This window comes from Paenibacillus sp. NPDC056722, assembly GCF_042790635.1.
Classification (GTDB): domain Bacteria; phylum Bacillota; class Bacilli; order Paenibacillales; family Paenibacillaceae; genus Paenibacillus_AQ; species Paenibacillus_AQ agri.
This window is the reverse complement of sequence record NZ_JBHTYV010000001.1, coordinates 863314-920984: the sequence shown is the minus strand read 5'-3', so window position 1 is coordinate 920984 and position 57671 is coordinate 863314. Positions and strand designations below refer to the sequence as shown.

The window sequence follows — 57671 nt, the reverse complement described above, 5'->3', positions numbered from 1 at the left end:
TCATAATATTTCCCCCCTGATTATAAATAGTATGAAAAAGACCTTCTTATCTCAGTGTAATCCATTCGTCGCGGTGGATAACCTCCAACCGGTGAACCTCTCCGAGCTTCGGCACGATTTCGCGGCTGGGCAATCCTTGGATGCTGCGGAGCTGGCTGTCGTCATAGTTGACAATGCCGCGCCCCAGCAGCTGAGCGTCTGGCCCCAGCACCTCTACAACATCACCAGCATGAAAGCTGCCGTCAGTTTGCTTGACCCCGATCGGGAGCAGGCTGTGCCCGCCGTTAAGTAGAGCTTCAACCGCTCCTGCATCAATATGCAAGGTGCCGAGTGGGGTGGACATGAAGCCCAGCCATTGCTTCTTAACCGGCAGAGAAGAGAGGGTAGTGGCGAAGTAAGTGCCTTTGCCGGTTCCGTCAGCCGCAAGCCGGAGATCTCCGGGCTCGGCTGCCCTGCCGATGAAGACTGGGACACCGCCACGCGTCGCAATCTTGGCGGCATCGATCTTGGAACGCATGCCCCCGGTACCGACACTGGAGCCAGCTCCACCTGCGATCGCGTAAATCTCGGGCGTGATCTCATCTACATGATGATATTTCACAGCATCCGGTGTTTTACGCGGATCACCACTGTACAGGCCGTCCATATCCGTAAGTACCAGCAGGTGGGAAGCCTTGAGCAGATTGGCGACCAGTGCCGACAGCGTGTCATTGTCGCCGAATTTCAATTCATCGACAGAGACCGTGTCGTTCTCATTGAATACGGGTACAGCCCCTTGCCGGAGCAGCTCTTCCACGGTCATTACGGCATTGTTCATGGCCCGGCGGCTGCAAAAGTCAGTCCGGGTGAGCAGGATTTGCGCTGCGATGATCCCATGCTTGGTGAAAGCCTCTTGGTAGGCCTGCATCAGCAGCGCCTGGCCTACTGCGGCAGCGGCTTGCTTCTCATGCAGCAGCCGCGGTCGCACAGGGTAGCCGATGCTGCGGAACCCGGCGGCTACCGCTCCGGAGGTGACCAGCAGCACCTCCGCACCCCTCTCGCGCAGCCCGGCAATCTCGGCTGCGAAGAAGGCGATGGCGGCATGGTTCAGGCCGCCCTCCGGTCCGGTCAGCGAGCTGCTGCCGATTTTGACCACTATTCTTGTCGTCACTTTTTGCTTCACATCCTCAAGATTGATAAGAATCTTCTGAATTCTGGGTAAATGCAAAAAAAGCCCCCATCCTTAGACTTAGCAAAGGACGAAAGCTTGAATTCACTTCCGCGGTACCACCTTCATTGATGAGGGTTCATCCGACTTCATTCTCATAACGGGAGGGTCCGTCCTGCTGCACGCAGGCCGCTCAGGGGTAGGCTTCAGAACAAAACCGCGGTAAATTCTCTCAGCCTTCCGGAATTTACTCTCTGGGCGCGGGTGGACTCGTTCTTACTGGTCCCGTCAGCACGTTTCAGTATTTGTCCTATAGAATAACATGGCAAAGGGCGGTTTGCAAAGGGTGGACGACCTTTTTATTTTAGGAGACTAAAGTGTCCTGAAAAAGATGTTTATCCTCGGAGAGAACGGGTAAAATACTTATAATCTGTTACCAGGAGGTGGCTGTAACTTGAGTAAAGACAACAAGGTCCAACAGGAACAGATCCAACAATTAAATGAATCCGCGGAGTTTCAGAACAACGCACTTCGTGAGTTCATTGAAGAAAAGACAGGAAGTCCTAAACCAGAAGAGTCAGTTCACGAAGGTACAACCCGTCTATCGGATGATCAGAACCGCTTGATTACTCAGCGTAATATGCGTAAATAGGCTGCATATGTTCTTCTGACAGAAGATCAGGGAATGCAAACCACAGAAATACCTTTTATGGCGAAAAATATGGAGACCTAAGAAGCCGTCGGACATCCTTTTAGGATGCCTGGCGGCTTTTCGTATGTGGAAAGATGTCCATAGTAAATGAGGGGGCCATCTTCACAGAGGACGTCAGCCGCCTTTCGGCAAGGCTGTCGCTACTAGACATCCTCATCTGTCAGAGCGGCCACAGTTGTGCGAAACGTCTTCATAAAAGCTTCCGCTGCCTTGGAGAGATAACGGCCGCGGCGGTATGCGAAGACCAGCGTCCGGCTTGGTACAGGCTCAGCCAGCGGCAGGTAGACAGGCACAAATTCACTGCGTGGTGCTCGGGCGATGAAATGAGGCACAAGCGTAACCCCCATGCCTGTAGCCACCAGTGACTGCACGGTCTCCATATTGTTGCTCTCAAAAACAATCTTCGGCTCGAACCCCGCCTCCCGGCACAGCTCAATGGTCAGCTTGCGGAAGCCCTGGCCTTCCTTCAGTACAATAAAAGGCTCATTCTTCAACTCCTCCAGCGAAGTGCGGATTCCATCCTTGCTGCGGACTGCAAGAGGGTGATCGGCGGGAACCGCCAGATCAATCCGTTCCTCTCCCAGCACTTCATAGGCCAGTGCAGGAACCTCTAAAGGAAGAGACAGCAGACTAAGGTCGGTTTGTCCCCCAGCGGTTAGCTTCTCCAGGTTCATGGAGGAGTCTTCGAGCAGTGCAATCTCAATCTCCGGATAGCTTTGCTTGAAGATCGGCAGCACATGCGGAAGCAAATGTGCGCCTGTAATCGGCATGCTGCCAACCACGACACGGCCGGAACGCAGCTCCGAGATATCGGACATTTCCTGACGGAGCAGTTCGACAGCATCGATAATGATTTGGGCTTGCTCTACAAATTTTGCCCCGGCATGGGTCAGCTCAACGGAGCTGGTATTCCGCTGGAAGAGCAGGACACCCAGCTCCTTTTCCAGCTTGGAGAGCTGCTGGCTGAGCGAAGGCTGAGCGATATGCAGCTTCTCTGCTGCCCGCGAGAAATTTCTTTCGGCAGCGATTTGTAGTGCATATTGTAATTGTCTGAATTCCATATTCCAAAACTCCCCGGTGTTAAATCACTTCTCTTATAAGTATAACCTATGACCATAACCTTTAATATAGGAATCCTGCTGTCAGCCACGGTGGATCTTGCCGATCACCTCACTGCTTCGGCTATTTCGCTGTGTTCTTTTTGTTTTTACGTCCTGAAAATCATTTTAACGTTCCGTTTATATTAGAACGCTTTTAATTGAATGATATAGAAATTAATGAAAATTTTCGGCGAGAAATGTGATTACCCGGCGTTTTTTCTTTACGTATCCGTTCGATTCGGTTAATACCAAACTTATATTCGGACGGTATCTTATAGATGTGGGAACGATCTCACACCTATAAGCGGAGGTAAGCTATGAGCAATATCAAAGAGATCGCTCTTCTATCGGGTGTATCCAAGTCTACTGTATCCAGAGTGATCTCGGGACATGGTTATACAAGCCAGGAGGCCAAAGACAAGGTTCTGAAGGTGATTCAGGAGCTGCAGTACAAGCCGAATGCGATCGCTAGAGCGATGGTCTTGCAGCGTACGCATAATATCGGGATTCTGATCTACCGCAGGGATTACCCCATCGTGTCCCATCCCTTTTACGGTAAAATCATCGACGCCATTCTGGCTACAGCTGCAAGGATGAATTACTCCGTATTTGTAACGACGGACCATGAAATGTCGCTAAGATCCGCCGATTTCATGATGGAGAAGCGGGTAGACGGGCTGATCTTGATCAGCCGCCTGGAGCAGAATGTGATCGATCATATTAGTAAATTCGGCGTTCCTTATGTAATGGTTAACGGCTCCACGAATGTGGATGGTGTGGTTCATATCGTGAACCGGGATCAGGAAGGGGGACGTGAGGCTGCCCGGCATTTAACCGGCCTTGGACACCGCAAGATCTTCATGCTGGCCGGTCCGCAGGACCATCGAAGCCATCATTTGCGGCTGGAGGGATTTCGGGACTATATGCAGGAGCATCACCTGGATATCTCGGAAGACGCTATCGCCTATCCCGCAGCCTCAACGTTCGAAGCAGGCTACAGAGCGATGAGCGAACATTGGGAGCATTTTAGACAAGAGGCTTATACTGCAGTATTCGGTACCAATGACATGATCGGGCTGGGGGCAATGAAATTTTTGCACGAGCAAGGCCTTAGCGTCCCGGAGCAAGTGGCGGTAATGGGCTTCGATGATATAGATATTTCTTCTATCACGAACCCGCCCTTAACGACCATTCGAGTCGATACCCAGCAAATGGGCCATATTGCCTGTGTCATGCTGGACAAGCTGATTCGCGAGAATTCTGTCAAAGAGACAATACTGGAGCTTAAGCCTGAACTGGTGATCAGGCATTCTACATCACACCAGGACACTTAATGATTGGAAGGAGCAGGACATGTAATGAAGTGGTATTTAAAATCACTGGGTCCAAAGAAAATTATCGAATTTGTCGCTCTAATCATCTTCGTGATCTTTTTCATGGGACCTCTGTTGAACCTGGCTATTCTCGCATTTACAGGGAACTGGAATTACCCGGACATGCTTCCTAGGGAATGGTCGCTGAAATGGTGGAAGTTTGTCTTCCAGCAGGAGGGAGTCTCGCAGTCTATCGCCCTTTCCTTCCTGATCGCAACCATCGTTACTGCTGTATCGATCGTGCTTTGTGTTCCGGCAGCGTATGCCTTTGCCCGAATTCGTTTTCCGCTCAGCAAGTTCTTCTTGTTCTCGTTCCTGCTGACGCACGCCTTTCCTAAAATGGGGCTTTACGTCTCCATCGCAGTGCTGTTCTATAAGCTTGGTCTGATGAACACCCTGCTCGGCGTCATTCTGATTCATATCATCAACGTCCTGATGTACATGACCTGGATTCCGACCTCAGCGTTCCGTAATGTTCACACGGCGCAGGAAGAATCGGCCCGCGACGTAGGGGCAAGCCCGTTCCGGGTGTTCCGCAGCATTACGCTGCCGATGGCGATGCCAGGTATTATTGTCGCTTCAATCTTTACTTTTCTGAACTCTCTAGATGAAGCGCAGGGGACTTTCCTCGTCGGCGTACCCAATTTCAGAACGATGCCTGTTGTGATGTATGGCATTATTAGCGATTACCCGGCTTATGCCGGTGCGGTCTTCTCAATTATTCTGACAGCTCCGACGATTATTTTACTGCTGGCGGCCCAGCGTTTTGTCAGCGCGGATGTTCTGTCGAGCGGCTTCCAGATCAAATAAACTGACGTGCTGAACAGGAGGACATTATGGCGATTCAATTATCCATTCAGAAACTGACAAAACGTTATAAAACAGGCGATGGAGTAAGCGATATTTCACTGGATGTCGGCAAAGGAGAGATGGTCACCCTCTTGGGACCGTCCGGCTGCGGCAAGACAACATTGCTTCGCAGTATCGGCGGCTTCCTTGACCCAGATGCCGGAGACATTCTGATTGAAGGTAAAAGTGTATTAAAAGCACCGCCGGAAAAACGTCCGACCTCCATGGTCTTTCAGGGCTACAATCTGTGGCCGCATATGACGGTGTACGATAATCTGGCGTTCGGTCTGAAAATCCGCAAGGTGAAAAAGGCAGAGCGTGATCAGGCGATTGAACAGGTGCTGGAGCTGGTTCGTCTGCCGGGGGCAGGAAAGAAATATCCTGGGCAGTTGTCCGGTGGTCAGCAGCAGCGGATCGCCGTGGCCCGCTCACTTCTGCTGAAGCCTGCGGTGTTGCTGCTGGATGAGCCGTTCTCGGCACTGGATGCCAAGCTGCGGCATGAAATGCGGGAGGAACTGCGCGAGATTCAAGCTGACCTCGGTCTGACCATGGTCTTTGTCACGCATGACCAGGAGGAGGCCTTATCGATTTCTGACCGGATTGTGGTGATGAATCATGGACATATCGAGCAGATTGCCACTCCGCAGGAAATATACGATGAGCCCAAATCACTATATGTGGCCCAGTTTATCGGGAAAATGAACTTCTTGAAGGGGGTGGTTGCTGAAGGCGGAATTAAGGTAGGGGAACTGAGTTTCCCGAACCCTAACAAGCTTTCAGGTAAAGTTACGGTGGCTGTCCGGCCGGAAGATATTCAGTTCGGTGGCGGCGCAGAGAGTAGACTACAGGGGACGATTAAGCAGATTATGGTGCTTGGTCATTATGCCGAGGTGTCGGTTGATGTTCAGGATCATGGCACGGTACGTGCATTCCTGGCTCGCGACGAGGTCAGAACGCTTCATCATGGTCAACAGGTGTCGGTAGGCTTTGCCAAGATTCTAGCATATCCGGAACAGTAAAATGAGCAAACACTCAAGGAGGAAAATAGTTCATGTCTAACAAGAAAACAGCATTCACCCTTTTGACAAGTTTGGTTCTGGTCGGATCTTTACTCGCAGGATGTGGAGACAAGAATAGCAATGATTCGGCTGCTGCCGGTAATGGCGCTACGGCTGAGCCTGCTGCCAAGACGACGGAATTCTCTTTTTATTACACAGGCTCCCAGAACGTTGACGATCTCTGGAAAACACTGATTCCGATGTTCGAAGCGAAGAACCCGGATGTTAAGGTCAAGCCGGTTTATGTTGCTTCAGGCACAGGCGCTCAGCCTACCTATGACCGCATTCTGGCTGCCAAGCAGGCGAATAAAGGCTCAGGCGACATTGACCTTTATGAGGACGGCATTGATTCCGTCAACAAAGGCAAGAACGATGACATCTGGGATACGCTCAGCGAGAGCAGCATTCCTAACCTGAAAAATGTGGATGAGAATACCCTGAAAGACGTCTCTAACCTGGCTATTCCTTATCGTGCTTCCGCGGTACTGCTGGCGTATAACAGCGACAAAGTGAAAGACGCGCCGAAGACGCTGGACGAGCTGTATGACTGGATTCGTAAAAATCCGGAAAAATTCGCTTACAATGATCCATCCACCGGCGGCGCAGGCAGCTCCTTCGTAACTACAGCCCTCTATAAATTCTTGCCTGAAGAGGCCATCCATAACTCTGATCCAAGCATCATGAGCCAGTGGGGTCAAGGGATCGACCTCTTGAAGGATCTGGGCAAATACGTATACGGTAAAGGCATCTATCCGAAGAAAAACCAAGGTACACTTGATCTCTTGGCTAGCGGAGAAGTGGATATGATTCCGGCCTGGTCCGATATGGTGCTTGACCAAATCTCCAAGGGTCAGCTTCCGGCAACAACGAAAATGCAACAGATTACACCGGGCTTCAACGGCGGACCGACTTACCTGATGGTACCGAAGCTGTCGGAGAAGAAAGACGCAGTATACAAATTCCTCGACTTCGTCGTTTCGCCTGAAGCACAGACTGAAATTGTCAACAAAATGCACGGCTTCCCGGGCATCAAGCTGAGCAACATGCCGCAGGAGATTCAGGATTCCTTCAAAGGTGCTTCGGAAGGCTACCGTACCTTTAACCTTGGCGACCTGGGCAAAGAAATCAACAAAAAATGGCAAAGTGAAGTTGCTGCTCAATGAGTAAACAAGCAAGAAGGGGGCTGCTGGGGATTTCCCTGGTCCTCCCTTCCTTTCTCATTCTGGTGCTGATTGTTGTGCTGCCGATTCTGGGATCTTTGAAGGAAAGTCTCACGAATCACAGTGGCGGTTACGACTTGTCCAATTATAAGTATCTGTTCACTGATAAACTGATGCGCTCGAATATTATTTTTACGCTAGAGGTGACGATTGCTTCCACACTTCTGGTCCTGGTCATTAGCTATGTTCTGGCTGTGTACATGCGCTTTAATCAGGGCATGGCGGTCAACTGGATTCGGCGGATGTATATGATACCGATCTTTATTCCTTCGGTCATTGCTACCTATGGTCTGATCCAATTGCTTGGCAATCGTGGCTGGGCGGCGCGGATCCTTTATCACTTTGGGTCTGAAAGCTTTCCGCGGATTATTTTCGATATGAAAGGGATTATTATCGCCAATCTATGGTTCAACATTCCGTTCACCACAATGCTTCTAGGTTCAGCCTTATCCGCCGTACCGAATTCCGTAATTGAAAGTGCCAAGGATGTGGGTGCAGGGAAGCTCCGTATTTTTTTCAAACTGATCCTTCCATTGACGTTCAAAACACTGCTGGTTGCCTCCACCTTCGTATTCATGGGTGTGATCGGCTCGTTTACGGCACCGTTCCTGATCGGACCTAATGCACCGCAGATGCTCGGGGTCTCGATGGAGCAGATCTTCGGGGTATTCCAGGATCGTCAGCTTGCTGCAGCAACTGCATTCTTCACCTTCCTGATGTGTTCGTTTGTCGGTTATTTCTATATTCGCTCCATGATTAAAGAAGAAGGAATGCGTTCATCATGAAGACTGTTCTCGTAGACGCGCAAGGGAAAGTAACTCCCGCAGGCTCCAAATCGCATATTGCGTACCGTTTCTTTGTTCCAAATGGAGCAGACCGGCTCGGCGTTCATTTCAATTACGGGCCCAAGTATTTAGAAGATCAGGAGAAGGCTAAGCTGCTGATCGAGCAGGGAATCGAAGCCTATTTTGAGGCTGAATATTTGGAGCAGGCAAAAGCACGCTGGCAGTCCTATCTGCCGCTGCAAAATCTAATCACCGTCTCTGTCGATGCCCCTGACGGACATCGCGGGGCCGCTCACCGGCATGACCGTGAGCAACTGCATGTTCTATCGCGGCATGAAGCCACACCGGGACTAATACAGGGTGAGATTATACCGGGCATGTGGGAGGTCACTTTAAGCCTGCATGCGATTGTGACCGATGTCTGCGACTATACACTAAAAGTCTGGGTGGAAGAGGAGGATGCGCAATGAAATGGTTAGCCTGCGAGCTGCACACACATACATTCCACAGCGACGGCCGGCAATCGCTGGCTGAGCTTGCAGCAGGGGCTAAGAATCTTGGCTTCGACTGCATCGCATTGACGGATCATAACACGATGACAGGGCTTGCGGGTAAAGAAGACATTGAACGTGAGACAGGGCTTTCGATCATATCGGGGATGGAATGGACTACATTCTTCGGTCATATGGTGACGATTGGACTGGATGAATTCCTCGACTGGCGCCCGGTCGGCCCGGGTGATATCCATGCCGGACTCGCACGTGTTCATGAACGGGGCGGCCTTGCCGGAATGGCGCATCCGTTCCGCGCCGGCAGTCCGATGTGTACAGGCTGTTATTGGGAGTTTGAAATCAGTGACTGGAACGATATTGATTATATTGAGGTATGGTCAACAACGTTTGCACCTGTGAAAAATAATAACATCCGCGCCTTCCGGCTATGGACGGAGAAGCTGAATGAAGGCTACCGGATTGCCGCGACGTCCGGACGCGATTGGCATCACCAAGATCCAACGGACGATCCGTTGTCTGTAACCTACCTTCAGCTTGAAGAAGAGGATGCGCCTGTCACCGATAAGGCAGTAAGGGCTTTATCAGCCGGCCGTGCCTCTGTTACGCTGGGGCCGTTGCTTAAGCTTGAAGTGACTTCGCGCGGGACTACTTACGGTATCGGTAGTGCTGTGCCGGGAGGCAGAGTGTCTGGAAGCACATCTGTTGCCGCTGTGTCGGCAGATTTTCAGGTGCGCAAGGGTCACTGGAAGTTGGAAGACCAGCGTTATACACTGAAGCTGAACAGCAACAAGGGAATACTGGCTGAGGAAATCATTACGCCAGATGCTCCGCGGCTTGAAGCTGAGATCCCAGATGAAGTTTTGCTGTGGATTCGTGCGGAGCTTTGGGGGATGGTGAAGGGTGTGCGTACGATCATTGCCTTTACCAATGCAGTTTATTTCGATTAAAGCAAAGGAGCCTAGAAAATGACTGGACATTTTCCATGGATTACAGCTCACACGGGATGTATGGATACTCTAGACAACACTTTAGTCTCTGTGGAAGAGGGAATCAGGATGGGAGCAGATATCATAGAGGATGATATCCGGGTCACCCGGGACGGAATCGCGATTCTGGCTCATGATGATATCTGGCAGAGTGTTGATGGCCGTACCATTCAGATCTCAGCATTAAGCTTCAAAGAGCTTCAGAGTATAGAAGTGATAGTGGACTATGCCGGCAAGACGGGAAAGATGACCTTCTCGACGCTGGAAGATCTGCTGCTGCTGATTAAAGGTTCAGGCCGAACGGCGAATCTGGATCTAAAAGTTGATGAAGCCATTGATGCAGCGGCAGCTTTGGTGCATAAGCATGATATGCTGGGGCAAATATTCTTGTCTGGCTGTGGGGCGGAGCGGGCCTTACTGGCACAGCTGCGTTATCCAGAGCTGAAGAAGCTGCTGAACGCTGATAGCGAGCATTTTCTGAACCGATCCTATGATGAAGCCCTGGAACAGACATTAAGCGATGCATTGGCTGCAGCCTGTTTCGGGATCAATATCTACCATGAGTTCGTTAAACCGGAATTAATCGAGCAAGCCAAAGCGAACGGCCTTAAGGTCTACGTCTGGACCGTCAATGACGTCTCGCTAATGGAGCATTATGCGTCTCTTGGTGTGGATTCCCTAACCACACGGGCTGTGGTAGATCTGGTACAGCTAAAGAAAAGTATGCAGCAATAATGAGACAAGGTTCAGCCTTATATAAAGCAGGCTGGGCCTTTTGTGCGTTGTAAGTGACGATCCAAATAGAGGTTTCACTCGCTTATAGTTCATGCCTATGAACCCTATAGTTTTTATATCTTGGAATAATAAACGGCGCGATGTTATATTTAGTTCATTCAAGAGAGACTCCACACTCTCTTCCAATGAACGATTAAATGATGAGGTGAAATTCATGAGCAAGAAGACAATGTTTGAGAAAATTTGGGACAATCACGTTATTCATCAGGAAGAAGGCAAACCTAGCATTCTGTATATTGACCTTCATTTGGTTCACGAAGTGACTTCTCCACAAGCCTTCGAAGGCCTGCGCCTGGCTGGCCGTAAGGTTCGTCGTCCTGAGCTTACATTCGCGACAATGGACCACAACGTACCTACCAAGGATCGTTTTAACATCAAAGACCCGATCTCCAAACAGCAGATCGACACGCTTTCCCAGAACTGTCGTGATTTCGGCGTGAGACTGTTCGACCTTAATGATATCGACCAAGGTGTAGTACACGTTATGGGGCCAGAGATCGGCCTGACTCATCCTGGTAAAACGATTGTCTGCGGCGACAGCCATACTTCTACACACGGCGCATTCGGCGCACTGGCGTTCGGTATCGGCACCAGTGAAGTAGAGCACGTAATGGCAACCCAGTGCTTGCAGCAAGCTAAAGCCAAGACGATGGAAGTTCGCTTCACAGGCAAGCGCAATCCTGGCGTAACCGCGAAAGACATGATCCTCGGCGTTATCGCTAAATATGGTACTGACTTTGCTACTGGTTATGTTATCGAGTACACAGGCGAAGCGATCCGTGAGCTGTCGATGGAAGAGCGCATGACTGTCTGCAACATGTCGATTGAAGGTGGCGCGAGAGCCGGTCTGATCGCTCCTGACCAGACTACATTCGATTACCTGCGTGATCGCCAGTATGTACCGCAAGGTGCTGCTTATGACGCTGCAGTTGAGACCTGGAAAGGGCTCGTAAGCGACGAAGGTGCAGAGTATGACACTATTGTTGATTTTGATGTAGAGACCCTGATTCCGCAAGTAACCTGGGGCACAAGCCCAGGTATGGGTACTGACATTACAGCAACTGTGCCGAATCCGGCTGATTTCACAACTGAAAATGAACGCAAAGCTGCTGAAAAAGCACTTGAATATATGGATCTGACTCCTGGCACGCCAATCTCCGAAATTGGTATCGACTATGTCTTTATTGGTTCCTGCACCAACGGCCGGATTGAAGACCTGCGCGCTGCTGCACAGGTTGCCAAAGGCCACAAAGTATCTGATCAAGTAACGGCTATTGTCGTTCCTGGTTCCGGACGTGTTAAAATGCAGGCGGAAAAAGAAGGTCTGGATAAAGTATTTACAGAAGCTGGCTTTGAATGGCGTGAAGCAGGCTGCAGTATGTGCCTTGCGATGAACCCGGATGTTCTGCAACCAGGACAACGCTGCGCATCGACCTCTAACCGTAACTTTGAAGGCCGTCAGGGCCGTGGAGGACGTACGCATCTTGTATCTCCTGCAATGGCTGCCGCTGCGGCAATCAAGGGTCGTTTTACCGACATTCGTGACTGGAACTATAAGACGGAAGCCGTCAATTCATAAGAATCAGATCTAAGCGGGAGGGAACTAACATGGAAGCTTTTAAAAAATTAACAGGAATCGTTGCACCGGTTGACCGGGTCAATGTTGATACAGATGCTATCATTCCAAAGCAGTTTTTGAAACGGATTGAACGGACCGGATTCGGACAATTTCTGTTCTACGAATGGCGTTTTGACGAAGAAGGAAATGACAACCCGACATTCGAGATGAATAAGCCGCGCTATAAAGGTGCGTCTGTCCTGATCTCTCGCGCCAACTTTGGTTGCGGCTCCTCCCGGGAGCATGCGCCGTGGGCGATTATGGACTATGGCTTCAAGACGGTAATTGCTCCGTCTTATGCAGATATTTTCTATAATAACTGCTTCAAGAACGGTATTCTGCCAATCAAGTTGTCAGAAGAGCAAGTAGAAGATCTGTTCCAGCGGACGGCTCAGTATGATGGTTATGAATTGCACGTAGATTTGGAGAATAAGGTTCTGAGTGATGATCATGGCTTGAACATTGCTTTTGACCTGGATGAGCACCGTCGCCAGTTCCTGCTGCAAGGTCTGGACGATATCGGTCTTACTCTTCAGCATGCGGATGAAATCTCTGCCTACGAAGAGCGTCATGCTGCTAAGTTGTTCGGTTAATGCTTTTCCTGACGACTCTATGAGTTATGTTAGTTTATATTAAAACTTCACCATTTTAACAGAAACTTCTATTTCCGATGTCGGAAATAGAAGTTTTTTTGTTATAATCGATATATACATTGCCTGTAGAGGCAACTTTTGGAATCTTTCTGTCGTCTGATAGGTCATGGAAGTTCACGAATCCAAATATCAAAGGAGAGAAAAGGATGGGGAGAGTCACCCGCTTGATATTTTCGCTACTTTTGCTGCCGCTGATGTTTCTGTCATTTTCCGTCCATGATGCTGCCGCGGCAGGAAAGACACAAGGTAAAATCGTTCTGGACAATAAAGAACTTGCACTGCCCAAAGGGATTGTAATTGAGAATGTGAACGGAAGTGTGATGATCCCCATACGGATTGTAGTAGAGAATTTGGGGTTTGAAGTGCTGTGGGAGCAAACCTCTCGTAAAGTGACCATAAAGCAAGATTTTAAGAGTGTAGAACTTATCGTAGGCAGCAAATCGGCTAATGCCGACGGGATACGCCTGGATTTGAATGCTGCACCTAAACAAACCGGAGGCACGGTGCTGGTGCCCATCCGATTTGTCAGCGAGCAGTTTGGACTAAAGGTAGGCTGGGACAACCGTGATAAAATCGTCTATTTAACCGGAGGAGCGCCAGCTCCCCAAGTTGCAGCACCCACACCAATACCGTCACCAGTACCATCACCCACTGCTCAGGTTCCATCAGTCACGCCGGGAAATCTGGGCGGGAGTATTCCGGGCATAGTTGTTTCAACACCTTCTCCAGCTGCGTCTATTCCGGGCAACGACGGTACTCTTGCAGGTGTCTCACAGGTGAAGGGTGCTGTATTCAGTGAGAACAAACTGGTAGTTGCCGTTGATGGGAGCGTCAAGCCAAGCATAACGGTAATGAATAATCCGGCCCGCATTATTGTAGATTTACCCGGAACGGCTTTTGCACCAGAATTTGCAGGAAGCCTGCAGCAGGGACTGGCGGGTAACGGTAGCCCGCAAGGCAAGCTGGATGTGACTGGCTACCCGCTCGTATCCGAGATCAGGTACGCTTTGTTCAGCGTCAATCCTTCTATAGTAAGATTTGTCATTCAGACAGCGGTCAGTCAGCCTTACCAGCTAAGTACGGATGAAAGCAAAGGTTTGGTTACCATCGATCTCAACACGCAAGGTGTTCCTTGGAACGGTGGGGGGACAGCCGGGAATACAGGCAAGCCGGTAGTTGTCCTGGATGCGGGGCATGGTGGTTCTAAGCCGGGGGCGGTCAGTATCACGGGCCGATTGGAAAAGGACTTTAATTTGGCCGTGGTGCGTAAAGCGGGAGCACTATTGGAACAGGATGGACGGATGACAGTGGTGTATACCCGGACTGAAGATACCCACCTGGAGCTGCAGGATCGGGTGGTGATTGCCGAGGCGGCAGGCGCGACTCTTTTTCTCTCGGTACATGCCAATTCTCTTGAGACATCTTTTCCGAACTGGAATAAAATCAACGGAAGTGAAACCTATTACAGTCGAAGTGAGAGCCTGCCTTTTGCGCAAATTATGCATAAGCATCTTCTTGCCGGAACGGGATTTAAGGACAATGGAGTCCGCTATAAGAGCCTTCATGTAACCAGGGAGACACGCATGCCCGCTGTGCTGCTGGAAGCTGGCTATCTCACCAATGTAGACAATGAAACTGCGCTGTATACAGACTATCTTCAGAACAACCTTGCAGGAGAGATTGCAGCGGGGATCAAGGAATATCTTGGATTGTAAATTGGACTGAGGCCGCACAAATTATGCAAAATCTCAGTTCCCCTATGGAATATATTCGCAACTTTTGTAGAGTGGCGGCGTCTAATAGATGTCGAAGGTTGCTGGTCGTCAGGTCAACAAGAACGTCTTTCTCAGGCGGAATACTAGATTCTTAGAGGTGGAGAATGAAGAAATTTGGTTTTATGCTGTTGCTGTTACTTTTTGTACTGATCTTGCCGGAAAATGGACATGCCGCTGCCTCGGGCAGCAAGATTATTCTGGATGGCAAGGAGATTACGGCCGAACAAGGAGCTCCTGTTGAAAATGTGAACAGCACGGTTATGGTCCCGCTAAGAATGATTGCAGAGAATCTTGGCTACAAGGTGGACTGGGAGCAGAAGAGTCAGACGGTAACCATCTCTGATTCATTCAAGACGATCAAGCTGGTGGTCAATCAAAAAACGGCTTCTGTCGATGACAAGACCGTTACCTTGGTCACTGCTCCGTTACTGCGCAGTAATACGACGCTAGTACCGATCCGTTTCATCAGCGAACAGTTTGGTCTGCTGGTTGATTGGGACAATTCACAGAAGATTGTAACATTGACTACACCAAATGCTCCGGGAGATAACGGTTCCCAGCCGGAGAACCCAAGTAATCCAGGAGATGGGCAGCCTCCTGTGGATCCTACTGCAAATCTGGCCCAGGTAAATGGTTTGAGCTTCAATGAGAATCGCTTGACCATTGCTGTCGATGGCAAAGTCGAGCCGAAGGTATCTGTGGTAACCGGCCCGGATCGTATTGTTGTAGATCTGCCGAATGCTACCTTCTCGAATGTTTTTGGTACCGGACAAGCTCTCGATTCCAACCTGAACGGCAGTCTTGCAATTACAGATTATCCCGATGTGTCGGGGGTTCGCTATTCGCTGTATAATACGAATCCTTATGTAGTCCGCTTTGTCATTGATTTGACTCATTCGAAGAATTACAGCGTGAATGTTACCGGAGATTCTTCAAAGTTAGTGGTCATTGATCTTAATGCACCATCGACAACTGATCCTGTTACCCCACCAGTGAATAACGGCAGAAAGCTGGTTGTGCTGGATGCAGGGCATGGTGCCAAAGATTCCGGTGCTGTGGGTGTAACTGGAAAGTATGAGAAGAACTTTAATCTGGCTGTCGTATTGAAGGCTGCTGACCTGCTGAAGAAGGAGAATAAGGTTGACGTAGTGCTCACACGAAGCGACGATACGTTTATCGAGCTGAAAGATCGTGCAGCCCTGGCGAACAATCTGAAAGCGGATCTTTTTATCTCCGTTCATGCCAACAGTGGTGCGTCCTCCTCAGCCAGCGGGAGTGAAACCTATTATCAGCGTGATGCCAGCAAAGCGTTGGCAAACGTGATGCATAAATACCTTGTACAAGCCACCGGCATAAGCGACCGAGGTGTACGCTATGGCAATTTCCATGTCATACGGGAAACAAAGATGCCTGCGGTGCTTCTGGAGGTTGGCTACCTGAGTAACAAAAACGACGAAGCCCTTTTATTCAATGACGCTTTCCAAAGTAGAGTTGCCGCTGGGATCGTCAGCGGAATTAATGAATATCTCGGAATAAAATAACAGCTTAACGGCAGACCAGCGCCGCACAGTTATTTCCCGCCTGTTTTTCGGCCCGAAAACTATGCGGACAGGTCTGCTCGTATTCATCTAAGGGGGTATTAGGAATGATGAACAAGAAATTAGGTTACGCAGGAATTGCTGCTCTGCTTTTACTCGTAATTGCTGGTTGCGGCGATAAACCGACGGCTGCTCCGGCTAATGGCAACAATCTGGAGCCTACCGTTGTGAACGGTGCTGGAGAGAACGGAAGCAACAATAATACAGCGGAAGGCGGCGATCAGGTAGTTCCGAGCCCATCGCCTGAAGCAACAGAGGAGCCCGGAAATAATACGGTCAACAGTACGCCTGCACCGACTGCTACAGAAAAGCCGGCTGCTGCAGAGAAGCAAAGCCAAAGTATCGATGTCTATTATACCGATCCACAGCTATTGGATCTTGTAGCTGCGAAGGCTACTATCCATTTTGCCGATCCAGTGGAGAAGTACAGTGATGCCTTCAAAGCGCTGCAAAGCAGCGATAATCAAGAGCAAATTCCGCTGTGGGGCAAAATTGAGCTGAAATCGCTCAAATTTGAGGATGGACAGATCCTTATGGATATCCATAAACCACAAGATGCACAATTGGGCGCTGGTGGGGAATCCATGGCGATGTCCGCCCTTGCCAAAACGTACTTCCAATTCGACGAAGTGAAGAGCATCGAAATGCTGGTGGACGGCCAGAAAGTTGAAAGTTTGATGGGCCATGTTGATCTGGAGCATCCCATGACCAGAGAGAACAGCTTGTAATACGCAGGAATTCTGCAGCTGCTTGGCGAAGTACTAGGTACACAACAATCATGGGTTATTGAGAGGAGAACAACCTATTGTCCAGACAAAAGAGATTGAAACGTAGGGTGAAGCCTTATTCTGCCAAAGCGGTTTCGGCCGTTCTGGCGGGGGTTATGGTTTTGGGTGGAACAGGCGCGGCTTTTGCAGATAGTTCTGCGAGCACTACAGCGAACCCTCCAGCGAATCAGAGCAATGTCTCTGCCCCTAGCACATTTAGCGATGTAAAAACAGGCTTTTGGGCCGAAAAGCATATTTATAAATTAGCGGGGCAGGGGATTATTGTCGGCAACAACGGCTTGTTCCGTCCCGGCGACCCCGTAACCCAGCAAGAAGCTGTATTGATGGCGCTGCGTTTCATGAAACAGGCGGGTAATGCGGACCCTAATACACAAACCGTTCTTCCAACGGGTTTTGAGGTATCGAATTACTACAAGTCCTACGTGATTTATGCACTTCAGCAAGGCTTACTTGATAAGACTGCTGAAATGACAGCAGATAATCAGAAAACTTCCTGGGGTGAGCGCAAAGCTTCCCGGGAGTGGATTGCAGAGCTGCTGATCCGTTCACTCGGCAAGAGTGCTGATGCAGTAGCTTCAGGGAATGCTTCGACAGGATTTGCCGATGATGCTAAGGTGTCCGCGAACAAACGTGGCTACATAAATTTGGCGGTCAGCCTCGGTCTGGCGAACGGGCTGGATGGCAACCGTTTTGATCCGCAGGGTGCTGTAACCCGTGCACAATTGGCGACTTTCTTCAGTAGGGCAGAAGCACAGTCAGGGCTTGTATATGACAATACTGTGGAAGGCTATATCAGCGATCTGAAAAGTGACAGACTATCTGTCTACGATAACGGAAATACGTCTGTGCATGGACTGAATGCCAGCACTGCATATTTTACCAGCACTTCTGAGAATCGAATTAATCTGAGCGATCTTCAGCCGTACACGAAGGTAACTGTTATCGGGGCTACTTATAATGCTTCCTATGTGGAGATAACTGATCCGACACAGCTAATTGAAAGCCTGAGTGGTAATTTTGCCATGGTGGCTCCAGGGAACAAGCTGTGGTTGAAATCGGCAACAGGTTTTACTGAGTACTACTACGATGATACAACAACTTTCGTGGATGCCAGCGGCAATAAAATTGAGCCGTCTGCACTTGTGGCGGATAGTGTCGTAACGTTGACACGGGAAACATATAGCGGTTCTCACAAAGTAGTAAAGGTGCAAGTTACCTCAGGTGTGATCAATAAGACAACAACAGGCACAATTCAAAGTGTTAACCTTACGGACAAGTCCATAACTTTCAAAAATGCTGCAGGTGTACCTGAGACTTTTAAATGGGAAGATGGCACCTCGTTGTTCAGCTCTCAGAACAGCGTTCTGCAGCCTGTTGATTTGAAGGTGGGTGCTGCAGTCAAATACACGATTCAAGAGAATGTAATCCGTTCTGTAGAGGTGACCGAGGGTGTTGAGCGCACGGTTCAAGGCGTGCTCAATGAGATTACCGGTACAACCGTTGTGTATAAGAAAAAGGATGGCGGGCGCGAGGTGAAGCTGCTGGCGGCCAAGCCGGCGATTGTTATTCCAGGCGTCACGAATCCTTCCACTGATGATCTGGTGGCAGATGCCACTGGAGGAGACAATATACAGCTTACACTGGGTAGCGATGACCAGGTTACGAAGATCGAGGTCTTGAGCCGGCAAATCGACCAGTTCAGCGCGGCGACTATAGTAGATTATAATTCCAAAACACAGCTGCTGACGATTAAGGATGTGAGCGGCAAGCCGCATGTTATTCAGCTAGATGATAAAACCAAGCTGGCGTTTGACGGAATCGCTCCGAACCTGACGACAGTTGGACCCAGATTGACTGAGGGCCGCAAGGTAAACATGAAGGCGCTGGGCATGAGGGCTCTATCTCTGGAGCTGCTAACCAAATATGAAGGAACATTGACAGCCGTCAATACCTCCTCCAGAACGATGGTCATTAAGGTCAATGCCGGGGAAAGTCTTACTCTCCCTTATCCGACTTCGGTGGAGCAGTTTGGCAACAGCAACGCTACGATTTCCGATGTGCCCATTGGAAGCGGGGTAACGGCAGCACTGGGTACCAATCAGGACATCATCTCTGTACTAAAAGTGAAATCCGTTCTGCAACTCGAAACTTCGATGGTGAATTCGGGAACGAACCGTATTGCGATTAAGGTCAATGGAAGCAGTAGCGAGATCAACACTGCTCAGTTGCCTTTGAGCAACGAGGCTGGACAAACTGTAAAGCTGACCGAGATGAAGGCAGGAGATTTTGTGAACGTGACCTTTGAAGGTTCGACTCCACTTGCCATTCAGACCGTCAAGCTAACTACAGGCCCGGTTAACGGGGTAGATGCCACTGCGGGAACGCTGACCGTGAAGGATTATTCAGGGGCTGTTCAGACCTTTAACACAAGCAGCGGAATTAAAATTACTAGAGATGGCACAACAACGACGACGCTTGGAAGCTTGACTACTGCTGACCGGATTGAAGTCCGGAAAGATGCTAATGGTTCCATCATCGTACGGGTGCTAACTCAGGCAAGCCGCATCTTCTCACGTTATGAGAGTGCGTCGAACGAAATTGTGGTGAAGCGGGATAACATGAACGATAATTCCAATCGTTTCCGGTTAGCACCTAATGCATATATTCATCAAGGTGACACGACATTATCCGTGCAATCTCTCAAAGAAAATGATAAGATTATAATGTATTTCAATAACGATGTTGCAATAGAAGTTGTGAAACAATAATTGCGAGTGGTGGATTTCTGTGAGAAACACCGTCTTGACGCAAGGGTTTGCCTGCGTCAGGACGTTTTTTTTGAAATATAGCAAGGTATGGTGATCCTTATCTATAGTTATGCATGATCCGTCCTTTCATGAGTTGAAATGTATGGAGAACTGCGCTATAATACATACTTTGTTTATATTTCCTTACATCAAAATGGGAAGCGCTGGCATGTTCAGCGTAAATTGTGAAGCGGAGGGACGCTATGAAGGTTGCAGAAGTCCGCCACATTCTGGATACGATGGGTGACTTGTTTCCTGATGCGCATTGTGAGCTGATTCATAGCAACGCTTTTGAACTAACGATAGCCGTGCTGCTCTCAGCCCAATGTACGGATGCTACGGTGAACAAAGTGACCGTGGATCTGTTCCAAAAGTATAAGACCCCACTAGACTACGTCTCCGTACCTATAGAGGAGCTGGAAGGGGATATCCGGCGCATCGGCCTTTACCGCAACAAGGCGAAGCATATACAGAGCTTATGCTCCATCCTGATTGAGCAATACGGGGGCGAAATTCCCCAGGCTCATGATGAATTAGTTAAGCTGCCAGGTGTTGGCCGCAAGACTGCTAACGTGGTGGTGTCTAATGCTTTTGGTGTGCCTGCGATTGCTGTAGATACGCATGTGGAGCGGGTCGCGAAGCGGCTTGCCCTGGCAGGCTGGAAAGATTCTGTACTGGAAGTGGAGAAGAAGCTGATGAAGGCGGTGCCGAAGGATGAATGGACACTGACGCATCACCGGCTCATATTTTTCGGCAGATATCACTGCAAGGCCCAGAACCCGGGATGTCAGGTTTGTCCGCTTCTTGATGTATGCCGTGAGGGAAAGAAACGTATGAAATCGTCTGTGATCAGGAAAGATAAAGATCATACGCGAAAGAGCAAAGAGTTAGAGATGAAGAAGAGGATGGGATAGAGATGAAGTGCATTTCTGTGTACACTGACAATTTTGAAGTGTTTTCGGATATTTTTGACCGCGTAGTGGATAGCCCACTGGAAGAGAACGAAGAGCAGGAAGTTGAAGGCATTACGATCAGCCATTCCGGCGAAGTGCCTGAACACTACCTGGAGCGTATGTCGCAAAAGCCTGAGGTAGTTGTTATGAGAGACAAATCCCGTGGCTTGACTATTCTTCAGCACGGCAAAGTATTCGAAATTCTGCTGCCTGAATTGGAAAGTGCATAACACATTCGGGATGATCTGTGATGCATCCTTAATAAAGGAGTCTGCCCCCTTGGGCAGGCTCTTTTTCGTATTATCTATATAAGCCAAACAAAAGAAAGTAACAAAAAGCAAGGAGGAGCGAAGGGGGAAGTTTGGAACTGTAAGAGCGACAGCGCGAGCTAAAAAGCATTCCACAGGAAAGCTGGCATCGGAAGTATAAACTTTCCGGATTTCAACCGTAAACAGCGAAACTATGGAAAGAGATCTGGAGACAACAGTGGCCGGAAGTCCAAACATTCGACCGTAGTGGCGTTCTAAAGGGAGGGTGAACAGGGATACTGAAATAGGGATGTCGAGGAAGATTCATCAGATCGCTAAACGTCAGGGCAGTTCTGTCTGTTCGTAAGGGATTATAGGTTATTTTGTAATTAGTGTGTATTTGATTTGTGGCAGACCGGTGATAAAATGGAATTATTCTATTCTTGCAGATTATAACGGGTTTTGCCAAGTATAACGGGAATAAATCATGTTATTTCGGCACTTTAGGTGCAGATTTGATATATAACGGGAATTTCTCCTGTTGTTCCGACATATTTGCTACTATGTGAACCTGTTTGATTGTTTTAACTGCATAAATTCCTGTTATTTGGATGTAAAAGGGAGTTTTCTGCGAATTAGCGGGAGTTTTTCCCGTTAATTCACTCAGTACGATTGGACTATAAGGCTAGAGTAGAGGTGGAGAGCGGATGGGTGCGGAACAAGCCAAGGCAGAGAGAAAAGCCAGTAATGAAACAACAGCAGGGACAACAGCAGAGACAACAAGCGATAGTGAAACCACAGTAGAGCTTTTGGATTTGAAAGAATTGTCCGAACGTTGGGGTGAAGATGAGACCGGGCAGATTTTTGGTGATTTGCTGGAAAAAGAAAAGGCGAATGAACTGACGATTGCTTTTTGCGGACATTTCTCCGCCGGGAAATCCAGTATGATCAACAAACTGTGCGGAAGTACGGTGCTTCCATCGGGTCCTGTTCCTACAAGTGCCAATATTGTATCTATCCGCAGCGGCACCCCGCGTGTACTGATCTATCCTCGAACCGGAGCAGATGGGACTGTGGTACCTTGGGAAACGACCCAGGAGCGATTGCAGGAATACTGTCGTGATGGCGGGGAATATTCAGCGATTGAGGTTTGGGAGGATGCACCATTACTCGGTTCCCATGGAGTCTTGATGGATACACCGGGCGTGGATTCCACGGATGACGGTCACCAGACAGCGACACGTTCGGCACTTCATTTGGCGGATGTTGTGTTCTACGTGATGGATTATAACCATGTACAGTCGGAGAATAATCTAGCCTTTGCCAAAAATCTTAGTGATTGGGGTAAACCGTTATATCTGATCATTAACCAGATTGACAAACACCGCGAACGTGAGATTTCGATCACAGAATATCAGAAGCAACTAGAAAGCGCTTTCCATCACTGGGGGATTAAGCACAGCGGGATGCTGTTTACTTCGTTGAAGGTTAAGGAGCATCCGCTGAATCAATGGGAAGAACTGCTGAAGCTGATTACAAAGCTACTGTCCTCCAGGCAGGAATTGCTGCAATTCAGCCTGTCGCGTTCCATTCATCATACAGGCGAGGCATTGCTGGCATCGTACCGGGAGGAGCAGCGTGAAGAGCGGGAGCAGTGGACACAGCAGCTGGATGGTACGAACCGTGAGACTGTAGAGCGGGAACTGACCTCTCTTGAGCAGGAGAAGAAGGACTTGGAAGACCTTCCTGAGCATTCTAGGCAGCAGCTCCGTTCTGCGCTGGAGAATTTGCTAGGCAATGCGAATCTCATGCCCGCCGATGTACGAGAGGGGGCGGGAGCATATGTTGAGAGCATGAGCCCGGGATTCCGGCGGGGGCTGTTCTTTACCGCTGCCAAGCGGGAGAAGGAGCAGAGCGGTCGGCTTGCTGCCTGGCATGCGCTGCTGACCCGGGAGGTGTCCGCCCAGATCGAGTGGCATACTGGGCCACTTCTTCGTGAATGGGCGGAAGCTCTGGAGCTGTGGAGTGAGGATGATGATACGAAGCTGAAGGAGATTTTCCCGGCGGTAAGCCCGGAATGGCTAGCGGCCTTGGTAAAGCCGGGAAGCGGTCATACGGGTGAGGCGCTGCTCAACCTCTGCCGCAGTCTGGCGGCAGAGATTAAGAGCCGCTACCGCCGCGCGGCGCTGGATTTCGGAGATGAGCTGCTGTCGAAGCTGCCGCCGCTCATGGAGGAGCGGCGCGCAGAGCTTGCGCGCCGCGAAGCAGACCTCGCGCAGCAGGTGGCGGCCGCCGCTGCGCTCGCCGCTCTGGACCGCGCAGCGGAGCAGCGCGCGGCAGAGCTCGCGGCGCTGCTGCCGCCGCGCCGCAGCCTCACCCCCGGCATCCTGCCGGAGGTGAGGACTCCCCAGCACGCGCCTGCCGCAGAGGCGGCGCGTGACACCCGGCCGCCGCTGCGCATAGCGGCCGCTCAAAGCGCCGCCCCAGACTGGGCGGCGGGAGCTGTGTCGCCGGCCGGTGGACGGCGACGGTTGTCCGCAGCCGCCGGCGCACTGGCGGCGGCAAGCGAACTGCTGCGCGGCGAGCCGGCCATGGCCTCAGCCGCGCGCAGCCTGGCGGCGCGGGCGAAGGACCTCGCCGGCGGCCGCTTTACACTGGCGCTGTTCGGAGCGTTCAGCGCCGGCAAATCCTCCTTCGCCAACGCCTTGCTGGGCGAAGAGGTGCTGCCCGTGTCTCCCCATCCCGCCACGGCGGCGGTCAACCGCATTTTGGCGCCGGAAGGGGACTTCCGGCATGCCAGCGCGGTAGTGACCATGAAGTCGCAGGCTGATGTCTGGGATGACATCACCCATTCCTTCAGCGTGCTGGGGCTAGGCGTACCACAGCCCGAATCCTGGAGTGCGGCGTTGTCCAGTCTGCCCCTGGGGGGCATTCATCCCTCCGCACTGCCCCATGCCGGCTTCCTGCGGGCTGCAGCCGCCGGCTGGAAGGAAGCCGAGCCGCTGCTTGGAACTGTACGGACCGTAGGGCTGGAAGAGTACCGGCAGCTGGTTGCAGAGGAGACGCGGGCCTGCTTTGTACAAGGCATCGATCTGTATTATGCCTGCCCGCTGACCGAGAGTGGCATTGTGCTAGTAGATACCCCCGGGGCGGACTCCCTGCATGCACGGCATACCGGCGTTACCTTCGGATATATGAAGGAAGCCGATGCCATCGTATTTGTCACATATTATAATCATGCCTTTTCCAAGGCCGACCGGGGACTGCTGGCACAGCTGGGACGAATCAAGGACAGCTTCGCCCTGGATAAAATGTTCTTCATCATCAATGCCTCTGATCTGGCCTCTGGAGAAGAAGAACTGGAAGAGGTTCGGGGTCATGTGGTCCGAAACTTGCGGGAAGGTGGACTGCATGCACCGCGTATTTATGCGCTGTCGAGCTTGCTGGCGCTGGAGGGGAAAACTTCAGGCGATCGTGACATTTACGAGAGCTCCCGTTTTCAGCATTTTGAGCAGGCCCTTTCTCAATTTGCTGGTGAAGAGCTGCCACAGTTATCGCTTGCTGCTGCACAGGAGAGCCTGGCATCAGTCGTCCACCGTGCGGAGGAATGGCGAGCCCTGGCTTCCCGCGAGGAGAGCCAGCGGGAGGCGGAAGCTATCCTGCTGAAGGAACGAATGGGGCAGGCGGAAGAACGGCTGGTTCTTCTACAGACTGAAACCCGTCCAATTAACAGTCTTCGCCGTGAAGGAGAAGAGCTGCTGTACCATGTGCGGCAACGGATCGGGTTCACCTTCGGCCGTTTCTTCCAGGAATCCTTCCATCCTTCATTGCTGCGTGAAGAAGCCGGGAATCTGAAGGAGATCTTCTCGGCTTGTGGAGCGGAGCTGTGGCGGACAGTGCAGCGTGAACTGGAGCAGGAGCTATGGGCGACGACCCTTCGGCTTGAAGCCGCCGGGAACAGGTTGGTACATGAAGCCGTAGCAGCTGCAACGGCTGAGTTACCTTTTATGGAGGGTGAAGCTCAACTGGTGGATGATGAAGAAATCCGCTGGAGCCCGCCTGCCGAGATGGACTTGCGACTTCAGCCAATACATTGGACTTCCTTATGGGGGATGTTTAAGTCCCCGCGTCAATTCTTCGAAGGCGGTGGGCGGGATAAGGTCAAATCCGCAGTGGAACCGCTGCTGAAGGAAGCCATTACCGTTGCGGTAGCTGCTCAGGAGCCCAAACTGCTGGAACATTACGCGGTGGGCGCCCAGGCAGCCCTGAATATCACCGCGGATCGGCTGCGCGAAAGATTATCCGAACAGGAGGAAGCCATGACGAATCTCCAGAAAGGGGGTGATTCGGCGGAGCGTTGGGGCGAATTGGCCCTCCAATTGCGACGTATTGGAGAAACTTTCGACAATTAAAAGTGAAGATTGTAGTAAATTGTCGAAGAACACTTGCAATCTGACGGATGATGGATGAAAATAAAGAAGTCTGAAAAATACATGGATACTGTCACTTTTACTGAAAATACAGAAAGTGCCAGTCAATTGCCGAAAGAGGTTGAAGTCGACAATGTGGGGAGCTCCTTTTTCAGCTCAAAGCCGCAAGCTGCTGCTGCTGGGCAGTGGTGAACTGGGTAAGGAAGTTATTATTGAAGCTCAACGCCTTGGCGTAGAGACCATAGCAGTAGATCGTTATGAGGATGCTCCGGCCATGGGAGTGGCTCATCGCTCCCATGTGATCGACATGCTGGATGCGGATGCTCTTAAGGCACTGATCCGTATGGAGAAGCCGGATGTCATTGTGCCGGAGATTGAAGCCATTGCGACCCATGCCCTTCAGGAGCTGGAGGATGAAGGCTTTGCAGTCGTGCCGACGGCACGGGCTGCCCGGTTGACGATGGACCGTGAAGGTATTCGCCGCCTTGCCGCTGAAGAACTTGGTCTGCCAACTGCAGATTACCGCTTTGCGGATAGTTTGGACGAGCTACGGCAGGCAATTGCTGAACTTGGTACACCTTGTGTGATCAAGCCGATTATGAGCTCTTCTGGCAAAGGGCAGAGTGTCTGCCGGAATCCGGAGGATGCGGAGCATTGCTGGAATATCGCTTTGGAAGGTGCAAGAGCCAAGGGAACCAGAGTCATCGTAGAAGCTTTTGTGACTTTTGAGAGTGAGATTACCTTGCTGACGGTTCGTTCGGTGTCGGGAACTGTATTTTGCCCGCCCATCGGACATATTCAGAAGGACGGCGACTACGTGGAATCATGGCAGCCTCATCAGATGGACGAAGGTCAGCTAGCGGAAGCGCAAGCCATTGCCAAAGCGGTAACCGATCAGCTAGGAGGCCGCGGTATTTTTGGAGTGGAGCTGTTCCTGACGTCTAAAGGCGTGTTGTTCAGTGAAGTATCACCAAGGCCGCATGATACCGGCATGGTAACCATGGCCACACAGGATTTATCTCAATTTGCAGTACATGTCAGAGCCATTCTGGGATTTCCGCTGGAATGTGTTCAATTACTCACACCCGGAGCATCGGCAACACTAAAAGCCGAGACCGCGGGACAAGCTTTTGCAGTAACCGGACTGGATGAGGCGCTCGCGCTTCCCCGCACGCAGGTCCGGGTGTTCGGTAAGCCGGAAGCCCGGCCCGGACGGAGAATGGCAGTAGCTTTAAGTGCGGCTGAAGATGTGGAAATTGCACGGACGGTCGCCAGGCAGGCAGCGTCTAAGCTTAAAGTGGAGGTATATGAGAATGGACAGTAGTACCCTAGCACCAGTACTGCAAATTCGCAAATGTGGCATGGAAGATCTGGAGAGAATAACAGCCCTACTGCGGGAACTCGGTTATCCGACAACGGTTAATGTAATGAAAGAGAGAATTGAAGGCATGGAGAACAACCCTCTCCAATGTACACTTGTTGCTGAACTAGATAACGAAGTAGTGGGAATGATCGGCCTCAGGCAGGTAAGCTCCTTTTCCAAACAGCAGGAATCCATCACAGAGATTACTGCGCTCATCGTTTCGGAGGAAATCCGCGGCAACGGACTCGGCAAAAGACTAGTAGCTGCTGGAGAAGAATGGGCACGTCATAAAGGCTGCTGCAAGCTGTTTTTGAGAAGCGGCAACCGTGTGGAGCGTGCACCAGCACATGCTTTTTACCAGCACATCGGGTTCGAAAAAACAGCAGGATACCGCTTTAACAAAGCGCTGCTATAATATTTCTGCGTTACCGATCATACCCATCCCGGCTTGCGGGATGGTTTTTTTTTATAATCTACGAAATTTCTCCGCTCATAAAAGGCCACAACATAACTTAACCATAGATTAGACGCAATGAATCAGATAGAATGTACTTACTGCACACCAGCGTTATAAAATAAACTTGAAACAAATCACACCAGTGTGAAAGTAACAGAGGGGAAGGTTTGGAACTGTAGGAGCGAAGCGTTCGCCTTTGTCCCCAGATTTCAACCGCTAGAAGCGGTTTAAAAAGAAGAAATCTGGAGACAACAGCGACCGTAAGTCCAAAATTTCACCGTAGTGACGACCAAGCTTTAAGTGGAAATCTTAAGTTCGTTTTATAGAAGAGGTTTATAAAGAAGAAATCTGGAGACATCAGCGACGGTAAGTCCAAACATTCCCCGGAGTGACGACCAACACCTGTGTGGGCAAACTTCAAGTTTTTTTATAACAAAACCAACCCAAAGAGGGATGATGCATGTACAAATTGATTCTTGCCGAAGATGAGGAAGATGTAAGAGAAGGAATAATCGGACAGATCGACTGGGCGAAGTACGGATTTGAGGTTGTGGATCAGGCGGAGAACGGCCGGGAAGCGGCCGACGCCATTGATCGATTGCTGCCAGACGTCGTGGTGACTGATATTCAAATGCCGTTTATGAACGGACTGCAGTTAGCCGAATGGATACGCAAACGCCATCCGAATACGAAGATCATTATTTTAACCGGGTTCGATGAGTTTGAATATGCACAGCGGGCGATTAAATTGCAAATCGATGAGTATATTTTGAAACCGTTTTCATCACAAGAGTTAATAGATGTGCTGCTGAAGGTGAAGGGGACAATAGAGTCGGAGATTGCGGAGAAAGAGAATATATTCGTGCTAAGTGAACATTACCGGAAGAGTCTGCCCGTCCTCCGCGAGCAGTTCTTGTCCTCGCTAGTTTCGCGCCGTCTGACCCGTGCCGAAATTGAGGAGAAGCGTGCGGAATACGACATTCCTCTGGAAGGCCGACTGTTCCAAGCGTCAGTTATTAGTGTGGATTACATCCGGCACACAGGCAGGGAGAACGCGGAGGAAGGTCGACCAGTATCGCTGCGCGACACAGGCGATCGCAATTTGCAGCTCTTCGCCGTCCTGAATATTGCCGAGGAAATATGTGAGAAGCATAATTTCGGCAAAGTCTTTATCCACCGGGATAATGTGGTTCTGCTATCTGTCAGCCCGGAGCAGGAAGAAGCCGAAATTACAGGCAAGACCTTCACGATTTTAGAGGAGATCGGACAGAATGTACAGCGCTTCCTGAAGTTGACGGTTACTTCGGGCGCGGGTACTGTATGCCGGTCACCGGAGTTATTGTTTAACTCCTTCGGAGATGCCCTGCAGGCACTGGACTATCGCGTGATTCTGGGGAACAACCGGGTGATCTGGATTGAGGATGTAGAGTCGAGATCAACACAAATGCTGGATTATGATGATCTGACTCAGCAGTCCCTGATGCGCACGATCAAGTTGGGAACGGTTCAGGAGCTGAAGACGGTAGTGGACGGTTTGTTCGCCGGGCTGGATATTGCTCAGGTCTCCATGCAGGATTACCAGATTTTTTTGCTGGAGATTATGACGTCCATTCTCCGGCTCGCCAAAGAAGCTGGCAATGAGACCGCGGAGCTTTTTGGCTCAGGGCTCTCATCATTGACGGATATGAACAAGTTCAACAATGTCGAAGAGGCCAAGCAGTGGATCATCAACTTATGTACCCGGATTATGGACTCCATCGCACTGGAGCGGCAGTCGAGCTATAAACAGCTCATTGATCAGGCCAAGGATTATATCCGTGATCATTACGAGGAATCCGAAATCTCCATCGGGAAGGTCTGCCAGCATCTGCATATTAGCACAGGGTATTTCAGCAGTATTTTTAAAAAAGAAATGAAGATGACCTTTGTGAGCTATCTTTTGCAAATCCGCCTGGAGGCCGCCAAGGAGCTGCTTCGCTCCACGGAGCTCAAGGCGTTCGAGATCGCTGAGAAAATCGGCTTTGCCGACCCGAACTATTTCAGCTTTTGTTTCCGTAAGAAATACGGCCTTTCTCCCAAAGAGTACAAGAACAGCGCCAGAGGAGGATAAGGCATGTGCAGGGAGAAACCACATTTCTTCCCGCTGCGTCCGCAGCGGCCCTTAGGAGGCACGATTAAATTATCCTCCAAGCTGCGCAGTATCCAGTTGATTATTACGGTTACATTTACTTTCGTCGCTGTGCTTGTCGCCGTCCTCGTCAGCTTTATGCTGTACAACAAGTTCGCCAAGACCGCAGAAGAGAATGCCAATCTGAACATGCAGCAGATCATCGAGCAGGTGAATTACAACCTGGAGTTGTACGCCAAGGGGATGCGCAATATTTATGAGAAGGCAGAGGCGCAGATCACGCTGACGCCGGATATTGGCGCCCCCATGCTCAAGGAACGAATGTCCACGCTACTGGAATCCCGGGAAGATCTGGTCTCTGTCGCTTTGTTTACACCACAGGGTGAACTGGTCCTGAATGTACCGGGACTTGAAATGCGCCACAATACGCAGCTTGAGAACCAGAGCTGGTATACATCGCCCCGCCGAACCTCAGAAATCTCTTTCTCGGCCCCTCACATCCAGAATCTCTTCAAGAGCAAATACACATGGGTCGTGTCCATGAGCAAGCTTATACAATACCGTGAAGCCGGAGTGCTCAAGACGGGGAACCTTCTGATTGATTTTAACTTCGGCACGATTGATGAACTCAGCAAGCAGGTCAAGCTTGGTAAAAGAGGCTATGCCTACATTCTGGATTCCCTCGGCAATATTGTGTATCATCCGCAGCAGCAGCTAATCTATGCGGGACTGAAATATGAGAATGTGGAGCCTGTTCTGGAGTATGCTTACCGAAGCTATCTGGATGAATCTACTGGTGAGAAACGATTTATTACTGTGCGTACACTGGCCGAGACGGGATGGAAAATTGTCGGGGTGGCTTATTATGACGAGATCGTGACCACGAAGCGGGACCTGAATCAGTTCCTGTCCTGGTTCCTGGCTGTTGTAATCCTATGTGTGATCATCGTCTCGGTCCTGCTGTCTGCCCGGATTTCCAGCCCGATCCGCAAGCTGGAGCGTACGGTCAAGCAGGTGGGGGAAGGTGATCTCAATACCCCTATCAATGTCAGCGGGGCCTATGAGGTGGAGCAGTTATCCAAGCGCTTTAATCTTATGCTTCAGCGTATCCGCCAGTTGATGGAACAGATCATTTACGAGCAGGAAACGAAGCGTAAGGGCGAGCTTGAAGTGCTGCAATCCCAGATCAACCCGCACTTTTTGTATAATACATTGAATTCGGTCATTCGGCTTGCGGAACGGGGAAAGACCGACGAGGTCGTCACGATGATTCATTCCCTCTCGAAGTTTTTTCGCATCAGCCTCAGCAAGGGCAAGAATATCATTACCGTTCAAGAGGAACTGGACCACATCCGTCATTATTTGGTGATCCAAAGCTTTCGCTTCAAGAACAAATTCAAGTATGAGATTCATGCGCAGGATGAAGTATTGCAATGTCAGACCATCAAGCTCATATTGCAGCCCATTGTAGAAAATGCCCTGTACCATGGAATTGAAATGATGCCAGATGAGGGATTGATCTCTATTCGGGCAGAGCTCCAGAACAAGCTGATTGTCATTACTATCATGGACAACGGCCTCGGCATGTCTAAAGAGACGCTAAGTACGATTTTGACGGGTGTATGTAAGTCCGGGACTGGATCGGGTGTTGGTGTGCGAAATGTGAATGAGCGGATCAAGCTCTATTACGGGCGTGAATTCGGCATTTCCTTTGAAAGCGCCATAGAGGAAGGCACTACAGTTACGCTTACTTTCCCTGCGCTGGTGTCTCAAGAACTCGATGAAGAGAAGGAGGGGGGAGCTCAGGAATGATGAACAAACGCTTTTGGCTGATCCTATTCTGCTGTGCTGCGGCAGGGTTCGCGCTCAATTCCTGCATAAGTTCGCCTCCTGATTACATCAGCACAGCCAAGACCCGGAGTGTCCATATGATTGTCAAAATGAGCAGGGGCGATTACTGGAATACCGTGAAGCTGGGAGCAGAGGCAGCGGCCCAGGAATTCAACGTCAAGCTGACGTTTAAAGCCCCGGATTCGGAGAGTGACGTCGACGAACAGATTGCGATGGTGGAAGACGCAATTGACGAAAAAGCAGATGTGATCGTACTGGCGGCCAGCAGTTACATGGGGCTTGCACAGGTAGTGGATAAGGCGGCGGTTTTTAACAAAATCCCCGTGATTTCGGTGGATGCTGAGGTGGGATCAGCCAGAGTCTCCACTTATATTGGCTCTAACGGATATGAGGCTGGACAAAAATCGGCTGAGCGCCTGATCAAGCTGCTGGACGCACATGGAGAGATTGGCATCATCAACTTTACGAGTTCAACCGAGAATGCCCAATCGGTGTCGTCGACCGCGATAGATTATGGGGCGAGGGATGCAGATGAACGGGAAAAGGGTTTTCTGAACTACGCTGCCCGCTATCCCGATATCCATGTTGTCGAGATTGCTTATACGCCCTCCAATATTGCCAATGCAGAGGAATTGACCAGACAAATGCTGAACCAGCACCCCAGATTGAGAGGGATAGCTACCTTGAATGAAACAGGTTCACAGGGAGCGGCCAAGGCGATACAGCAGCTGGGACTGAAGGAGATCAGAATGGTGGCCTTTGACAGCTCTCCATCGATGATGGAGCTGCTTCAGGACGGAACGGTTCAGGCTACGGTAGTGCAGAATCCATTCAGCAACGGGTATTTGGCCATTAAGCACGCTGTGGAAATTCTTGAAGGTATCAAAGTCCCGGAACGGGTGGATACAGGAACCAAAATCATAGATTTGGACAACATGCTATGGCCGGAGAACCAGAAGCTGTTGTTCCCTTTTGTAAGATAATCAGGCTGGTAGCCGGTGCGCATGAATGAGGAGGGCAGGGTTCCCCGAAATGTGGTCACCGGCTTTTTTATGTGCAGACAGATGGCGGGAAATCTTATATCACCAAAATAGGAAGGTGAAGTTCTCCTAGCGCCAAGGGATAAACTTAGTGGACGTAATATAAGAATAAGGAACCCTTTTGTACATGAGAATTTTTATAAAACAGAGTAGTATTTTATATTCGCAACCGTTTTCAAATGAAGCATAATGTAGATATTCCCAGAGTGAGCGGGGAAAATGAAAAAGAAATTAATCAGGAGGTCAATGAATAATGAAAAAAATCACTTCCGTATTACTGGCCAGCGCATTGCTGGGTGCTGCTCTTGCAGGCTGCGGCGGCAATAATAATTCTGCTAGTACAACTAACTCCGGGGCCGGTACCACTAACACAACAAATTCCGGTAACAGCGGAGGAAAAAGCACGGAAACGCCTAAGGTCGGCGTAGCCATTTACAAATTCGATGACACATTCATGACGGGCGTCCGTAACGCGATTCAAAAATCGGCTGAAGGCATCGCCACTGTGGATATTGTAGACAGCCAAAACTCCCAGCCTACCCAGAATGATAAGGTTGACCTCTTCATCACCAAAAAATATAACGGCATGCTGATCAACCCGGTTGACCGCACTGCTGCCGGCGTCATTATCGATAAAGCTAAAACAGCAAATATTCCAGTCGTGTTCCTGAACCGTGAACCGCTTCCGGAAGATATGAAGAAATGGGACAAAGTCTACTATGTAGGCGCTAAAGCCGAAGAATCCGGTACGATGTCCGGCCAACTGATCGTTGACTACTGGAAAGCACACCCTGAGGCTGATAAGAACGGCGATGGCGTGCTCCAATACGTAATGCTTAAAGGTGAGCCTGGACACCAAGATGCTGAGCTCCGTACTACTTACTCCATTCAAGCTGTAGAAGATGCTGGCATTAAGGTTGAAAAGCTGGCTGAAGATACTGCGATGTGGGATCGCGTAAAAGGCCAGGAGAAAATGGCTGCATTCCTCGGTTCCCATGGCGACAAGATTGAAGCTGTGTTCGCGAATAACGATGACATGGCTCTCGGGGCTATCGAAGCGTTGAAAGCTGCCGGTTACTTCTCTGGGGATAAATACATGCCGGTAGTCGGCGTGGATGCTACAGCTCCTGCGGTTCAAGCTCTGCAAGATGGCACGATGCTCGGTACCGTTCTGAACGATGCCAACAACCAAGGTAAAGCTGCGATCACTGTAGCTTCACTGCTTGCCAAAGGCGAAACACCAACGAAAGACAATGTTGGCTTTGACATCACTGACAACCAGTATGTCTGGATCTCCTACAAGAAGATCACCAAAGACAACGTTGCGGATGCGAAGTAATCATTCTATTAGTAACATTCTTAAAAAGATAGACACGGGGAGCGGCTATCCGCTCCCTGATATTCCTTACGGGTAGGGAACAGGATGGAACCGCTGTGCCTCTCATGGAAAAGAAAAAAAGCGTAGGGGGCGTAACAACATGGCTCAAGCCGAGTTTTTGCTGGAAATGAACAATATCTCGAAAGAGTTCCCCGGCGTCAAGGCGCTGGATGATGTCAGCTTGAAGGTTAGACCAGGATCGGTTCATGCTCTGATGGGTGAGAACGGTGCTGGTAAATCTACATTAATGAAGTGTCTCTTCGGAATCTACGCGCCGGATGCCGGTGAAATCTATCTGGATGGCGACAAGGTCTCCATCACAAGCTCCAACGATGCGCTTAAAAATGGAATCTCAATGATTCACCAGGAATTGCATCCTGTGCCGTTCCGCAGTGTGATGGAGAACATCTGGCTGGGACGTTTTCCGACCAAAGGCATCGGACCGATTCAATTCATTGACCACAAAAAGATGTTTACGGATACAGAGAATCTTTTTAAAGATCTGGACATTGACCTGAAGCCCGAGACTTTGGTGGGTAAATTGTCCGTATCCAAAATCCAATCCATTGAAATCGCGAAGGCCGTCTCTTTCCATTCCCGCGTCATTGTGATGGATGAACCTACTTCGTCCCTGACCAGTGTGGAAGTGGAGCACTTGTTCCGGATCATCCGGGATTTGAAAAAAAGAGGCGTAGCTATTATCTATATATCGCACAAAATGGAGGAAATTCTCGAGATCTCCGATGATGTCACCATCATGCGCGACGGTAAAAAGATTGGCACCTGGCCGGCCGCGGAGATGACCACCGATTTGATTATCTCCAAAATGGTAGGCCGTGATTTGACCAATCGCTTCCCTGAGCGCTTCAATGTGCCGGGTGAAGTCTATTTGAAAGTGGAGAGCTTGACCTCAACGGAACAACGCTCGTTCAAGGACATCTCTTTTGAATTGCGGCGCGGTGAAATTCTGGGAATCGGCGGCCTCGTCGGGGCGCAGCGTACGGAAGTTATTGAAGCACTGTTCGGTCTTCGTAACATCAGATCAGGTTCCATTTCGATTAAGGGAAAGCAGGTCAAGATCAACTCGCCTAAAGATGCAAAGAAACATGGCCTTGCACTGTTGACGGAGGAACGGCGTGTTACGGGGATTTTCCCGGTATTATCTGTGCATGAGAACGGAGCCATTGCCAACCTTGACCGCTACCAGAAGCCTTATATGCTGTTGAACGGGAAGAAGAAAAAAGCAGAAGTCGACAAAATGATCGAAAAACTCCGTACCAAAACACCGACGACCAAGACCCAAATTATGAACCTGTCCGGCGGCAATCAGCAAAAGGTATTGCTGGCCAGATGGCTGCTCACCGAACCGGAAGTTCTGCTTCTGGATGAGCCGACACGGGGGATCGACGTAGGTGCAAAGTTCGAAATTTATACGATCATCGCGGATTTGGCGAAGCAGGGCAAGAGCATCATTATGATTTCCTCAGAAATGCCAGAGCTGCTGGGCATGTCCGACCGGGTTATGGTCATGTCTGAAGGGAAACTGACAGGGATATTAGAAGGCGAGCAAGCTACGGAAACGGAAGTTATGCGCCTCGCCGCACAGCACTAGAGTAGGAACAAGTTTAGCTTGTGAAAAGAAGTAAACTTCCTATAACAAGGCATTTGTTGATGGTGAAATTCAACTTCTGGTAACTGATTTATGCTTATCATAAAAACAATTATTCGCATAACAAGGAAATTGTTACGGTTTTGGTTGCGCTGTGCGTAACAGATTATGCTTACGATGAGAGTTACGCTGCGCGTAACAGATTATGCTTACGATGGGAGTTACGCTACGCGTAACTTTAAGGAGGAACATACTAATGAACGTAAAAAAAGCTCAGTCCTTTGTCACCCAAAATGCCATCTACATCGTATTGGTGTTGCTTATTTTGGGAATAGCACTGTATGAACCAAGTTTCATTTCTGTGAATACTCTGCGTGACATTATGATTCAATCATCCACACGGATTATCATCGCGCTTGGCGTTGCTTTCATTCTGATTACAGCGGGTACGGACTTGTCCGCCGGACGGGTTGTTGGTTTCACGGCGGTGATTTCTGCTTCGATGCTGCAGATTCCCGATTATTCGCGTCGCTTCTTCCCCGATCTACCGCAACTGAATGTACTGCTTCCTATTGTGATCGCTATCATCGCAGGTCTTATCTGTGGACTGATAAATGGTCTGGTTGTCTCCAAGCTCAGTGTACCACCGTTTATCGCAACGCTAGGTACAATGGTTATCGTGTACGGTCTTAACTCCCTGTACTTTGATATGGAGCCCAACCAGTCCCAGCCAATCGGCGGTCTGCGTCCCGACTTCACCAAAATTGGTTCCGGCTTCTTTGGAAGCGGCCAATATTCGATACCGTTTATAGTCATCATAGCCCTCGTCGTCGCAGCCATAGTCTGGGTAGTCTTTAACAAAACCAAACTTGGCAAGAACATGTACGCTATCGGGGGGAACATTCAAGCGGCAAAAGTATCCGGTATCGACGTATCCAAGAACTTGATCTACATCTACGCAATTGCGGGTGCCCTCTACGGTCTGGCAGGTGTCCTTGAAGCTGCAAGAACAGGCGGCGCTACCAACAACTATGGCAACATGTATGAACTTGACGCCATCGCAGCCTGCGTAGTCGGCGGTGTATCTACCACAGGCGGTATCGGTACCGTGCCGGGCGTTCTGGTTGGGGTTATCATCTTCACCCTGATCAACTACGGTTTGACCTTTATCGGCATCAGCCCGTACTACCAGCTGATTATCAAAGGTCTGATTATTATCGCGGCAGTGGCGTTTGATATGCGGAAGTATTCATCTAAAAGATAGTCGGGCTTGAGGATAACGTTGTGACTGCGGGGAATGCTTGGACTTTCGGCCGTTGTTGTCTCCAGATTTCTTCGATTGAAACCGCTGAGCGCGGTTGAAATCCGGAGACAGCTTATGCTTCCGATGCTAGCTTTCCTGCGGAAAGCTTTTAGCGGACGCTGTCGCTCCTACAGTTCCAAGCTTCCCCTTCGTCACGCCTCGATCCTCTCGCTGAGGGGGCAGGTTAGTAAAAAGCGTTTGCTACTTCTCGCAAACGCTTTTTGGTATATCGATTGCTTCGCTCCGAAATGAACAATTATGATAGCCATCAAATTCACTTCACAAATCGTTACGAAATGATGTGACTTTAATCACACTGATAGGGGCTTTTCTTTTCATATACTTGACATATTCCAAGTAGATGAAAGCGAGGACTGCTTTATGCTTAGCGAAAAAACAATAAAAATCATACAATCTACGGTTCCGGTTCTAGAAATACACGGGACGGAAATTACCAAGCGGTTCTATCAATTGTTGTTCAGTAGCCATCCTGAACTATTGAATATTTTCAATCACGCGAATCAAAGCCAGGGTAGACAGCAAACAGCCCTTGCCAACGCAATAATCGCCGCGGCTAAACATATTGACAAACTGGAATCGATTCTCCCGGTAGTGAAACAGATTGCCCACAAGCATCGCAGTCTTGGCGTGCAAGCAGAGCATTACCCTATTGTTGGACAAAACTTGCTTACAGCAATTAAAGATGTTCTAGGTGATGGCGCGACAGAGGAGATTCTTCAGGCCTGGGGAGAGGCATATGGAGTCATTGCGGGCGTCTTTATTGAGGTAGAAGCCGAAATGTACGGGCAGGCACAACAACAGCATGGAGGATGGACAGACTTCAGAGCCTTCCGGGTGGAACAAAAAGTGAAAGAGAGTGGCGTTATCACCTCCTTTTATCTAGTACCGCAGGATGGAGGAGAACTAGCCTCCTTTGAGCCGGGACAGTACGTTAGTGTAAAAGTGGAAATCCCAGGTGAGATAAATACACATATTCGTCAGTACAGTCTTTCCGACGCCCCGGGTAAACCGTACTACAGAATTTCCGTTAAGCGTGAGGATGCGGGGGCTGGTCGGCCAGCGGGGAAAGTCTCGGTGTTCTTACATGATCAGGTCAAGACGGGAGATGTGTTATGGTTGTCGGCGCCTGCAGGCGAATTTACACTGGATCAGCAGGATTCCCGTCCGGTCGTGCTCATAAGCGGGGGCGTGGGATTAACACCACTCGTCAGCATGCTAAATACTTTGGCTACTGCGAAGACGGAGCGTCAAGTCACTGTTATCCACGCCGCTTTGAATAGTGATGTGCATGCGCTCAGACGACAGGTAGAGGAGCTCTCCGAGCGCTCTCAGAACATCCATACCTATTTTTGCTATGAAAAGCCGACTGCCCAGGATAGAGAGCAGAAGGCCTTTGATAAAGAGGGATATATCGACTTGCCTTGGTTGAAGCAGGTAGTTCCTACCCAAGACGCAAGCTTTTATTTTTGCGGGCCCGTTCCGTTTATGCGAACTGTAAATGGCCTGTTGAAGGCCTGGGGTGTCCCTGCTGCAGATGTTCATTATGAGTTTTTTGGACCTGCCGGCAGCTTGGAAGGGGATGCAGACAGCTCCAAAGAGGACGTTTCCCTACAGCGTTAATTGGTGGAATGAGACTCTGATTTCATCTGGCTGCGCAGCAGGCGGTTAATCGTCTCACGGCGAAGCCCGATGAATTGGCCGATCTCATCTTGTGTTAGTACATCGGTTAGCGTGGCTGGTGATATATAGACTTGGAACCATGATTGCAATTTCTGAAGTTTTTCCGCGGGAGAGACGGTGGTAAGCTGATCTATTCGCTGTTGCATGATCCGCAGCCTATCCTGCAATTGAATAGCAATTTCCCGATAGCGGTCAGGGTTTTGTTCCAAGTGCTGATACCACTCTATTTCGGGCAAAACTTCAATTTCACAAGTGACAAGCGCAATGGCTGTACCGTAATATGGGTTCGAACTGATCAGGGAGTGATGCGGGATGATTTCTCCCGGCACGATGAGATTGACCAAAATCTGTGATCCATCTTGATGGAGCCGCACGATTTTTAACATGCCACTTTTCAAGTGATACAGTGGTCCGGAGTCGCCTTGCCTGAATAATGTTTCACCTTTATGTAATATCATAATTAACCTCCGTAAAGATAAAGAAGCGAAAATCGGTATAACTGATTTTCGCTTGTATTCTTTTTTAACAGTATAACAGGTTTGAAAGCATCGGGTTCGTTCTGAGTGAAAGAGGAGTTAGAACGCTAAGGTGGAAATAATATACACCTGAACTTTTCAATCAGGCATAATTTTTGCTTAATCTGGAGGAACGTATGCTATGAAACTAGCTGTCCAAATTCGCCACATGTCGGAGGACGATATCAATCTGGTCTATCAAGGCTTGTCTGGCCATGACATTCAAAAGCCACTGGAATATATTCAACAATGCTGGGAAGAGAATGAGAAGGGAGAGAGGGTTACCCTTTTGGCCTTTTATGAGAATGAACTTGCCGGATGGGGACATCTCGTATTTAATCCGCATTATACATATTTTGTTGAAGAGGGTATCCCTGAAATTCAAAACCTTGATGTTATTCCACCGCTCCGCAAGCGAGGCATAGGAGGCTTGTTGATAGATGCGCTCGAAGAGCAAGCTTTTGCCAAGTCGGATAAGGTGGGGATTGGTTTTGGTCTGTACGTGGATTATGGAACCGCACAAAGGTTATATGTGAAGCGTGGATATATCCCTGATGGTAGAGGAATTATGTACGACAACGTACCAGTAGAGCCTGGCTGTCAAGTGCGTGTGGATGATGATTTGGTCTTGTTCTTAATAAAATCAAAATGAAATATATAAGACGAACAAAAGAAAACAAAAAGCGTAGATGAGCGAAGGGGAAGTTTGGAGGAAGTTTGGAACTGTAGGCGCAAAGCACTCGCCTGAAAGCATTCCATAGGAAAACTAGTACCGGAACATAGATTGTCGACAGATTTCAACCTCTAGAAGCGGAAATTCCCCTTGACCAGTCGTCTTAACAGTGAAAAAGAGGGGCCACCTCCCAAACTAACGGCATTTTTGTACCTTATTTTTCTTCAATATAGGCAAATGAGGGAAATAAGGGCGTTTTTGTATCTTATTTTTTGAAAAAGCACGCTGGACAGGGTATTCTGAAAGATTTAAGGTACGATATTGCACTTAATCCCCATTAACCCCTACTTGCAGAGGATTTAAGGTACAAAAATGCCGTTAATTACACTTCGATCCTTTTTATATAAGCTCTTTTTTTCTTGGTTATGCTTGTTTCTGTAATGCGTTCTACATAGATGGCGGTTCAATCCAGAAATGTGAAAACAACAGCGATCGAAGCAACCTCCCGTTCACGGAGCGTCCGCCCAGCCTACTTCCATACGATTAAATGACACACAAACGCCCGCACTCCCATATCCTATAGGCAAATGCCTGTGTTAAAGGGGAGCGACTGAATGCTGAGGATCAAGCTGAATGAGCTGAGGGGCGGCGGGAACGAAGGCAGCTTCATAAAGGCCGATGTGTGGAAATGGGACGGGATTGAGTGGAGCGAGTATATCGTTCAGCAGGAAGAAGAGTTTATTCGGGCGGATGATGATCTGTTCGTTAGTCTTCCGGCTGAACCGGGATTGTACCGTGTGGACTATTCCAGCAAGTCCTTAGAGGCTCCGTTTGAGCAGACTCAGGCGGAGATCAAGGATCATCGGACGACATCCTTGCATCCGGCTCCTTTCAAGCTGAAAGAGGGGACACTTTGGGGGTATATCAACGACGAAGGAACCACGGTGATTGAACCCCGGTACGAGTACGCGGAGGATTTTCAGCCGAATGGGCTAGCTGTGGTGCAGTTGAAAGGCAACAGCGGACTTATAGACAATACTGGACAGGAGCGGGTGAAGCCGGTCTATTCTTTTATCGGGCCTTTTTTAGAGGGCCGGGCCGTCGTCTCCGATGCGAAAGGGTATACCTTTATTGATGAGCAAGGTCATGAAGTGACTTCGGCGCGGGTGGATTATCTGAATTCGCTGCATGAAGGCCGTGCTCTTTTTTCTAAACAGGGGTCAGGCCAGGCATCACGTTACGGCTATTGGGATCGTCAGGGCAAAGAGGTGCTCCCTGCGGTCTATGAGGATGCGAGCGATTTTATGAACGGGACCGCGCTGGTAAAGATCGCAGATGGTGAATACGCGCTCATTGATCCCGATGGACATCGTCTTTACACGTATAAACATCCTTTTGTAGGCAGCCTAGGGGAGGGACTGCTGTCCTATCAGGAGACGGAGAACGGCAGATACGGGTATCTGAACAAGGACGGAAGCGTGGCTATTCAGCCGCAATTTACGGCTGCACTGCCCTTTTACGAGGGCCGGGCGGTAGTGAATACGGCAGAGAACTTCGGTAATGCGTACGGTCTCATTGACAAGCAGGGACGAATGATAATCCCGGCCAAGTATTATGAGCTCCAGCAGCTTGGAGAGGGCCGGGTTGCATTAGGAACGCCGATATATCCCTCACAGCCATATCGTGGTTCCCGCTACGTGATTGCGGACGCAGAGAATGGCCGGATACTTAGTACTCATACCCTGCTCGGCGTGAATAATTACCATGAGGGTCTGGCCTCCGTCTATGACGCCAAAGAAACCTATTTTATTGATAAAAGTGGCAGGAGGGCAGCTCAGCCTCCGGTCATTCCAGGCACGGGAACCCTCAGCTTCAGCGGGCGCCTGATTCGGGCGAATATTGATCAGCGTACATCCTATTATGACCGCAGCGGCAAACAAGTTTGGCGGCAGAACGGCGTTATTCCCCTGCGTGCCCCATACTCTGTACTTGAGAAGAAATATAAGCCGAATTTTGATTATCTGGTGTATTATCCGGTTGTGGAGGGGATCTCCAATAAGGATGTGGCCAGGGAGGTTAACGATAAGCTGCGGAAGCTTTCGAAGGCAGAAGATATCGGCAGTGGCGGTCCCTCGCAGGATTTTAGTTATACCGGTGACTTTGCGGTAACCTTTTTCCGCAAAAATCTGCTGGTGCTTGAGCTGAACGGCTACCGTTTCCCTTTCGGAGCAGCCCACGGCATGCCGACCAAGATCCATACCCATATCAATCTGCGCAACGGCAGATTTTATACATTGCGTGACTTGTTTAAGCCGGGGAGCAAATATGTAGAGAAACTGAGTGATATTGTCGGAAAACAGATACAAAATGACCCGCAGTACTCGTATGTGTTCCCTGGAACGTACAAAGGGATTACTGCCGACCAGCCGTTCTTTGTAGATGAGGATGCGCTGTCCCTTTATTTTGCACCTTATGAGATTGCTCCTTATTCTGCAGGATTTCCAACCTTCCGTATTCCCTATGCAGAGATCATGGGGCTGATTTCGACAGAAGGCGAATTCTGGCAGTCCTTTCATTGAGATCTTGCAACCATCGAATGCTCGCTAATCAGGCGTGCATTCTTTTTTTATGCCCAGACATACTTCCTATCGCTCGAATATTGTCAGAAATTAGAAACGCACAGCAAAGTGATGTGTGCTACAATGACTGAGGAACTTATTACAGTTTTGTAATTATTGCAGCCACGTTGTCCTGGCATACCGCAAATCACAACACAAGAATAGGGAGATGGCAGAATGAAGAGCAGAACTTTAAGAGCAATGATAGGCGGAAGTGTAGCAGCTGTTATGGCGCTTAGCATTACTCTTCCATTAACGGCCAATGCGGCCAGCAGTGTACAGGTGACTACCACCACCTCAACCATCAGCTATGATGAACTATTGAAATACCTTAGCAATTTAAATATAAAAGGCTTTCCTTTTAATTTTGACAATGTTACCGGGGTGTCCAAGCCTCAAACGACACCAGCGCCTGTAGCGACACCAGCACCAGCTAAACCTGTGGTAACTCCAAAACCGGTTAAACCAGTAGCAACACCAGCGCCTACAGCACCACCGAAAGCTACCCCGGTTCCAGCTAAGCCAGTGCCAACTCAGGCACCAGCTGCGGGACAAGCAGGTACGTATACCCAGCAAATTGTGACACTCGTGAACAAGGAGCGTGCGGCGGCAGGTCTGTCTCCAGTAAGTGCACTGGATAGCTTGAATAAAGTAGCAGCGGCAAAAGCAACGGATATGCGGTCAAATAACTATTTCGATCATACTTCTCCAACTTATGGATCACCATTTGATATGATGAAATCCTTCGGAATTACGTACAGAGCGGCAGGCGAGAACATCGCCATGGGTCAACGCTCTCCGGAAGAAGTAATGACAGCCTGGATGAACAGCCCGGGTCACCGTGCTAACATCCTGAACAAGGATTTTAACTACATCGGTGTTGGTTTTGACAACAACTACTGGGTGCAGGAGTTTATCGGAAAATAGAATGTTAGGTCTAGCACTATATGCATCGTTCTCCCGGCAGAGCCGGGGGGACGATTTTTTTTATGGTTTTGGTCTAAATTGGCGGTTTTTTGTATGCTGTATATTTGCAAATTATGCATAGAAGAATTATGTTTATCTACATAGTTAAGAACTTTGTAAAATGTGGAACAATACAGAATAGTACGGCATACGGAGGGATAGCTTTGAATGATTCCAAATGGACCTGGCGCAGTGTAAGCCTGATCTCCATAGCAACAACTCTTGTTTTGATCACTGGATTTGGATATGCAGTAAGTGACGTCCTCTTTCCAAAGGGTGATATACCGTTGACATCCTTGCCACAGGCGACCCCTGCACCCGAGAATGGGGCAGTGAAGTCCTTTAAAGTGGTAGCTCTGGGGGATTCTCTGGCCAAGGGAACCGGGGACAACACAGGGAACGGTTATGTGAAGAATACCGTAGCAGGGTTGGCTGCAAGTGGAGTGTCGGCTGAGTTACTTGGCAATATGGGGATTAACGGGCTGACAACAGCCGGGCTGCAAAATAAACTTAAGGACGCTGGCATACAGTATTCACTGCGCCAGGCTAATGTGATCCTGCTCTCCATCGGAGGCAATGATCTGTTTCGGGGAGCCGATCTGCTGCAAAATGGCGGCGCCGGGAATACTCCGGCCGGATCTTCCGTAGGGACTACGGGGGAAACGGGAACAGGGACGAAGCCGGGCACTGCTGAAGGAAATCACTCAGGCACAGGAACAACACCCGGTGCTTCCGGGGAAAAAGAAACGAACGACTTGACTCCTGAGTCGCTGCTCGCTGCGCTGCCGGAAGCTGCCGAGAGACTCGGTAAGATTTTGAACACTATATCAGAGATTAACCCGGCAGCACGAATCTATTATGTGGGTCTGTACAATCCGTTCGGCGATGTTCAAGAAATGCTGGTTCCGGGTAATCAGGCGGTAACGGCCTGGAACAATGCTGCTATGGATATCATTAACCGGAATAGCAAGATCACGCTTGTTCCTACCTTTGACCTGTTTAACAACCATTTGGACAAATATCTGTCCTCGGACCATTTTCACCCCAACAGTGACGGATACAAGCGGATCGGGGAGCGGATTGTACAAGCTATTCAATAAAGTAGTTAAACCTTGGGTATAGCACATGAAGCAAGACCGAAATGATGTAATAAGGAGCAGTGTGGCATATGGCAAAAGAGATGAAGGATGGCTCCGGAACAGTGGTTCTCTCGGTTGACGGGGTCCGCAAGAAAATCGGCCGCAAATGGATTATCGATAATGTGACTTTTGATGTGCGTGAAGGTGAAATTTTCGGGTTTCTCGGACCTAACGGAGCCGGGAAAACGACAACCATCCGCATGCTTGTAGATTTGATCCGTCCTAGCGAGGGGAAGATCACGGTTTGCGGCTACAACGTGAATAAAGACCCGGAGAAGGCGCTGCAATATGTGGGCTCCATCGTCGAGAATCCGGAAGTATATACTTATCTGACAGGTTGGGAGAACTTGCAGCATTTTGCCCGGATGCAGCCTGGAGTGGATGAGGCCCGTATTGCCGAGGTAGTAGACACCGTTCGGCTGGATCAGCGTATTCATGATAAGGTCAGTACATATTCGCTTGGGATGAGACAACGTCTCGGAATTGCACAGGCGCTGCTGGGCCGTCCAAGGCTGTTGATTCTGGACGAACCGACCAACGGACTGGACCCCAAGGGAATCAAGGAACTACGGGAATTCATCCGCAACCTTGCCGACGGGGGCCTCGCAGTATTCGTATCCAGCCACCTTCTCAGCGAGATTCAATTGCTGTGCGACCGGGTTGCCATTATCAGCAAGGGCCGTGTGCTTGCAGTGGGCGGAGTGGATGAACTGGTTGCCCGCAACTCCCCATACGTCTTGTGGGAGCTGGAGCCTTTTGACAAAGGAAGAAAGCTGCTGGCCGAACGGCCAGATGTCATATTGGCTGATCCTGCAGAAATTACGCTGGATGACAGTGTTATCGCAGGAATGGGGCCAAACTCATTGATTACGATTATGGATGACAGTCTGATCCCGGAGATTGTGGCTGTGCTTGTCATGGCTGAAGTGGAAGTCCGGGGCGTGCATAAAATCAACCCGACACTGGAACAGCTATTCCTGAAACTGACGGAGGGTGAGACCATTGATTAACCTGTTGCCGCTCATCCGTAATGAGTGTCTGAAGATTATTAAAAAGAAGCGTTTTTATGTCATTTTGTTGATTCTGATCGTGCTCGTGCCGATGTTTACTTATGCTCAAATGCGGATTGCTGAACGCAGCCGTGATAAGTTCAATTCGGACTGGCGGCTGGAAATCCAACAGCAGATTACAGACAATGAAAACTCCCTTGGAAGTGACCGGATTCCGGAGGAGTGGAAATCGTACCGGCGAATCTTTGTGCAGCAATTGCAGTATTATCTGGACCATAATGTGAATCCGAACGAGCCGAGTGGTGTGACGTTTACCCGTCAATTTCTTGACAATTCGGTGTCGTTGTTCATTCCTCTGCTGATTATGGCGATAGCGTCAGATCTTGTATCGGGTGAAAGGACTACAGGAACGATTAAAATGCTGCTGACCCGTCCAGTCAGACGCTGGAAGGTCCTTTTCAGTAAAATGACGGCGCTTTTAATGTTCGTCTCGCTGATCGTATTGTCGACCTTTATCATCAGTTACCTGATTTCAGGTCTGGTGTTCGGGTTCAAGGGTTTTAACGTGCCTGTCTTTACGGGCTTCCAGATTAGCGGCGATACGGTAGACATGTCAGGCGTCCATGCAGTACCGCAGTGGAAATATTTGCTGATGCAGGGTGGATTGATTTGGTACGTCAGTGTAGTTGTTGCGCTGCTGGCCTTCATGGTCTCCGTGCTTGTGAGAAGTACGGCGGCAAGTATTGTCGTGATGATGGCAGCGCTGATCGCAGGGACCATCCTGACGAACATGGCTTCTGCCTGGACGACAGCCAAATACTTGTTTATGGTCAATCTAGGACTAACAGGATATTTGTCCGGAACACCGGCGCCGATTGAGGGGATGAGCCTGTCCTTTTCCTTGATTGTGCTTGCTATTTGGGCCGCTGTTTCTGTGATCATTTCATTCGCCGTCTTTACGAAACGGGATATTTTGAATTAGAATGTACAAAGTGAACGAAAACGTTTGTTTGCATTTACAGGTTAAAGTGAAGTGAAGAGAAGGAGGAGCATGAATGCTCGAACAGATCGATATGTTTGCAAAAGTCTCCAGTGAAGGCGGAACAGGCCCGACTGGATATGATGCTGACGACATTCAGGTGCTCGAAGGTCTGGTTGCGGTCCGCAAACGGCCCGGCATGTATATCGGCAGTACGAGTTCGTCGGGACTGCACCATCTGGTATGGGAAATAGTGGATAATGCCGTAGATGAGCATTTAGCCAAATTTTGTTCCAAGATTGAGATTACCCTGCGCAAGGACGGCTCGGTAACCGTAACGGATAATGGACGGGGCATACCGACAGGAATGCATAAAACAGGTGTGCCCACACCTCAGGTCGTATTTACAATGCTGCATGCGGGCGGCAAGTTCGGTGGCTCCGGTTATAAGAAATCGGGCGGACTGCACGGCGTTGGCGCCTCAGTAACGAATGCATTGTCAGAATGGCTGGAAGTGGAGATCTACCGGGATGGTAAAATCCATCGTCAGCGCTTTGAATATTGGGTGGACGACAGCGGTAAGGAGCATGTCGGTGAGCCGGTGACCGGCCTCGACATTCTGGGCAATACGAACAGAACCGGTTCGAAGATTACATTCAAGCCGGATATTCGTGTCTTCCAGCACGGCATTGCCCTGAATTATGATACGCTCTCCGAGCGGGTACAGGAAATTGCTTTCCTGAACTCCGGGCTAAGAATTATATTGACGGACGAACGCAGCGGTCGCCAGGACGAATTTTTCTACGAAGGCGGCGCTAGTCAATTTGTGCAATACCTGAATGAAGGCAAGGATGTACTGCATGATGTCATCCATTTTAGTGCCGAGAAGGATGATATTGAGGTCGAAATTGCGATTCAATATAATGCAGGCTATACAGAAACTATTGCCTCCTTTGTTAACTCGATTCCGACACGGAGCGGGGGAACGCATGAGACTGGCTTTAAGACAGCTTACACCCGGGTCATGAACGACTATGCCCGCCGCACGCAATTGCTCAAGGAGAAGGACAAGAACCTTGAGGGTAATGATTTGCGTGAAGGTATGATGGTTGTTATTAGCATCAAAATGGCTGAGGTAGAGTTTGTGGGCCAGACGAAGGACCAGCTCGGCAGTTCCTCGGCCCGTAGTGCAGTGGATTATATCGTTGCCGAGAACATGGCGCGTTTTCTGGAAGAGAACCCGCAGGTCGGACAGAGCCTGCTGAAAAAGTCGATTCAGGCCTCCAAGGCACGTGAAGCGGCGCGCAAAGCCCGTGACGAGATCCGCAGCGGCAAGAAACGTAGCGAGAGCTCCAATCTGGGTGGCAAGCTGACTCCGGCGCAATCCAAGGACTTTTCGCGGACCGAATTGTTTATTGTAGAGGGTGATTCTGCGGGCGGTTCGGCCAAGCAGGGCCGGGATTCCAAGATTCAGGCCATCCTTCCGCTGAAAGGCAAGCCGATGAATCCCGAGAAATCCAAGCTGTTGGATATTCTAAAGAACGACGAGTACAAAGCGATCATCGCCGCAATTGGAGCGGGGATTGGTACAGAGTTTGCGGTAGAAGACAGCAATTATTCCAAAATCATCATCATGACCGACGCGGATACGGATGGCGCGCATATCCAGGTACTGCTGCTAACCTTTTTCTACCGTTATATGAAGCCTTTGATTGACGCAGGCAAAGTCTTTATCGCCCAGCCTCCGCTCTACAAGCTGACCCGCAAATCCGGCAAGCTGGAGACTGTACGTTATGCCTGGACTGACGAGCAGCTGCAGAACTACTTGAAGGAATTCGGCAAAAATTTCGAGTTACAGCGTTACAAAGGTCTGGGGGAAATGAACCCTGACCAGCTGTGGGAAACGACGATGAATCCCGAATCCCGCACTTTGCTGCAGGTACAAGTCGACGATACTGCCAAGGCTGAACGCCGGGTATCGACGCTGATGGGTGATAAGGTCGATCCGCGCAAGCGCTGGATTGTTGAGAACGTCGATTTCACCGAGATTGTGGAGTAGTAGATTGAGGAATAGAAGGTGAGTGCCAATGAGTAGTTTATCAGAACAATTTTTGCCGGCTATTCTGGAAGAGGTCGTCGGTGACCGCTTTGGCCGGTATTCCAAATATATCATTCAAGACCGTGCCATTCCCGATGTTCGGGACGGTCTGAAGCCGGTGCAGCGCCGTATCCTGTACGCGATGTACGATTCAGGCAATACACCAGACAAACCCTATCGTAAGTCTGCGAAGACTGTAGGGGACGTAATGGGTAACTATCACCCACACGGTGATTCATCCATCTACGAAGGCATGGTACGCATGGCGCAGCCTTGGAAAATGGGGCATGTACTGGTGGACGGGCACGGCAACTGGGGTTCGATGGACGATGATCCGGCAGCGGCAATGCGTTATACCGAAGCCCGGCTGTCACCGATTGCCATGGAGATGATGCGTGACATTGAGAAGCGTACGGTACTCTTCAAGGACAACTTTGACAATACGGCTAAAGAGCCAGTAGTTGTTCCATCCCGTTATCCTAACCTGTTAGTGAACGGTACTAGCGGAATTTCCGCTGGTTTTGCAACCGAAATTCCGCCGCATAACCTGCGGGAAGTCATTGATGCCTGCATTGCGGTGATGCAAAAGCCGGATATCGCGCTTGAGGATGTTATGACCTTCATCAAAGGGCCGGATTTCCCTACAGGCGGCACCATTATGGGCGGTGAAGGCATCATGGATGCCTACCGGACAGGCAAAGGCCGTATCTATCTTCGCTCCAAGACCGAGATTGAGAACCTGCGCGGCGGCAAGCAGCAGATTGTAATTACCGAGGTTCCATTCCAAGTGGTGAAGTCCCGGCTTGTTACAGCCATGGAGAATATCCGACTTGAGAAAAAGGTAGAGGGCATCGCTGAAGTCCGCGACGAAAGTGGTCGCGAAGGTCTGCGGATCGTGGTCGAGCTGAAGAAGGATGCGGATGCTCAGGGGATTCTGGCTTATTTGCTTAAGAAAACTGATTTGCAGGTTACCTACAATTTTAATATGGTGGCCATCGTAGATAAAGCGCCACAGCAGCTCGGACTTAAAGCCATTTTAGAAGCTTATATCGGTCATCAACGCGAGGTAGTTACGCACCGGACCCAGTTTGATCTGGAACGCGCCGAGGACCGTGCCCATGTATTAGAGGGACTGGTTAAGGCGCTTAATATTCTGGATGAGGTTATCGCCGCGATCAAAGCATCGAAGAACCGCCAAGACGCCCAGAACAACCTGGTCTGGATGTTCGGCTTCACTGAACGTCAGGCAGATGCCATTCTTACGCTCCAATTATATCGTCTGACCAATCTGGAGATCACATCGCTCCAGAAGGAGCTTGATGAGTTGCAGGCACGGATTGAGAAGCTGCGCGGCATTCTGGAGAGCGACAAGAAGCTGATCGCCGTGATCCGTAAGGAGCTGCTGGAGATCCGTGATAAATACGGCATCGACCGCCGTTCCATTATTCAGGAAGAAGTAGAGGAGATCAAGGTCAGCCTTGAGGTCCTGGTTAACGCGGAGGATGTACTGGTAGCCCTTTCGGCGGACGGTTACATCAAGCGGACCAGCCTGTTGTCCTTTACCCGCTCAGGCGGGGAACGTCAGACCTCCGGCGTCAAGGAAGGCGATCATATCGTCAAGCTGCTGGATTTGAACACAAGGGATAACCTGCTCATCTTCACCCGTAAAGGGCAATACTTCCTCTTGCCGGTGCACCAGATTCCAGACTTTAAGTGGAAAGAGCCGGGGACGGCTATTGTCAATGTTATCGGGCTCGCCAAGGGCGATGGTATCGTCAGTGTGTTGCCTGTGAATAACCTGGATGATCCGCTGACCAGTCTCGTCTTCGTTACCCGTAAGGGCCAGGTGAAGCGTACGGAGCTCAAGGAGTACTCTACAAGCCGTTCCGGCGCGGTTGCCGCATGCAAGGTAGGTGCAGGTGATGAAATCCTTACAGTGGCTCCTAGCCGGGGTGAAAAGGAACTGGTGCTGGTCACCCGAGAGGGCATGAGCATTAGGTTCCGTGAGAATGAAGTGAATCCAATGGGCCGAGTCGCTTCTGGTGTACGGGGAATTCAACTGCGCGAAGGCGATGAAGTAGTGTCCTGCTTCTGGGTTAGCGAGGATGAAGGCGAGATTCTGACGATCTCCGACCTGGGGTATGCCAAGCGTTCCCTGCTGCTGGATTATCCGTCGCAAAGCCGTGGCGGCAAAGGCATGCCGACGTTTGAATTCAAGGAAGGCAAGCGTGTCCGTCCGAATGGCAGTCGCTTGGTCGGTGCTTTTTACTGTAAAGAACCAGTGGGACTACTTGCTATTACGCGTGACGGATTGTCACATGTCTTCTCCTCGGAATCAGCACCGCTGGGTGAACGGAAATCGACCGGCAAGCAGATTGTGCCTGTAGAGAAAAAGGATGAGATCATCACCTTGTTCCCGGCCATACAATAATAGATTTATTTAACTTAGGGATTGCAGGTGTGGAAATAAGTCTCTCCCGGGTGAACATAAAGGAAGATACGCTGATTTGATGGTGTATAGATTGAAGGTGTTGCTTTGAAGATGCTTTGAAGATGCTATGAAGAATGCTCTGAAGATGCTTTGACTTAAATATGCTTTGTTTTTTGGTGTCCGACTGCTTTCCTTAAGAAAGCGGTTGGGCACCATTTTTCTTAGAAAGAGGGTGGAAGTTGCGGTTGCTGGGATTATTTATTTTCCAAGTTAGCAGGAAATGGAATCTCTTTCTCGAAAATGTAATATAAACCGGTAGGGAGAACACCAGAACGACAGTAACGCAAGGAAAGGAAGGAATACGTGTGCACGCCACTGAATTCAGTAAGATATGGCATAAGATTCTGAAAGACTATAAGCTTCATATGGACAGCAAGCTCGCTCCGACGCTTACCGATGCCCAATTGACCGTACTGGAACTGCTTCAGGAACGTGATGCGATGAAGCCTTCCGATCTAGCTCCGCATCTGGCAACCAGCCCGGCGGCGGTGACCATGCTGCTGGACCGGATGGAGAAGCATGACCTTATCGCAAGAGAACGTGATGGAGGGGATCGCCGCATTGTCTGGGTCAGCATTACAGAGACAGGTAAGCGCGAGTCTACACGGGGGCTGAAGATCCGCAGCGATTTTTTTGCCGAGGCCCTGGACCCGATCTCATCGCATAACCAGCAGCTACTCCTGTATCTGATGGGCAAAATGGTTGTCGCTCCAACCCCCGCCCCGACACCGGAGGGCTCCACTCCGTAACATCCCGAATTCATAGTTTGGCGAGTTCATTGTATCGCTCAAAGTGAATATGTTATTCGATAATGATCAAAGGAGCATCTTCGAAATAGTAAAGCACAGTAGCTGAGGGATGCATGAGCTGAGGGTTGCACGAACTGAGGGTTGCATGAATTGAGAGTTTCATGAAGTGAGGATGGCATGAACTGAGAGTCACATGAACTTAAGGAATTCATGGCTGAGAAATCCATGTAACTTTCGAAGGGTATTAAAATAACGAGCACTTCAACATTTCGCAAGAACGTACTTTACTTGGAATGATGAATTCCAATAATTATCAGTCTTTTCTGCTGGCGGTTGTTTGTGGATGGAGATCAATGAAGTGAATCAAAACCAATGAAGTAAATCAAAGATCATTAACGGGAAAAACTCCTGTTAATGGAGCGATAATATAGTTATTTTAGAAAATAACAGGAAAAACTCCCGTTAATATGGCTGATAGACTGACTTATTGTGTCAAGTGAGGCTAATAACAGGAGAAAATCCTGTTATTTTTGCTGTGGGCATCGATTTGGATGAATTAACAGGAGAAAATCCTGTTAATGTTTCTTCTTTGGTTTACGGTACTAAGTTTAGTGAGAGTTGCAGCCTTGACAGGCTGCGCAATTAATGTAAGCGCTCAATAAAATTACTATCAGATCACTTTAACCTTACTCTGTCCTCACTGTAGGATCGATACAATCTCACTGTAACCTCGATAGCTGGATTTCTAAGAAGCAGTAGCATCGTTAATAGTGGTGCTAGCAGTACCATCAGTAGCAGTGGTACATAGCAGAAGCAGCAATGGGTGCCAGCAGTAGCATTGGTATAAGCAGAAGCAGCAGTGGTACGTAGTGGTACATAGCAGTAGCAGCGTTAATAGTGGTACCAGCAGTGCCAGCAGTAGCAGTGATACATAGCAGAAGCAGCAATGGGTGCCAGTAGTAGCATTGGTATGAGCAGAAGCAGCAGTGGTACGTAGTAGTACATAGCAGTAGCATCGGCACCAGCATTACCAGTATTACCAGCGGCATAGAACTAGCAGGGTACTAAACACTCAGATCGTCGCCGAGCATCAGCTTACAAAAAAACAGGCCCTCCTTAACGGACGGCCTGTTTTTGCAATTCCTGTGCCCAGAGGTTCCAAGGGAAGCTCTGTGGCGGTAAGGAGATTAGTTCGATTTCATCCTTTGTCACAGGATGCGGGAAGGCAACCACTGACGACCAGAGAGCAATCTGCTGCCCTGGCTTGTTCACGGCAGCGCCGTACTTCTGGTCGCCGTACAGCGGACAGCCGATCGAGCTGAGCTGGACGCGGATCTGATGCGAGCGTCCAGTGAGCAGGTCGATCTTTAGCAGGCTATAGCCCTCTGCGGTGCCGAGCACAGTATAGTCGAGGATGGCTTCTTTGCCCCCCGGTGTGCCTTTACGGACCACCGAGACGGTGTTGGTGGCAGAATCCTTAAGCAGCGTGTCCACGAGCCGTCCGCTAAGAGCCGGAGGCTTCCCATGCACCACCGTAAGGTACACCTTGCGGAAGCTGTGGGTACGAACGCTGTCCGACAATCTGGACGCGGCCTTGGAGGTCTTGGCGAAGATCATCGCGCCGCCAACAGGACGGTCCAGACGGTGAACTAGCCCCATATAGACGTTGCCTGGCTTGTTGAACCGCTTCTTGACATCTTCTTTAAGCAAGGTAAGCACATCGTTATCCCCAGTAGCGTCTTCCTGAACGGGGACGTTTACTGGTTTGACGATCCCTAGCAGATGGTTATCTTCATACAGGATCTCAAAAGCAGAGGAGACGCTGTTAGCGTCGTCCTGCCCGCCTTGTAAATGCGGGGCCATGGCTTAGGACTCCCAGCGGCCCAAGATGCCGCAAGGCAGGTTCAAGCCGGAGGAGGTAATCGGCAAGCCGATTTCACCGGAGGTGATTTTCCCGCCATAGCGTTGTCCCATCGTCATGGACAGCATGTTGCTTAGCACGGTCGGCGAGATACCTGTAGTGTAGGAATTAATGAGCATGAACAGCGGATTGTCGCTCAGAATCTGCATGCAGCTCTCCAGGAACGGATACAGACTCGATTCCAGCTTCCACATTTCACCGCCGGGTCCTCTTCCATAGGATGGCGGGTCCATGATAATGGCATCGTATTTGCTTCCACGGCGTTGTTCACGCTGTACGAATTTGAAGACGTCATCGGTAATGAAGCGAACCGGACGCTCGCCCAGGCCCGACAGCTGTACATTTTCCTTGGCCCATTGGACCATGCCTTTGGCTGCATCGACATGCACAACGGAAGCGCCGGCGCTGGCAGAAGCTACAGTAGCTCCACCGGTGTAGGCAAACAGGTTCAGCACCTGGATAGGTCGATTAGCCGATGAGATCTTGTCCATCATCCAGTTCCAGTTGGCAGCCTGCTCGGGGAACAATCCCGTATGTTTGAAGTTGGTAGGGCGCAGGTTAAACTTCAGATTCCCGTAGCTGATCCGCCAGTTGTCAGGAATGGTCTTCTTCATTTCCCATTGTCCGCCGCCTGCAGAGCTACGGTGATAGTGACCGTGCACATCCCGCCATCGTTGCGTTTCGTTGTTAAGCGGCCAGATGATCTGCGGGTCCGGACGGCGCAGTATCACATCGCCCCAGCGTTCCAGCTTTTCTCCCCCACCAGTATCAATGACTTCGTAGTCTTTCCAATCACTTGCTATATACATTTCTTTATCCATCCTTCAAAAATTCATTTAGCCTTTATTGTACAACATTTCGCCGCATAGCTACAAACAAATTGGCCTGAATTCCTCATGTATTTGCGGTTGTACGCTGGCGCCGGACAAGCGGGTTGTGTATGATCAGGTTAGATTATCCTGTTGCATCCCCTGCACAGACTATTACTCGGCTATCAGGCCGGAAAGGAACGCCTATGTACAACCTCGCACAGCACTATCATCCGATCACGGCAACGCCGGCAATGAGCAATGAAATTCCGCCTTCCAAGCTGCTGGCACCATACATACGTTGCTTCTGGGGCTCGGACGATATGTCAGTGTCATGGACTCCAGCACCGTCTGCCGACTCTGAAATCATCATTCCTGATACATGTATGGACATCATATGGGATTTGGATGAAGATACGGGCCGAAGCAGCACGCTTTTTCATGGCATCAATGATGCGCCTTTCGCAGTACCGGCAGATCGGGTGACAGCGGGGGGTTCCAGGTTTGCGATCCGGTTTTACTTTTGGGGTGTGCATTATTTCGCCGACGATCATCTACGAGATGTTCTAAATGCCCATGTTGATGTCGAAGCTTACTTTGGCACCTTTAGACGCGAGCTGGGGGAGTTGTTGACCCATACAAGCACGATGCCAAGCAGGATTGCAGCTGCCGAAGCTTATTTGTTACGTAGGTTAGAGAATCGATGTAGAACGAATGACAACGTGATGAATGCCGTGAACACAATTCTTCAATCAAGAGGTGTCGTTACTGCTGAGGAGCTGCAGAGAGGTTCAGGACTCAGCCAGCGCCAACTGGAGAGGTTATTCCGTGAATATATAGGGATTACTCCCAAGAAAACCGCGGATCTGGTCCGCTTTCAGAATACATGGCAGGAACTGTATCATCTGACTCGTGAAAAGCTCAATATGCAGGATCTTGTGTATGCGTACCGCTTCAGCGATCAATCTCATTTCAATAACAGTTTTAAAAAATATGCCGGAAGAACGCCCCTTGAGGCACTGGCTGCTGCCGGGCGGTAATGTCGTTTTTTTGCAATACTTCGCTGGGAGAATTGGTTACATTATTGATGAGAGTACAAAAGAAGTCCATAGCATCAACACATATGAAAGGGGAATCTCTTATGATTTCAGCATTCGAAAGTATTAATATCTACACGAAAGACACTGCCGCATTGACGGCATTTTACCGCGATGTACTGGGTATTCCAGTACCCTTCGAGGGGTATGGCAATTTTGACGGAGCCAAAATCGCTTTTGACAGCAGCCAGCCAGGCATTATCGTCTGGGACGAGAACAAATGGGACAAGCTAACTACAGGGCAGGTCAATCTCGTATTTTCCTGTAGCAATCTTGACGAAACTTTTGCCGAGCTGAAGTCCAGAGGGCTGGACTGTAAGCCTCCAGTTGTCATGGAATACGGTGGCAAGGAAATGAATTTCCGCGATCCGGATGGCAATAGCATCACCTTGCTAGAGGGTGCGTACTAACTTTCTTTTTAGGTCGGAATAACACCACCACTGAGTCTTGATAACAGGGTTGTTTTTCAGAAAAATAAGAATGTCGGCTATTCTAACCAGAGATATCTGGGGTGGAATGGCCGGCTTTTTTGGGATTCAGACAACTAGATCTGAAGGGGAAGTATTATTTATAGTTGACACTGATAATCATTATCAAATAGAATGGTTATGAAAATGTTAACCTTATGATTGCAGGAATAGAAATCGAGAAATGTTCACAACCATAGGTGAGTCAGACTATAGGATGTTTACAGCGATAAAGTTGGATTGGGGAGGAACAGATTTATGGCTAAAGTATTAGTAGCGTATGCCAGTCTTACTGGAAATACAGAAGAGATTGCTGAATTGATCGTAGAAGGAATAAAACAGGCAGGCGGAGAGGCTGTATTGAAATCAGTCACCGACTGTAATGCTGATGAGATAAAAGAATATGAGGGTGTATTGCTGGGTGCCTACACATGGGGCGACGGTGAGTTGCCGGATGAATTCCTTGATTTCTATGAAGAAATGGATGAACTGAATCTGTCTGGCTTCAAGGCGGCGGCCTTCGGTAGCGGTGATACCGGGTATGAGATCTATTGCGGTGCCGTAGACACCATTGAGCAGAAGCTGAAGGAACTGGGCGCAGAGATCGTGCAGGAGAGTCTGAAGATCGAATACGGGCCGAGCGCTGCTGAGAAAGATGCCTGCCGGCAGTTCGGGCGCCAATTCATCGAAGCCTGCGCGGCGGTTTCATAGGGATGGGCCGTCTGGCAGGCAGTATGGCAGCAAGCACAGGAGGCGAACCAGTCGCAGAGTACAGCCGTCTGCATGACTACCGGATGGAGCATATTATGCAAGGCGGATCGGTAAAACAGGGCAAAGGCGCTTTAGCGACAGGGCTTCCCCGCTGGCGGCAGCAGGTGCAGTATGCGGTAGGGCATACACTGAACGATTTCTACAGTCTTCAGCCCGAGGTACGCAGAGAGACCCCTGTACAGTTTCTACTGGAACGCCGGTGGCCGCCCAAGGGTGAGGCGTTTCCATCACTGCTGCATTATTGGGACATCAAGACTACCATCGCCGATGAACTGATGCGGATTGTCTCTGTTAATCATTTGCAGGAAATTCCTGTGATGCTCTATGAGCAGTGGTTCGTCCCTGTCCCCGAATTGGAAGTGGACTTGTCGATGATCTTTCAGTTGGCCTGGAATTCCGGGACACCGGGGCGTAGCCTCAGCATACAGAAATTCATGGTCAACGGGAACGAGGACGTGATCACTGGATTTCTACATATGGCCAACGTGTTTTGCAACCAAGCATACGGACAACCGCCAGAAACGGTGGAAATCTATTCGCTGCTGGATGGACGCAAGCATTCCTTCGATGGCGGGGCAGTTTCATATGCGGAATCTCTGGATTATGTGCGCTTGTTGTCGGTGTTTCTGGACCAAGCAGAACTGGCAGACCGAGTCGTTTGCTCCAGTAACCGCAGGAGCGACAAGAATGAGGATGTCTGCGGACGTTACGGATTGATGTAACAGAGCATAAGCGATGTTTCTAATTGAAAAAAACAAAGAACACCCTTTCCTCCGGTCATACAGACCAGACTAGAAAGGGTGTTCTGTTTACATTTTATTCGTTAACAGGCCGTATCAGCACTGACTTAACCGATAAACTGATAATAGTCCTGCTTGTTCAAAATCAGAAAACCGCAGCTTTCATACAGCTTTAGCGCGTTGGGATTATCCAGCGCAACTTCCAGATTGATGCCATTGTAATTACGCTGCTCGCGCTCAATCGTCTGCAGTAAGGCACTGCGACCGATGCCGAGACCCCGCATGGTTTTATCCACAGTAAAGCCATAAATCCAGGTCTCATTATTTTCTGTGTTCAGGCGCATCTTACCTACAGGCCGTCCGTCAAATTCAAGGATGATGTGTTCTTCCG

The 57671-nt window shown here is 49.7% G+C and carries 47 protein-coding genes (2 of these 47 only partly in view); 40 read left to right on the top strand and 7 right to left on the bottom strand.

Features of this window, described 5'->3' with window-relative positions:
- Together ACFRAM_RS04305 and proB are read right to left on the bottom strand one after the other, a co-directional pair.
- On the bottom strand, positions 1–4 hold the start of the coding sequence (locus ACFRAM_RS04305) for a glutamate-5-semialdehyde dehydrogenase (RefSeq protein WP_379464672.1). 1244 nt of this gene lie to the left of the window's left edge; only the first 4 of its 1248 coding nucleotides appear in the window; its start codon is at positions 2–4; its stop codon lies off the left edge, out of view.
- A 42-nt stretch (positions 5–46) separates the two neighbouring features.
- A complete protein-coding gene (gene proB, locus ACFRAM_RS04300) occupies positions 47–1150 on the bottom strand; it encodes a glutamate 5-kinase (protein WP_066365419.1) in 1104 nt (367 codons plus the stop codon).
- A 451-nt stretch (positions 1151–1601) separates the two neighbouring features.
- Between proB and ACFRAM_RS04295 the strand changes: the two genes are divergently transcribed.
- A complete protein-coding gene (locus ACFRAM_RS04295; RefSeq protein WP_379464671.1) occupies positions 1602–1799 on the top strand; it encodes a hypothetical protein in 198 nt (65 codons plus the stop codon).
- A 203-nt stretch (positions 1800–2002) separates the two neighbouring features.
- On the opposite strand, the gene ACFRAM_RS04290 is transcribed toward ACFRAM_RS04295, so the two are convergent.
- Entirely contained in the window at positions 2003–2920 is a 918-nt protein-coding gene (locus ACFRAM_RS04290) for a LysR family transcriptional regulator (protein ID WP_379464670.1), read from the bottom strand.
- Positions 2921–3276: 356 nt separating this feature from the next.
- Between ACFRAM_RS04290 and ACFRAM_RS04285 the strand changes: the two genes are divergently transcribed.
- The 26 genes from ACFRAM_RS04285 to hmpA all read left to right on the top strand — a co-directional run bounded on the left by ACFRAM_RS04285 (position 3277) and on the right by hmpA (position 38177).
- A complete protein-coding gene (locus ACFRAM_RS04285) occupies positions 3277–4293 on the top strand; it encodes a LacI family DNA-binding transcriptional regulator (protein ID WP_379464669.1) in 1017 nt (338 codons plus the stop codon).
- A gap of 24 nt (positions 4294–4317) precedes the next feature.
- Positions 4318–5142, top strand: a complete 825-nt coding sequence (locus tag ACFRAM_RS04280; RefSeq protein WP_066363069.1) for an ABC transporter permease — start codon at positions 4318–4320, stop codon at positions 5140–5142.
- 26 nt (positions 5143–5168) lie between these two features.
- Positions 5169–6200, top strand: coding sequence for an ABC transporter ATP-binding protein (locus ACFRAM_RS04275; RefSeq protein WP_379464668.1), 1032 nt, complete (start codon positions 5169–5171; stop codon positions 6198–6200).
- Positions 6201–6232: 32 nt separating this feature from the next.
- Positions 6233–7402 carry an extracellular solute-binding protein gene (locus ACFRAM_RS04270; RefSeq protein WP_175373631.1) on the top strand — a complete coding sequence of 390 codons (1170 nt, stop codon included), beginning with the start codon at positions 6233–6235 and terminating at the stop codon, positions 7400–7402.
- Complete coding sequence (locus tag ACFRAM_RS04265; RefSeq protein ID WP_175373630.1) at positions 7399–8244, top strand: ABC transporter permease; 846 nt, start codon at positions 7399–7401, stop codon at positions 8242–8244. The genes ACFRAM_RS04270 and ACFRAM_RS04265 overlap by 4 nt, the downstream gene beginning before the upstream one ends.
- The gene (locus ACFRAM_RS04260) at positions 8241–8714 is read left to right on the top strand and encodes a hypothetical protein (protein WP_379464667.1); all 474 of its coding nucleotides are present in this window, start codon (positions 8241–8243) and stop codon (positions 8712–8714) included. The genes ACFRAM_RS04265 and ACFRAM_RS04260 overlap by 4 nt, the downstream gene beginning before the upstream one ends.
- Positions 8711–9703 carry a CehA/McbA family metallohydrolase gene (locus tag ACFRAM_RS04255; protein ID WP_379464666.1) on the top strand — a complete coding sequence of 331 codons (993 nt, stop codon included), beginning with the start codon at positions 8711–8713 and terminating at the stop codon, positions 9701–9703. The genes ACFRAM_RS04260 and ACFRAM_RS04255 overlap by 4 nt, the downstream gene beginning before the upstream one ends.
- Before the next feature lie 18 nt (positions 9704–9721).
- Positions 9722–10477 carry a glycerophosphodiester phosphodiesterase gene (locus ACFRAM_RS04250; RefSeq protein WP_379464665.1) on the top strand — a complete coding sequence of 252 codons (756 nt, stop codon included), beginning with the start codon at positions 9722–9724 and terminating at the stop codon, positions 10475–10477.
- Positions 10478–10691: 214 nt separating this feature from the next.
- On the top strand, positions 10692–12116 hold the full coding sequence (gene leuC / locus ACFRAM_RS04245) for a 3-isopropylmalate dehydratase large subunit (protein ID WP_379464664.1): 1425 nt from the start codon (positions 10692–10694) through the stop codon (positions 12114–12116).
- A 29-nt stretch (positions 12117–12145) separates the two neighbouring features.
- Entirely contained in the window at positions 12146–12748 is a 603-nt protein-coding gene (leuD, locus tag ACFRAM_RS04240; protein ID WP_379464663.1) for a 3-isopropylmalate dehydratase small subunit, read from the top strand.
- Positions 12749–12954: 206 nt separating this feature from the next.
- Positions 12955–14523 carry an N-acetylmuramoyl-L-alanine amidase gene (locus ACFRAM_RS04235; RefSeq protein WP_379464662.1) on the top strand — a complete coding sequence of 523 codons (1569 nt, stop codon included), beginning with the start codon at positions 12955–12957 and terminating at the stop codon, positions 14521–14523.
- 164 nt (positions 14524–14687) lie between these two features.
- Positions 14688–16124, top strand: coding sequence for an N-acetylmuramoyl-L-alanine amidase family protein (locus ACFRAM_RS04230; protein ID WP_379464661.1), 1437 nt, complete (start codon positions 14688–14690; stop codon positions 16122–16124).
- A 104-nt stretch (positions 16125–16228) separates the two neighbouring features.
- On the top strand, positions 16229–16909 hold the full coding sequence (locus tag ACFRAM_RS04225) for a GerMN domain-containing protein (RefSeq protein ID WP_379464660.1): 681 nt from the start codon (positions 16229–16231) through the stop codon (positions 16907–16909).
- 77 nt (positions 16910–16986) lie between these two features.
- Entirely contained in the window at positions 16987–19737 is a 2751-nt protein-coding gene (locus ACFRAM_RS04220; protein WP_379464659.1) for an S-layer homology domain-containing protein, read from the top strand.
- 242 nt (positions 19738–19979) lie between these two features.
- Positions 19980–20690, top strand: coding sequence for an endonuclease III (gene nth, locus ACFRAM_RS04215; protein WP_379464658.1), 711 nt, complete (start codon positions 19980–19982; stop codon positions 20688–20690).
- Between the two features lie 2 nt (positions 20691–20692).
- Complete coding sequence (locus ACFRAM_RS04210; protein WP_066363024.1) at positions 20693–20959, top strand: NAD/NADP transhydrogenase alpha subunit; 267 nt, start codon at positions 20693–20695, stop codon at positions 20957–20959.
- Between the two features lie 725 nt (positions 20960–21684).
- Positions 21685–25389, top strand: coding sequence for a dynamin family protein (locus ACFRAM_RS04205; protein WP_379464657.1), 3705 nt, complete (start codon positions 21685–21687; stop codon positions 25387–25389).
- 151 nt (positions 25390–25540) lie between these two features.
- Positions 25541–26731 (top strand): formate-dependent phosphoribosylglycinamide formyltransferase, encoded by a 1191-nt coding sequence (purT, locus tag ACFRAM_RS04200; RefSeq protein WP_379464755.1) that lies wholly within the window; start codon positions 25541–25543, stop codon positions 26729–26731.
- Entirely contained in the window at positions 26721–27185 is a 465-nt protein-coding gene (locus ACFRAM_RS04195; protein ID WP_246317358.1) for a GNAT family N-acetyltransferase, read from the top strand. Before purT ends, ACFRAM_RS04195 begins: the two co-directional genes overlap by 11 nt.
- A 502-nt stretch (positions 27186–27687) precedes the next feature.
- Positions 27688–29337 (top strand): response regulator, encoded by a 1650-nt coding sequence (locus ACFRAM_RS04190; protein ID WP_379464656.1) that lies wholly within the window; start codon positions 27688–27690, stop codon positions 29335–29337.
- 3 nt (positions 29338–29340) lie between these two features.
- Positions 29341–31167, top strand: coding sequence for a sensor histidine kinase (locus ACFRAM_RS04185; protein WP_175373616.1), 1827 nt, complete (start codon positions 29341–29343; stop codon positions 31165–31167).
- Positions 31164–32189, top strand: coding sequence for a substrate-binding domain-containing protein (locus ACFRAM_RS04180; protein WP_379464655.1), 1026 nt, complete (start codon positions 31164–31166; stop codon positions 32187–32189). Before ACFRAM_RS04185 ends, ACFRAM_RS04180 begins: the two co-directional genes overlap by 4 nt.
- 310 nt (positions 32190–32499) lie before the next feature.
- Entirely contained in the window at positions 32500–33585 is a 1086-nt protein-coding gene (locus ACFRAM_RS04175) for a galactose ABC transporter substrate-binding protein (RefSeq protein ID WP_379464654.1), read from the top strand.
- A gap of 139 nt (positions 33586–33724) precedes the next feature.
- On the top strand, positions 33725–35236 hold the full coding sequence (locus ACFRAM_RS04170; protein ID WP_379464653.1) for a sugar ABC transporter ATP-binding protein: 1512 nt from the start codon (positions 33725–33727) through the stop codon (positions 35234–35236).
- 253 nt (positions 35237–35489) lie between these two features.
- A complete protein-coding gene (mglC, locus tag ACFRAM_RS04165) occupies positions 35490–36497 on the top strand; it encodes a galactose/methyl galactoside ABC transporter permease MglC (protein ID WP_175373613.1) in 1008 nt (335 codons plus the stop codon).
- Positions 36498–36917: 420 nt separating this feature from the next.
- Complete coding sequence (gene hmpA, locus ACFRAM_RS04160; RefSeq protein ID WP_379464652.1) at positions 36918–38177, top strand: NO-inducible flavohemoprotein; 1260 nt, start codon at positions 36918–36920, stop codon at positions 38175–38177.
- On the opposite strand, the gene ACFRAM_RS04155 is transcribed toward hmpA, so the two are convergent.
- Positions 38174–38695: a Crp/Fnr family transcriptional regulator gene (locus ACFRAM_RS04155; RefSeq protein WP_379464651.1), complete on the bottom strand. Its 522-nt coding sequence runs from the start codon at positions 38693–38695 to the stop codon at positions 38174–38176. The genes hmpA and ACFRAM_RS04155 overlap by 4 nt on opposite strands.
- A 199-nt stretch (positions 38696–38894) precedes the next feature.
- Between ACFRAM_RS04155 and ACFRAM_RS04150 the strand changes: the two genes are divergently transcribed.
- The 9 genes from ACFRAM_RS04150 (at position 38895) to ACFRAM_RS04110 (ending at position 51475) form a co-directional block, all read left to right on the top strand.
- On the top strand, positions 38895–39404 hold the full coding sequence (locus tag ACFRAM_RS04150; protein ID WP_379464650.1) for a GNAT family N-acetyltransferase: 510 nt from the start codon (positions 38895–38897) through the stop codon (positions 39402–39404).
- A gap of 635 nt (positions 39405–40039) precedes the next feature.
- Entirely contained in the window at positions 40040–42004 is a 1965-nt protein-coding gene (locus ACFRAM_RS04145; protein ID WP_379464649.1) for a WG repeat-containing protein, read from the top strand.
- A 216-nt stretch (positions 42005–42220) separates the two neighbouring features.
- Complete coding sequence (locus ACFRAM_RS04140) at positions 42221–42970, top strand: CAP domain-containing protein (RefSeq protein ID WP_379464648.1); 750 nt, start codon at positions 42221–42223, stop codon at positions 42968–42970.
- Between the two features lie 203 nt (positions 42971–43173).
- A complete protein-coding gene (locus ACFRAM_RS04135) occupies positions 43174–44109 on the top strand; it encodes a GDSL-type esterase/lipase family protein (RefSeq protein ID WP_379464647.1) in 936 nt (311 codons plus the stop codon).
- Between the two features lie 80 nt (positions 44110–44189).
- Positions 44190–45158 (top strand): ABC transporter ATP-binding protein, encoded by a 969-nt coding sequence (locus tag ACFRAM_RS04130; RefSeq protein WP_379464754.1) that lies wholly within the window; start codon positions 44190–44192, stop codon positions 45156–45158.
- A complete protein-coding gene (locus ACFRAM_RS04125; protein WP_175373606.1) occupies positions 45151–46140 on the top strand; it encodes an ABC transporter permease in 990 nt (329 codons plus the stop codon). The genes ACFRAM_RS04130 and ACFRAM_RS04125 overlap by 8 nt, the downstream gene beginning before the upstream one ends.
- A gap of 73 nt (positions 46141–46213) precedes the next feature.
- Entirely contained in the window at positions 46214–48196 is a 1983-nt protein-coding gene (gene parE / locus ACFRAM_RS04120; RefSeq protein WP_175373605.1) for a DNA topoisomerase IV subunit B, read from the top strand.
- Positions 48197–48224: 28 nt separating this feature from the next.
- Positions 48225–50666: a DNA gyrase subunit A gene (gene gyrA, locus ACFRAM_RS04115; protein WP_379464646.1), complete on the top strand. Its 2442-nt coding sequence runs from the start codon at positions 48225–48227 to the stop codon at positions 50664–50666.
- Positions 50667–51031: 365 nt separating this feature from the next.
- On the top strand, positions 51032–51475 hold the full coding sequence (locus tag ACFRAM_RS04110; RefSeq protein ID WP_379464645.1) for a MarR family winged helix-turn-helix transcriptional regulator: 444 nt from the start codon (positions 51032–51034) through the stop codon (positions 51473–51475).
- A 1116-nt stretch (positions 51476–52591) separates the two neighbouring features.
- Here the strand turns inward: ACFRAM_RS04110 and ACFRAM_RS04105 are convergent.
- Together ACFRAM_RS04105 and ACFRAM_RS04100 are read right to left on the bottom strand one after the other, a co-directional pair.
- The gene (locus tag ACFRAM_RS04105; RefSeq protein ID WP_379464644.1) at positions 52592–53338 is read right to left on the bottom strand and encodes an RluA family pseudouridine synthase; all 747 of its coding nucleotides are present in this window, start codon (positions 53336–53338) and stop codon (positions 52592–52594) included.
- Positions 53339–53341: 3 nt separating this feature from the next.
- A complete protein-coding gene (locus tag ACFRAM_RS04100; protein WP_379464643.1) occupies positions 53342–54205 on the bottom strand; it encodes a class I SAM-dependent methyltransferase in 864 nt (287 codons plus the stop codon).
- 131 nt (positions 54206–54336) lie between these two features.
- Here ACFRAM_RS04100 and ACFRAM_RS04095 point away from each other — a divergent pair, with 131 nt between their 5' ends.
- The 4 genes from ACFRAM_RS04095 to ACFRAM_RS04080 all read left to right on the top strand — a co-directional run bounded on the left by ACFRAM_RS04095 (position 54337) and on the right by ACFRAM_RS04080 (position 57262).
- Positions 54337–55245 carry a helix-turn-helix domain-containing protein gene (locus tag ACFRAM_RS04095; protein WP_379464642.1) on the top strand — a complete coding sequence of 303 codons (909 nt, stop codon included), beginning with the start codon at positions 54337–54339 and terminating at the stop codon, positions 55243–55245.
- Positions 55246–55346: 101 nt separating this feature from the next.
- Positions 55347–55712, top strand: coding sequence for a VOC family protein (locus ACFRAM_RS04090; RefSeq protein ID WP_379464641.1), 366 nt, complete (start codon positions 55347–55349; stop codon positions 55710–55712).
- A gap of 315 nt (positions 55713–56027) precedes the next feature.
- Positions 56028–56480, top strand: a complete 453-nt coding sequence (locus tag ACFRAM_RS04085; protein WP_379464640.1) for a flavodoxin — start codon at positions 56028–56030, stop codon at positions 56478–56480.
- Between the two features lie 2 nt (positions 56481–56482).
- Positions 56483–57262, top strand: a complete 780-nt coding sequence (locus ACFRAM_RS04080) for a hypothetical protein (protein WP_379464639.1) — start codon at positions 56483–56485, stop codon at positions 57260–57262.
- Positions 57263–57387: 125 nt separating this feature from the next.
- Here ACFRAM_RS04080 and ACFRAM_RS04075 read toward each other — a convergent pair whose 3' ends face one another.
- Positions 57388–57671, bottom strand: partial view of a GNAT family N-acetyltransferase gene (locus ACFRAM_RS04075; protein ID WP_379464638.1) — the 3' portion only. The gene runs 559 nt beyond the window's last position; 284 of the gene's 843 nt are visible here — the last part of the coding sequence; its start codon lies off the right edge, out of view; it ends in the stop codon at positions 57388–57390.

What these genes read in the sequence shown, in the direction of transcription:
- ACFRAM_RS04265 (WP_175373630.1), top strand. Translation starts at nt 7,399, where the DNA reads ATGAGTAAACAAGCAAGAAGGGGGCTGCTGGGGATTTCCCTGGTCCTC.
- ACFRAM_RS04095 (WP_379464642.1), top strand. Translation starts at nt 54,337, where the DNA reads ATGATCAGGTTAGATTATCCTGTTGCATCCCCTGCACAGACTATTACT.
- ACFRAM_RS04195 (WP_246317358.1), top strand. Translation starts at nt 26,721, where the DNA reads ATGGACAGTAGTACCCTAGCACCAGTACTGCAAATTCGCAAATGTGGC.
- mglC (WP_175373613.1), top strand. Translation starts at nt 35,490, where the DNA reads ATGAACGTAAAAAAAGCTCAGTCCTTTGTCACCCAAAATGCCATCTAC.
- ACFRAM_RS04260 (WP_379464667.1), top strand. Translation starts at nt 8,241, where the DNA reads ATGAAGACTGTTCTCGTAGACGCGCAAGGGAAAGTAACTCCCGCAGGC.
- ACFRAM_RS04085 (WP_379464640.1), top strand. Translation starts at nt 56,028, where the DNA reads ATGGCTAAAGTATTAGTAGCGTATGCCAGTCTTACTGGAAATACAGAA.
- ACFRAM_RS04190 (WP_379464656.1), top strand. Translation starts at nt 27,688, where the DNA reads ATGTACAAATTGATTCTTGCCGAAGATGAGGAAGATGTAAGAGAAGGA.
- ACFRAM_RS04175 (WP_379464654.1), top strand. Translation starts at nt 32,500, where the DNA reads ATGAAAAAAATCACTTCCGTATTACTGGCCAGCGCATTGCTGGGTGCT.
- ACFRAM_RS04100 (WP_379464643.1), bottom strand. Translation starts at nt 54,205, where the DNA reads ATGTATATAGCAAGTGATTGGAAAGACTACGAAGTCATTGATACTGGT.
- ACFRAM_RS04145 (WP_379464649.1), top strand. Translation starts at nt 40,040, where the DNA reads ATGCTGAGGATCAAGCTGAATGAGCTGAGGGGCGGCGGGAACGAAGGC.
- ACFRAM_RS04285 (WP_379464669.1), top strand. Translation starts at nt 3,277, where the DNA reads ATGAGCAATATCAAAGAGATCGCTCTTCTATCGGGTGTATCCAAGTCT.
- parE (WP_175373605.1), top strand. Translation starts at nt 46,214, where the DNA reads ATGCTCGAACAGATCGATATGTTTGCAAAAGTCTCCAGTGAAGGCGGA.
- ACFRAM_RS04130 (WP_379464754.1), top strand. Translation starts at nt 44,190, where the DNA reads ATGAAGGATGGCTCCGGAACAGTGGTTCTCTCGGTTGACGGGGTCCGC.
- hmpA (WP_379464652.1), top strand. Translation starts at nt 36,918, where the DNA reads ATGCTTAGCGAAAAAACAATAAAAATCATACAATCTACGGTTCCGGTT.
- ACFRAM_RS04105 (WP_379464644.1), bottom strand. Translation starts at nt 53,338, where the DNA reads ATGGCCCCGCATTTACAAGGCGGGCAGGACGACGCTAACAGCGTCTCC.
- ACFRAM_RS04250 (WP_379464665.1), top strand. Translation starts at nt 9,722, where the DNA reads ATGACTGGACATTTTCCATGGATTACAGCTCACACGGGATGTATGGAT.
- ACFRAM_RS04080 (WP_379464639.1), top strand. Translation starts at nt 56,483, where the DNA reads ATGGGCCGTCTGGCAGGCAGTATGGCAGCAAGCACAGGAGGCGAACCA.
- ACFRAM_RS04210 (WP_066363024.1), top strand. Translation starts at nt 20,693, where the DNA reads ATGAAGTGCATTTCTGTGTACACTGACAATTTTGAAGTGTTTTCGGAT.
- ACFRAM_RS04150 (WP_379464650.1), top strand. Translation starts at nt 38,895, where the DNA reads ATGAAACTAGCTGTCCAAATTCGCCACATGTCGGAGGACGATATCAAT.
- ACFRAM_RS04280 (WP_066363069.1), top strand. Translation starts at nt 4,318, where the DNA reads ATGAAGTGGTATTTAAAATCACTGGGTCCAAAGAAAATTATCGAATTT.
- ACFRAM_RS04170 (WP_379464653.1), top strand. Translation starts at nt 33,725, where the DNA reads ATGGCTCAAGCCGAGTTTTTGCTGGAAATGAACAATATCTCGAAAGAG.
- gyrA (WP_379464646.1), top strand. Translation starts at nt 48,225, where the DNA reads ATGAGTAGTTTATCAGAACAATTTTTGCCGGCTATTCTGGAAGAGGTC.
- ACFRAM_RS04270 (WP_175373631.1), top strand. Translation starts at nt 6,233, where the DNA reads ATGTCTAACAAGAAAACAGCATTCACCCTTTTGACAAGTTTGGTTCTG.
- ACFRAM_RS04205 (WP_379464657.1), top strand. Translation starts at nt 21,685, where the DNA reads ATGGGTGCGGAACAAGCCAAGGCAGAGAGAAAAGCCAGTAATGAAACA.
- ACFRAM_RS04155 (WP_379464651.1), bottom strand. Translation starts at nt 38,695, where the DNA reads ATGATATTACATAAAGGTGAAACATTATTCAGGCAAGGCGACTCCGGA.
- ACFRAM_RS04255 (WP_379464666.1), top strand. Translation starts at nt 8,711, where the DNA reads ATGAAATGGTTAGCCTGCGAGCTGCACACACATACATTCCACAGCGAC.
- ACFRAM_RS04140 (WP_379464648.1), top strand. Translation starts at nt 42,221, where the DNA reads ATGAAGAGCAGAACTTTAAGAGCAATGATAGGCGGAAGTGTAGCAGCT.
- purT (WP_379464755.1), top strand. Translation starts at nt 25,541, where the DNA reads ATGTGGGGAGCTCCTTTTTCAGCTCAAAGCCGCAAGCTGCTGCTGCTG.
- ACFRAM_RS04090 (WP_379464641.1), top strand. Translation starts at nt 55,347, where the DNA reads ATGATTTCAGCATTCGAAAGTATTAATATCTACACGAAAGACACTGCC.
- ACFRAM_RS04275 (WP_379464668.1), top strand. Translation starts at nt 5,169, where the DNA reads ATGGCGATTCAATTATCCATTCAGAAACTGACAAAACGTTATAAAACA.
- nth (WP_379464658.1), top strand. Translation starts at nt 19,980, where the DNA reads ATGAAGGTTGCAGAAGTCCGCCACATTCTGGATACGATGGGTGACTTG.
- ACFRAM_RS04290 (WP_379464670.1), bottom strand. Translation starts at nt 2,920, where the DNA reads ATGGAATTCAGACAATTACAATATGCACTACAAATCGCTGCCGAAAGA.
- leuC (WP_379464664.1), top strand. Translation starts at nt 10,692, where the DNA reads ATGAGCAAGAAGACAATGTTTGAGAAAATTTGGGACAATCACGTTATT.
- ACFRAM_RS04225 (WP_379464660.1), top strand. Translation starts at nt 16,229, where the DNA reads ATGATGAACAAGAAATTAGGTTACGCAGGAATTGCTGCTCTGCTTTTA.
- ACFRAM_RS04230 (WP_379464661.1), top strand. Translation starts at nt 14,688, where the DNA reads ATGAAGAAATTTGGTTTTATGCTGTTGCTGTTACTTTTTGTACTGATC.
- ACFRAM_RS04185 (WP_175373616.1), top strand. Translation starts at nt 29,341, where the DNA reads ATGTGCAGGGAGAAACCACATTTCTTCCCGCTGCGTCCGCAGCGGCCC.
- leuD (WP_379464663.1), top strand. Translation starts at nt 12,146, where the DNA reads ATGGAAGCTTTTAAAAAATTAACAGGAATCGTTGCACCGGTTGACCGG.
- ACFRAM_RS04180 (WP_379464655.1), top strand. Translation starts at nt 31,164, where the DNA reads ATGATGAACAAACGCTTTTGGCTGATCCTATTCTGCTGTGCTGCGGCA.
- ACFRAM_RS04235 (WP_379464662.1), top strand. Translation starts at nt 12,955, where the DNA reads ATGGGGAGAGTCACCCGCTTGATATTTTCGCTACTTTTGCTGCCGCTG.